Below are 56,187 nucleotides of genomic sequence, written 5' to 3' on the forward strand. Positions count from 1 at the left end.
GTCGGCTCCGAACCCGCGGAGGGCGCGCTCGTCGACAGCGACGACGTCCTGCTGCCGTGGATGGCCGGGCACGGAGCGACCACGCTCGCCCTGCGCCCCGACGCCTATGTCTACGCGTCGGCCCCCGCGGGCGTCCCGCTCCCGCCCCCGCCGCCCGGCTTCGCGCCGTCCCTTGTCCGCCCCCCCCGACCGCCGCCACCGCCCAGTGAGGACACCGGCACCATGACAACGACACCGACTTCCCTGCCGACGATGCGGGAGACGACGTACGACGTCGGCGGACGGAAGATCTTCGCCGCCGAGACCGGTGAAGGACCGGCGGTCCTGCTGCTGCACGGCGGCGGCCCCGGCGCCTCGGGCGTCTCCAACTACGCCCGCAACATCGCCGAGTTGGCCAAGGAGTACCGGGTCGTCGTGCCCGACCTGCCCGGCTACGGACGCAGCACCAAGGGCATCGACGCCGCCGACCCCTTCGGCGACCTGGCGTCCGGCATCCGCGCTCTCCTGGACGAACTGGACCTGGAGAAGGCGCACTTGGTGGGCAACTCCTACGGTGGCGCCTGCGCCCTGCGGCTCGCCCTGGACACTCCCGACCGCGTCGGACGGATGGTGCTGATGGGACCCGGCGGTATCGGCACCACCCGGGCGCTGCCCACGCCGGGTCTCAACAGCCTGCTGAACTACTACGGCGGTGACGGACCTTCGCGGCTGAAGCTGGAGAAGTTCATCCGCAACCACCTCGTCTTCAACGCCGCGGACATCCCCGACTCCGTCATCGACGAGCGTTACCGGGCCAGCCTCGACCCCGAGGTGATCGCCGCCCCGCCCCTGCGGCGACCTTCCGGGCCGGGCGCCGTGCGCACCCTGGTGAAGATGGACTTCACCCGCGACCGGCGGCTGTCCCGGCTGCCGGTGCCCACCCTGGTGCTGTGGGGTACGCGGGACAAGGTCAACCGGCCCTCCGGCGGCCGGATGCTGGCCGAGCGCATGCCCAACTGCGATCTCTACCTGGTCGCGAACACCGGGCACTGGGTCCAGTTCGAACGCGCGCACCTGTTCAACCGGCTCTGCGCCGACTTCCTGGCAGGCCGTCGATGAGCACCCGAACGCCCGCCACCGCCTCGGTCTTCGGTGCCGTCCACCTCGGCTACATCATCATCGAGACCAACCGCTTCGCCGACTGGCGCCGCTTCGGCACCGATGCCATCGGCATGCACCACGACGCCCTCTCCTCCGACCTGATGCGCTTCCGCCTGGACGAGCAGGAGTGCCGCTTCCTGCTGCGGCGCGGTCCCGCCGAGGACGTCGTCACCACCGGCTGGCACATCGACGACCACACCGCCTTCGAGCAGATCGAGGCACGCATCCGGGCCCACGGTGTCCCGCTCAGCGCGGGCACCGACGAGGAAGCCGAACTGCGGGGCGTCGAGCGCCTGTTGCGCTTCCCCGGGCCCAAGGGCATCACCCAGGAGATCTACACGACACCCCGCACCTCGACCACACCCCTGCGGATGCTTGCCTCGGGCTTCGTCACCGGTGACTCCGGCATGGGCCATGTGGCGATCACCTCGACCAAGCCCACCGAGATCCGGGGCTACTTCGCGACCGTCTTCGACGCCCGCCTCACCGACCGCATCGACGAGACCATCAGCGGCGTCAAGCTCAAGATCCGCTTCCTGCGCGTCAACGAACGCCACCACTCCATCGCCGTGGCCGCGACCGCCGGTCTTCCGCTCGACCCGATCCGCACCCGGGTCCAGCACCTCAACATCCAGGCCGCGACCCTCGACGACGTCGCGCAGAGCTACCAGCGCGTGCACGAACTCGGCTTCGACATGGCGCTGTCGGTGGGTCAGCACACCAACGACCGTGAACTGTCGTACTACGCGCGCACTCCCTCGGGCTTCGAGTGGGAGGTCGGCTGGAACCCCCTGGTCGTCGACGAAAGCACCTGGGAGCCCTCGACGCACCAGGGGATCAGCGTCTGGGGTCATCTCCCCGTCGGCCGGACCATCGTGGACCAGCTCGCCCAGTTCCGGGCCGGAGCCCGCTCCCTCACCCGGTCCGAGGACACCGTCCCGGCGCTGAGCGGCGCCGGAACCGCCGACGTCCGCGTATCCGCTCCGGATCGCCGCCGGGGGCGGGCGTGAGCCCCCGGGAGCACGGCGACGCCGTCGCCAAGGCGGCGGACGTCCTTGAGGAGGCGGCTCGCAGCGGTGTGCCGTGTGCCCCCGTGCGCTCGCTGCTGCCCGAGGGCGATCTCGAAGCCGCCTACGCGGTGCAGCGTCTGCACGTCGAGCGTGCCGTTGCCGAAGGGCGCCGCCCGGTGGGCCGCAAGATCGGTCTCACCTCGCCCGCGGTCCAGCGTCAACTCGGCGTCGACCAGCCCGACTTCGGTGCTCTGTTCGCGGACATGGCCGTTCCCGAGGGACAGCCGGTCGCGCCGGGACGGCTGCTGCAGCCGAAGGTCGAGGCCGAGGTCGCCCTGGTGCTGGGCGCGGACCTGCCGTACCGCGATCCCACCGTCGCCGACCTGCTGCGGGCGACGGCGTTCGCGCTGCCCGCCCTGGAGATCGTGGACAGCCGCATCGCGGACTGGGACATCACCATCGTGGACACGGTCGCCGACAACGCCTCCTGCGGTCTGTTCGTCCTCGGCGGCACCCCCGTCCCCCTGGACCGCATCGACCTGCGCGCGGTCACGATGCACCTGACCAGGAACGGCGCGTCCGCTTCCTCGGGGACCGGCGCCGACTGTCTGGGCAGCCCGCTCACCGCCGCCCTCTGGCTCGCCGCCACCCTCGCGCGGCTGGGCGATCCGCTGAAGGCGGGCGACATCCTGCTGACCGGTGCGCTCGGGCCCATGGTCCTCGCAGGCGAGGGCGACACATTCACCGCACACATCGAGGGGCTCGGCACGGTCACGGCCGCGTTCGCCGTCTCGGAAGGAGCCGGAGCATGAGCACCAAGGTCGCCGTCATCGGGTCGGGCAACATCGGCACCGACCTGATGATCAAGATCCTGCGCCTGTCGGAGTCGCTGGAGATCGCCGCGATGGCCGGCATCGATCCGGACTCCGACGGCCTGGCCCGCGCCCGCCGTCTGAAGGTCGCCACCACCCACGAAGGGGTGGACGGTCTCGTGGAACTGGACGAGTTCGCGGATGTGGAGATCGTCTTCGACGCCACCTCGGCCGGAGGGCACCGCCGCCACGACGAGATCCTGCGCTCCCGGGGGCGCACGGTCGTGGACCTGACGCCCGCCGCGCTGGGACCGTACGTCGTTCCGCCGGTCAACGGCGACGCCCACCTGGACGCGCCCAACGTCAACATGGTCACCTGCGGCGGCCAGGCCACCATCCCGGTCGTGGCCGCCGTCAACGCCGTCACGCCCGTGCACTACGGGGAGATCGTCGCCTCGATCTCCTCCCGGTCGGCGGGCCCCGGCACCCGGGCCAACATCGACGAGTTCACCGAGACCACCGCGGCGGCCGTCGAGCGGGTCGGCGGGGCGACCCGCGGCAAGGCGATCATCGTCCTCAACCCCGCGGAACCCCCGCTGATCATGCGGGACACCGTGCACTGCCTGGTCGGCGACTGCGACGACAGCGCCGTGACCACCTCGGTGGAGGAGATGGTGGCCCGCGTCCAGGCGTACGTGCCCGGCTACCGCCTCAAGCAGAAGGTGCAGTTCGAGCGCGTTGCCGCCGACGACCCCCTGCGTAGCCTGCTGCCGCGCGGATCGCGCGGCGAAGAGGCGGCGAAGGTGTCCGTCTTCCTCGAAGTCGAAGGCGCCGCCCACTACTTGCCCGCCTACGCGGGCAACCTCGACATCATGACCTCGGCCGCCCTGCGCACCGCCGAGCGCATGGCCGCCCACCGCGCCACGGAGGTGGCAGCCCGATGACGACCTCCCTGTACGTCCAGGACGTCACCCTCAGGGACGGCATGCACGCCGTCCGCCACCGCTACACCCTGGAGCAGGCCCGCACCATCGCCGCCGCCCTCGACGCGGCCGGGGTCGCCGCCGTCGAGATCGCCCACGGCGACGGTCTCTCCGGCTCCGGCATCACCTACGGCGTCGGGGCCCACACCGACTGGGAGTGGATCGAGGCGGTCGTGGACGCGATGTCCCACGCCGTGCCCACCACGCTGCTGCTGCCGGGCATCGGGACCGTCCACGACCTGAAGCAGGCGCGGTCCCTCGGCATCCGCTCGGTCCGCGTGGCCACCCACTGCACCGAGGCGGACATCTCCGCCCAGCACATCGACGCCGCCCGCAACCTGGGCATGGACGTCGCCGGGTTCCTGATGATGTCCCACATGGCGGAACCTGCCGAACTGGCCCGCCAGGCGAAGCTGATGGAGTCCTACGGCGCCCAGTGCGTGTACGTCACCGACTCCGGCGGGCGGCTCACAATGGACGGGGTGCGCGACCGGGTCCGCGCCTACCGCGAGGTACTGAGCCCGGACACCGCAGTGGGTATCCACGCCCACCACAACCTCGGTCTGGGCGTGGCCAATTCGGTGGTCGCCGTCGAGAACGGTGTCACCCGTGTCGACGCCTCGCTGGCAGGTCAGGGCGCGGGCGCGGGCAACTGCCCTCTCGAAGCGTTCGTGGCGGTCGCCGACCTGATGGGCTGGCGGCACGGCTGCGATCTGTTCCCGCTGATGGACGCGGCCGACGACGTCGTCCGCCCCCTGCAGGACCGCGAGGTGCGCGTCGACCGCGAGACTCTCACCCTCGGTTACGCCGGTGTGTACTCCAGCTTCCTGCGGCACGCCGAGGCGGCGGCCCGTCGCCACGGCGTCGACACCCGCGACATCCTCGTCGAGGTGGGCCGGCGCGGGCTGGTCGGCGGCCAGGAGGACATGATCACGGACATCGCCCTCGACCTCACCCGGGCGGGCACACCTGTGCGATAGACCCCCATCGCCTGACAAGGCATCAGGTCCCTCGGCAACAGGTCAGCATGACTTGCGCCGATCGTGGTTACAGATGACCGCGGGTATGTACACCGGCAGGATTCCGTAGTCTCGTTGACTCGCGAAAACTCCGGTCAGCAACGGACCTGCTGAAGTGAGGGTCGGGCCATGTTCTACAACCTGCTCAAGTACGTTCTGCTGGGACCGCTGCTCAGAGTGGTGTTCCGGCCGCGGATCGAGGGGCTGGAGAACGTGCCCGCGGACGGGGCGGCGATCGTCGCGGGGAATCATCTGTCGTTCTCGGACCACTTTCTGATGCCGGCGATCCTCAAGAGACGGATCACGTTTCTCGCGAAGGCGGAGTACTTCACCGGGCCGGGGATCAAGGGGCGGCTGACCGCGTTCTTCTTCCGCAGCGCGGGGCAGATCCCGGTGGACCGGTCGGGCAAGGAGGCGGGGCAGGCGGCGATCCGCGAGGGGCTCAAGGTGCTGGGGCGCGGGGAGCTGCTGGGGATCTATCCGGAGGGGACGCGCTCGCACGACGGGCGGCTGTACAAGGGCAAGGTCGGGGTGGCGGTGATGGCGCTGAAGGCGGGGGTGCCGGTCGTGCCGTGCGCGATGATCGGGACCTTCGAGGCGCAACCGCCCGGCCGGAAGCTCCCCCGGCTGCGACCGGTGGCGATCCGGTTCGGCAAGCCGATGGACTTCTCCCGGTTCGCGGGGATGGAGGGCGAGCGCGCGGTGCTGCGGGCGGTCACGGACGAGATCATGTACGAGATCCTCGCGTTGTCCGGGCAGGAGTACGTCGACGAGTACGCGGCGGTCGTCAAGGAGAGCCAGGGCGAGCGGCAGCGCCGCTTCCCGCGCGCACCGCTGAGCTGACCTCCGCTTCCCGGTCAAGTCGCGCCGCCGCCCCGCGTCCGCTCCTGGCGGACTCCGCTCTCGGCGCAAGCAGGCGTCTGCCGCACCGCGCCCGGCCAAGATCGCCGTATGAAGCGAGCTGTGGTGATCGGTGCGCATGGTCAGATCGGGCGTCCCGTGGTGGACGCGCTGGTGCGGGACGGATGGGAGGTGACGGCCGCCACGCGGAGCGGCGGCCGGAGCGCGACGTGGGACGAGGGGGTGCGGGCGGTCCCGCTGGACCGTGCGGATGACGCCGCGCTCGGCGCGGTGGTGGGCGACGGCTGCGACGTCGTGGTCGACCTGGTCGGCTACAACGCCGTCCACGCACGGCAGTTGACCGCTCTCGCGGACCGGATCGGCTCGGCCGTGGTGATGTCCACGGTGGCGGTGTACGCGGACGACGCGGGGCGCGGTTTCGACACCATGGACGACCCGGACGGCTGTCCGGACTTCCCGGTGCCCATCCCCGAGACCCAGCCGACGATGCGCCCCGGGGACGCGACCTACGCCACCCGCAAGTCGGCTCTGGAGCACGAACTCCTCACCAACGAAGCCGGGTTGCCGGTGACCGTGCTCCGTCCCGGCGCCGTCCACGGACCGCACAGCCGTCTCCCTCGCGAGCTGTACTTCGTGAAGCGCAACGTCGACGGACGCCCCTCACGGGTGCTGGCGCTGCGGGGCGAGACCCGCTTCCACACCGCGAGTGCCCGCAACGTCGCGGAGTTGGTCCGGCTGGCGGCCGGCCGCCCCGGCACGCGGGCGCTCAACGCGTGTGATCCGCAGGCGCCGACGACCGAGGAGATCGGGGCCGCGATCGACGCGGTCATGGGCGTGAAGACCGGGACGACCCTGCTCGACGGACCCCCGCTGGAGGGCTCCGTGGGGTTGAACCCCTGGGCGGGTCCCCGCCCTGTGGTGTGCGACATGTCCGCCGCCGAAAGGGAGTTGGGCTACCGGCCGGTGGTGTCGTACGAGGAGAGCCTGCCGGAGACGGTGGAGTGGCTGACGGCCGAGCTGCGCGCCGGTACCTGGGACGAGCGCTTCCCGCTCCTCGCGGGGGCGTACCCGGAGCTGTTCAACTACGCGGCGGAGGACGCCCTGTTGGCAGCACGGGAGGCATGAGGAGCGGAAGGCATGAGAAGAGGGGCGGCCGGAAGGCTCCGGGCGCCCCTCTCCCCTTGTGGCAGGTGTTACGGCTTCGGCGTCGCGTGCGGGGCGCACGTGACGTCGGAGCGGTCGAGCTGACCCTTGAGCAGGTAGGCGTCGACCCGGTCGTTGATGCAGGGGTTGACCAGACCGGTCACGCCGTGCGAGCCCGCGTCCCGCTCGGTGATCAGGCGCGAGTTCTTGAAGCGCTTGTGCAGCGAGACGGCGCCCTCGTACGGCGTGGCGGCGTCACGCGTGGACTGCACGATCAGGACCGGCGGAAGACCGCGGTGCGTCGTGACCTCGACCGGCGTGTGCTGCTTGGCCGGCCAGGTGGCGCAGGGCAGGTTCATCCAGGCGTTGGACCAGGTCAAAAAGGGATAGTCCCTATTGAGCCGGGTGTTGTCCCGGTCCCAGGTCTTCCAGTCGGTGGGCCACTTGGCGTCGGCGCACTCCACGGCGGTGTAGACCGCGTTGCCGTTCTCGGTGGACGCGTTGCCCGCGGTGTCCGACAGGTCCGGGGCGGCGGCGTCGATCAGCGCCTGGGTGTCACCGGCGACGTACTTACTGAACACCGAGGCGACCGGCACCCACGACGAGTCGTAGTACGGCGCGCTCTGGAAGAAGCTGAGCAGCTCGGCCGGGCCGACGACCCCGCCGAGGGGGTGCTTCTTGGCCGTCGCGCGCAGTTTCAGCCACTTGTCCTGGACGGCGGCGCGGGTGGTGCCGAGGTGGAAGGCGGCGTCGTTGGCGGCGACCCAGTTCTCCCAGTCCTTCCAGCGGCCCTCGAACGCGACGTCCTGACCCAGGTTGGCCTGGTACCAGATGTTGTCGCGGTCCGGGTTCACCACGCTGTCCACGATCATGCGGCGCAGGTGACCCGGGAAGAGGGTGCCGTAGACGGCGCCCAGGTAGGTGCCGTACGAGACGCCGAGGTAGTTCAGCTTCTTCTCACCGAGCGCGGCGCGGATGACGTCCAGGTCGCGGGCGGTGTTCGGCGTGGTCATGTACGGCAGCATCGCGCCGCTGCGCTCGCCACAGCCCTCGGCGTACTCGCGGGCCAGCTTGCGCTGGGCGCGCTTGTCGGCCTCGGTGTCGGGCACCGGGTCGGCCTTGGGCGCCTTGACGAACTCCTGCGGGTCGACGCAGGAGAGGGGCGCGGAGTGGCCGACGCCGCGCGGGTCGAAGCCCACGAAGTCGTACGCCTTGGACACGTTCGTCCACAGCGGGTTCTTGCTGGTGACGCGGGTCGGGAAGCGCATCCCGGAGCCGCCGGGGCCGCCCGGGTTGTAGACCAGCGCGCCCTGGCGGTCCTTCTTGGTGCCGGTGTTGCCGATGCGGTCCACGGCGAGCTTGATCTGCTTGCCGTGGGGGTGGGCGTAGTCGACCGGCACGCTGACCCAGCCGCACTGGATGGGCTTGGCCAGCCCCCAGTCGGCGGGGCAGTCCTGCCAGTCGATGCCGTGGTGGGCGGCGCGGGCGGCGGCGACCGCGGCGCCGAGCGCCTCACGGTCCTGCGTGTGCCGGCTGTCGGCGGTGGCGGCGGGTGCCGCCACCGCCCCGGCTATCAGGCTCGCGACGAGCGTTCCGGCCGAACCGAGCGCCAGAACAAGGTTCTTCGGTTTCTTCTCCCTCAAGGAGATCCTCCCCGTGCCTGATGGACATAGTCAGGCGGGGATACTGGCGGCTGTGAGTCGTCTGAGAACAGGGTCTACGGATCTTCTTTATCAATCCGATAAACGGATCACCGGATATCGGTGAGCGAGCGGTCTCACGGACCCTGCGTCAGCACCGCCAGCGCCTCGTCCAGTCGCCTCCGCAGGACCAGCGCGTCGGGAGCCACGGCGCTGACGAGGACGGCGGGACCGGCGAGCGGCATCAGCGCGGCGCCCTCCCCCAGCAGTCGGGCTCCGGGGCGCTCCTGGGCGAACTCGGGTCGCACGACGACCAGTTGACCGACGGCCCGCATGCCGCCGAGCACCGCGGGACCGTCCCAGCCGCCCGGCGCTCCGGGACCGCAGGACAGCTCCTGGTCGAGGACGGTGCTCTGCGCGATCCGTACGGTGAGGCGGCTGGTGAGTCTCCCGGGGTCCTCCCCGACGCGGCCGAGCACCTGCTCCTCGCGGAGCACCAGGCGTGCGCCCGGGGCGAGTTGGGCAACGGTGGTGACGTACAGGTCGCTTCCGGCGGCCGAGATGAGCTGTTCGGGGAACCAGTGCAGCTCGCCGCCGTCGGCGACGTCGAGCCGTACGTCGTAGTGTGCCTCGTGCTTCGTCTGGCCCGGCAGCGCGATGGTGGCGGCGGCCGAGCCCAGGTGCAGCCGGGCGCCCTCCCCCACCTCTGCCTCGACGGTGAGGTGGTCGCCGCCGAGCGGTCCGCTCATCGCGCCGACGAGCAGCACGCGCGCCTCTGCCCCGTGCGCGCGGGTGCGCCGGAGCGCCAGCGGACCGTCGCCGTCCAGGACCGGGAGCGCGGTGCCGCCGCGTCCGTCGGCGCGGGCTGCGATACGGGCGTGGGCGCGAACGCCGTTGGCGCGCAGCCCCGTTGACGCGGGCACTCCGGCCGCTCCCGTCACGCCGTCCATGCCGCGAGCCGCCCCCGCACCCACTCCGCCACGTCCGCGACCCCTGTCTCCGTGCGCAACGACTGGAAGACGACGGGGAGTTCGGCGCGCTGCGCCTTGGCGTCGGCTGCCATCCGGGCGAGGTCGGAGCCGACGTAGGGCGCGAGGTCGGTCTTGTTGACGACCAGCAGATCGGCGGTGGTGACGCCGGGACCGCCCTTGCGCGGGATGTCGTCGCCGCCCGCGACGTCGATCACGAAGACCTGCGCGTCCACGAGCCCCTTGGAGAAGGTGGCGGTCAGGTTGTCGCCGCCGGACTCGACGAGGATCAGGTCCAGCGGGCCGACCGCGTCCTCCAGGTCCTCCACGGCTTCGAGGTTGGCGGAGATGTCGTCGCGGATCGCGGTGTGCGGGCAGGCGCCGGTCTCCACGGCGGTGATCCGCTCGGGCGGCAACACGGCTTCCCTGAGCAGGAATTCGGCGTCCTCGCGGGTGTAGATGTCGTTGGTGACGACGGCGAGGGACAAGTCGTCGCGCAGCGCCCGGCACAGTGCGGCGACGGTCGCGGTCTTGCCGGACCCGACGGGACCGCCGAGCCCGATGCGCAGCGCCCGCCGTGCGCCGTCGGGCCGATGGGCGTCGGCGCTGACGGCGGCCGGTCCGGTGTGGGTGTGGTCGAGGTGCATGAGCGGCTCCAAGTTCGGTGTGGGGCAGTGCGCTAGGAGGCGAAGAGGCGTACGGGCCACGCCGCGTGCCACTCCGCGCCGGTCTCCAGCAGGGGCGCCGAGGCGGCGGGCAACGCGTCGGTGCCCTCGGTCACCGCCAGCCGCGCCGCCTCCACCGCGCGGTCCACGACGCGGTCCAGCTCCGGTGCCAGCCGGGCCAGGACACCGGTCGCGTCGAAGGGGTCGAGGCTCAGCAGCCGTACGGTGGCCGTCGCGGGACCGCTCACGCTCTCGTACGCGGCGCAGTAGGCGGCGTCCTCGGGCGCGAGACCGGCGGCGCGGGCGGTGAGTCCCAGGACGACGGGTTGATACGCGCCCTTGGGGAACTCGGCTGCCAGGGCGTCGAGTTCGGGCGAGGGCCAGGCGGCCCGGGCGGCTCGCGTCAGTTGCCGTCCGAGTCGTCGTGCGGCGGTGCGCAGCGCGGGTGACGGCGTACGGGCGTCCGCCGCCGCGTCCAACTCCCGTGCGGGCAGACCGAGTACAGCCGCCGCCGCGAGCGCCGCCGCGACCAGCCCGGAGGTGTGCAGCCGTCCCCGGCAGAACGCCTCCAGGCTCACGGCGTCGGTGACGCGTCCCGCCTTGACGGCGCCCTCCGCCCCGCCGGAGTGCGCGTGCCCTCCGGCAGGGAAGCGACCGTCGGCCAGGACGAGCAGGGCTCCCCTGGACATCAGAAGAGGAAGTAGCGCTGAGCCATGGGCAGTTCGGCCGCCGGTGTCGCCTCGACCAGCTCGCCGTCGATGTGCACGGCGAAGCTGTCGGGGTCGATCCGTACGTCCGGCATGGCGTCGTTCTCGCGCAGGTCGGCCTTGGTGACCGCGCGGGTGGACTCGATGGCCACGAACTTCTTGCCGAGCCCGAGGCGTTCGGGCAGTCCGTCCTCGATCGCCGGCCCCGCCACGAAGTTGACCGAGTTGGCGGCCGGGGCGCGTCCGATCGCGCCGTACATCGGGCGGGGCAGGATCGGCTGCGGGGTGGGGATGGAGGCGTTGGCGTCGCCCATCTGCGCGTAGGCGATCTGACCGCCCTTGAGGACGAGCAGCGGCTTGACGCCGAAGAACGCGGGCTCCCACAGCACCAGGTCCGCGAGCTTGCCGGTCTCCACGGAGCCGATCTCGGCGGCGAGACCCTGGGCGAGCGCCGGGTTGATCGTGTACTTGGCGACATAGCGCCGTACCCGGTGGTTGTCGGCGCGTCCGTCGCCGGGGAGCGCCCCGCGCCTGCCCTTCATCACGTGCGCGGTCTGCCAGGTGCGCAGGATGACCTCGCCGACGCGCCCCATGGCCTGGGAGTCGGAGGAGATGATCGAGATCGCGCCGAGGTCGTGGAGGATGTCCTCCGCGCCGATGGTGGACGGCCGGATGCGGGACTCCGCGAAGGCGAGGTCCTCGGGGACGGCGGGGTTCAAGTGGTGGCAGACCATCAGCATGTCGAGGTGTTCCTCGGCGGTGTTGACGGTGAACGGCCGGGTCGGATTGGTCGAGCTGGGCAGCACGTTGGGCTGCGAGACGACCGTCATGATGTCCGGCGCGTGCCCGCCGCCCGCGCCCTCGGTGTGGTACGAGTGGATGCCCCGGCCCGCGATGGCGGCGAGGGTGTCGCCTACGAACCCGGCTTCGTTGAGGGTGTCGGTGTGGATGGCGACCTGGATGCCAGTGCGGTCGGCCACGGTGAGCGCGGCGTCGATGACGGCCGGGGTGGAGCCCCAGTCCTCGTGCAGCTTCAGCCCGACGGCGCCACCGCGGATCTGGGAGAGCATCGCCTCCTGCGAGACGGTGTTGCCCTTGCCGAGGAACCCGACGTTGACGGGGTACGCCTCCATCGCCTCCAGCATCCGGGCGAGGTGCCAGGGACCCGGGGTGACGGTGGTCGCCTTGGAACCCTCGGCGGGTCCGGTGCCGCCGCCGACGAGCGTGGTGACGCCGGAGGCGAGCGCCTCGTCCGCGATCTGCGGGCAGATGAAGTGGACGTGCGCGTCGATGGCGCCCGCCGTGAGGATGCGCCCGTTGCCCGCGATGACCTCGGTCTCGGGACCGATGACCAGATCCGGGTGAACGCCGTCCATGGTGTCCGGGTTGCCCGCCTTGCCGATGCCGGTGATCCGGCCGTCGCGGATGCCGACGTCGGCTTTGATCACGCCCCAGTGGTCCACGACGACGACACCGGTGATCACGGTGTCGGGGGTGCCCTCGGCGCGGGTCGCGCGGGACTGGCCCATGGACTCGCGGATGACCTTGCCGCCGCCGAACACCGCCTCGTCGCCGGAGCGGCCGGGACCGCCGGAGCGGTCCTCCTCGATCTCGATCAGCAGATCGGTGTCGGCGAGCCGGATGCGGTCGCCGGTGGTCGGGCCGAACAGGTCGGCGTACGCGGCGCGGGAGATCTCAGGCATCGAGGGCACCTCCGGTCTCGCCGCGCAGTCCGGGCACGATCCGGGCGCCGGTGAGCGGGACGAGTTCGACCTCGACGGGGATGCCGGGCTCGAAGCGGACGGCGGTCCCCGCGGCGACGTTCAGCCGCTTGCCGTGCGCCTGGGGGCGGTCGAACTCCAGACCCGGGTTCGCCTCGGCGAAGTGGTAGTGGGAGCCGACCTGGACGGGCCGGTCGGCGGCGTTGAGGACGGTGAGCCGGGTGACGTCACGGCCCTCGTTGCAGACGATCGGCTCGTCCGCGAACAGCGTCTCTCCGGGAATCATCGCGGCGCCCCTCAGACGATCGGCTCGTGGACGGTGACGAGCTTGGTGCCGTCCGGGAACGTCGCCTCGACCTGGACGTCGTGGATCATCTCGGGCACACCCGCCATGACGTCGTCCCTGGTGAGGACCTTGCGACCGGAGGACATCAGCTCGGCGACACTGCGGCCGTCGCGGGCGCCCTCCAGGATGTGCGACGTGATGAGCGCGACCGCCTCAGGGTGGTTCAGCTTCAGTCCTCGGGCCCGGCGCCGCTCGGCCACATCCGCCGCGACATGGATCAGCAGCCGCTCTTGCTCGTGCGGGGTCAGTTGCACGTCCCACCTCACAGTCCTCGCTCCGGACCGTGCGGGGCCCGGTTGCCGCCGCCCCCTCGGCGGCTGCCCGGCTCGACCGGAAAACCGCTGGTGGCGTGGAGGGGAAGGCTAGTTCGCGAGCGTTTCAGCGAGGTTAACCACCGCGACTTCGGCGAGCCTCTGTCCCCTACCCCTACGAAGCCCCCGACCCCCGGTGCTCCGCCGCGATCCCGAACCGCTGCCGCACCCCCGCCCCGCTCTCGCCCACCCGCGACACCGAACTGACGACCCGCTCCTGCTCCGCCGCGTCCAACGCCTCCAGCCGCTCCAGATCGGCGGCGGACACCAATGCGACGAGCGGCTTCCCGTGCCGGGTCACCACCACCCGCTCCCCGCCGTACACCACCCGGTTGATCAGATCCGCCAGCTCAGCCCTGGCTTGCGTCACCGGAATCTCATAGGCCATGGGGGCAAGTCTAGGCGCCGCCCGAAATGGGGCGATCGGATGGCGATCAGTCGACGGGGTCCGCCTTGACACCCAGGAGCGCCTCCAGGTGGCCCACGGCCGTGTCCTCGTCCGTGACATGGACGGTGGTGATTCCCAACCGGGCGGCAGGAGGAAGGTTCACGGCACGGTCGTCCGCGAAGACGCATCGCTCGGCGGGCAGCCCCACCCGCTCCAGGGTCAGCCGGTAGATCGCGGGATCGGGCTTGGCCATGCCGACCAGTTCCGACACCACGTGCACGTCGAACAAGTCCCAGACGCCCGTGTGCTCGTACGGGTTGAACGGGTCGAGACCGAAGCTGTTGGACAGCAGGGCGAGCCGGTGACCGGCCGCCCGCGCGGCGCGCGCGAGCGAGACGCGCCCACCGCCAGCCCCTCGGACACGCACCAGGCGTGATGGGCAGCGTCAGGACTGGCCGTCAGCACCCCGGCGAAGTCGAGAATCAAGCCGCGCTGCTCGCGCCCCTCCGCCACGTTTCCGTGCGCCACGACCGCACCCCCCTCGATCGGTGTCAGCGACGACGCCGTCGCCGGATGACGCCCCGTCAAGCACAGGCAGCGTACGTCCTGTACATTTTTGACAGAAGCGAGGGTCCGTCACCGGCCCGTTCGTCAGGAGGGGTACGCCCATGTCCCGTTCGTTCGCGCGTTATGTCCTGCCCGAGTTCACCGAGCGGGGCAGTACCGGGCCGCGCACGCTCGATCCGTACTCCAGGTTGTTCGAGGGGCGGATCGTGTTTCTGGGGACGCCGTTGGACGACACGGCGGCGGCCGATGTGATCGGGCAGCTCATGCAGTTGGAGCACACCGCGCCGGAGCGGGACATCACGCTGTATCTGAACAGCCCGGGCGGCTCGTTCCACGCGATGACCGCGGTGTACGACACGATGCGGTACATCTCGTGCGACGTGGCGACCTACTGCCTCGGCCAGGTCGCCTCCGCGTCGGCGGTGCTGCTCGCGGCGGGGACGCCGGGGAAGCGGTGCGTGCTGCCCGGGGCGCGGGTCGTGCTGGAGCAGCCCACGTTGACCGAGCCCGTTCACGGGCAGCCGAGCGATCTGCTCATCCAGGCCGGGGAACTCGACAGGACGCGGGCGCTGATGGAGAAGATGCTCGTGCGGCACACCGGGCGGGACGCCGAGCGTGTGCACGCCGATCTGGAGCGGGAGCTGGTGCTGGACGCGCGGGACGCCGTCGCGTACGGGCTCGCGGACGAGGTCGTCCAGAGCCGTTCCTCCGGCGCCCGGTGAGCGCGCCGTGCTGCCGGACCTTCCGCCGCTGCCCGCGCTCACCCGCGCCGAGGGCGAGCTGATCGACCGTTACCTGGAGGCGGCCGAGCTGCTCGGCCGGATCAACCCCGCCCGGCAGGACGACACGTACAGCGGTCTGCGCGCCGCACAGGCGCTCGTGCGCAAGGCGACAGAGCTGAGGGACGCGCTCACGCTGATGCACCAGCGGGGCGAGACGGAGCTGCACGGGAGCACGCTGACACGCGCGCTGCGCCTGCTGGACGGCGAACGCCGCACCGCGCGGGTCGTGCTCCCGCCGGACGACGGGAAGTGACCCGACGCGCCGGAATACCGCCCACCTTCCACCGCCTCCGCACACCCTCCGGCTCCGCCCCCGCCACGCTCCCGCCCGACCATGCCCCCGGACCCGGACACCCGGCACCCCCACCGCCCCCCGCGTGTCGAGGACACCGCCACTCGGGGAGCCGAAACGGGCCGAACGTGGTACCGCCGACCGTGGTATCTCCACGCGGGTTTCCGCCGCCTCCGACTTGCGCAGCACGGGGACGACGGCGCCGCGAAGGGCCCTCGCGCCCCAGGTCCGGGGCTACGCCCGGGGACTGACGGACGTTCGGAAACGGGACTGTCCACCCGAACGGGTGAGTGGTGAGTAACACCACAAACCGCCGATTCCATTGGGATTTTCGGTCGGTAGTACGTGAAGATCCCTGTCTGACGACAAGCCCCCGCCACAGCGGCGGGGCGGTCCGGGCGGACGCCGAGTCCTGCCGCCGCCCGGATGACCGGTCGACAGGAGTGCATCGGCAGGAGTGGAGGACCCGAGCAAGACGGGTCGCCGGGACGGACGTTCGCGAGCAGCGGGCGGTCGTGCCGAGTGGCCCTTGGGGTGAAGCCGTGGCGACACGGCCGGGCAACTTCGCCAGCCCGAATCCGACAGGTCATCCTTCACAGGCGGCTGACGAAGGGTTGCGCATGACTGCGCTCAATCGTGTCCCGTCGCTGATGGCACGGGCCGGCACCGCCTCGGCCCTCACCCTGGCCGCCGTCGGCGGCTCGATCGCGGTACCGGGGCTGGCCACCGAGGCTTCCGCCGCGACCACCGCGACGAAGGCGCTTCAGATCGCGGCGTCCAAGAAGGGCGCCCCGTACAGCTACGGCGCCACCGGGCCGCGCCGGTTCGACTGCTCAGGGCTGACGCTCTACTCGTTCAAGAAGGCGGGCAAGAAGCTCCCCCGCACCGCCGCCCAGCAGTACAACAAGACGCACCACATTTCGTCCGGCCACCGCAAGGCCGGCGACCTGGTGTTCTTCCACTCGGGGTCCAGCGTCTACCACGTCGGGATCTACGCCGGTAAGGGCAAGATCTGGCACGCCCCGAAGACCGGGGACGTGGTGCGCCTGCAGAAGATCTGGACCAAGAGCGTCTGGTACGGCCGGGTGAACTGACCCGGCGCCGAGCGCGGTCGCGGTCCTGCGGGACCGCGGCCACCACTCCGGCACCGGCCACCACTCCGGCCCGGCTAAGGCTCCTGACGCGCCGCCGCCGTCAGCGGCCCCGCCGGTGCCATCCAGGGCAGCTCGACCGCGACCGTCTTGCCGCCCTCACGGGTGGAGCGCACCCGGAGCCTGCCGCCGCACTCGGCGGTCAGGCACCGGATGATGACCATCCCGCGCCCGTTGTCCTGCTGCACCGCCGCGGGCAGGCGTCTGGGGAAGCGCGGGTGGCTGTCCGTCACGCCGACGCGCAGCCACTCGTCCCGCACCAGGACGAGGTCGACGGTGAACGTGGGCGACTGGCCGAAGGTGTGCTGCACGGCGTTGGTCGCCAGCTCCGAGACGATGAGCCGTACGGTGTCGGCGTCCTCGGTGTCCGAGGGCAGACCCCACTCCGCCAGCACGCCGAGGACGTAGGTACGGGCCGTGGCGACCGAGGCGGGCTCACTCGGAAGAGTGACGGATGCTTCCAGATGGTCTGCCATGGCGACGTCGTCCCTTTCCACGCTGGGCGGTCAGCCTGCCACCACCGGACCCACCCGGGGCACCAACCCCCGATATATGCACATATCTATCGCCCGATGCGGTGAACTCTGCGACGCGAGAACGGATTTGAGGCGCGCGACGCGCTCCGGCGCACGCCCGGCTCACTCCCGCCCGCGCGCGACCTACGGGCGGGTCTCGCCGATCACCCGGACCGCGCGCGCGATCTCCTCCCCCGTCAGGTCCGCCCGCGCCGTCAGCCGCAGCCGGGAGATCCCGTCCGGCACCGACGGCGGCCGGAAGCACCCCACGGCGAGACCGGCGGCACGGCAGCGCGCCGCCCACTCGACCGCGTCGGACGCGGAAGGGGCGCGTACGGAGACCACGGCGGCGTCGGGGCGTACGGCGTCCAGCCCCTCGGCGGTCAGGCGCGTGTGCAGCTCGGCGGCGACCGCGCGGGCCCGCGCCGCCCGCTCGGGTTCGCGGCGCAGCAGCCGCAGCGCGGCGAGGGCGGCGCCGACGGAGGCGGGGGCGAGACCGGTGTCGAAGATGAACGTACGGGCTGTGTTCACGAGGTGGGCGATGACCCGCTCGGGACCGAGCACCACGCCGCCCTGGCTGCCGAGCGACTTGGACAGGGTGGCCGTGGCCACCACGTCACCGGCGCCCGCGAGCCCGGCGGCGTGCGGCGCGCCCCGGCCGCCGTCGCCCAGGACGCCGAGCCCGTGGGCGTCGTCCACCACCAGACCCGCGCCGTGCGCCCGGCACGCGGCGGCGAGGGCGCCGAGCGGGGCGGCGTCGCCGTCCACGGAGAACACCGTGTCGGAGACGGCGACGGCGGCGCCCCGATGGGTGCCGAGCGCCTTGTCCACCGCCTCCGGGTCGGCGTGGGAGACGACCTGGGTGGTGCCCCGGGCGAGTCGGCAGCCGTCGATGAGCGAGGCGTGGTTGCCCGCGTCGGAGACGATCAGCGAGCCGTGCGGGGCGAGCGCGGTGACGGCGGCGAGGTTCGCGGCGTACCCGGAGGAGAAGACCAGGGCGGCTTCGAAGCCGCAGAAGGCGGCGAGTTCGCGCTCCAGCTCGGTGTGCAGCTCGGTGGTGCCGGTGACCAGGCGGGAGCCGGTGGAGCCGCCGCCCCAGGCGCGGGCGGCGTGGACGGCGCCCTCGGTGGTCTCGGGGTGGCGGGCGAGTCCCAGGTAGTCGTTGCTCGCGAGGTCGAGCAGCGGGGAGTCGGAGGGGCGGGGGCGCAGGGTGCGTACCAGTCCGGCGCGGCGGCGGGCCCCGGCCTCCTCGTCGATCCAGCCGAACGCCATGGGTCCTCCGGTGCTTTTGTAGGTAGCGGACAGACACTAGCGGTCCGGGCGTCCGCCCATGATGTGGCAATACCCACACTCCGAACGGCGTCTGTTGTGTGAAGTCTCCTTGGCCAGGGGCGGTGCCGTAGGACAGGATCGGGCCCCATGGACCTCCTGAACACGCTGGTGGACAAGGGACTTCGGCGCGAGACGCCGACACGCGCCGAGGCGCTCGCCGTGCTGGCCACCTCCGACGACGAACTGCTCGACGTGGTGGCGGCGGCCGGGAAGGTGCGGCGGCACTGGTTCGGGCGGCGGGTGAAACTCAACTATCTGGTCAACCTCAAGTCCGGTCTGTGCCCGGAGGACTGTTCCTACTGCTCGCAGCGGCTCGGCTCGACGGCGGGCATCCTCAAGTACTCCTGGCTGAAGCCGGACCAGGCGTCCGAGGCGGCCGCCGCGGGGCTCGCCGGGGGCGCGAAGCGGGTGTGCCTGGTGGCGTCGGGGCGCGGACCGACGGACCGGGACGTGGACCGGGTCTCGGAGACCATCAAGGCGATCAAGGACCAGAACGAGGGCGTGGAGGTGTGCGCCTGTCTGGGTCTGCTCTCCGACGGGCAGGCGGAGCGGCTGCGCGCGGCGGGCGCCGACGCCTACAACCACAACCTCAACACCTCCGAGGCGACCTACGGCGACATCACCACCACCCACACGTACGCCGATCGGGTGGACACGGTGCACAAGGCGCACGCGGCGGGGCTCTCCGCCTGCTCGGGGCTGATCGCGGGCATGGGCGAGAGCGACGCGGATCTGGTGGACGTGGTGTTCGCGCTGCGCGAGCTGGACCCGGACTCCGTTCCGGTGAACTTCCTGATCCCGTTCGAGGGCACTCCGCTGGCCAAGGAGTGGAACCTCACCCCACAGCGCTGTCTGCGGATCCTGGCGATGGTCCGCTTCGTCTGCCCGGACGTGGAGGTGCGCATCGCGGGCGGTCGCGAGGTCCATCTGCGCACGCTCCAGCCGCTCGCGCTGCACCTCGCCAACTCGATCTTCCTCGGCGACTACCTGACCAGCGAGGGTCAGGCGGGCAAGGCCGACCTGGAGATGATCGCGGACGCCGGGTTCGAGGTGGAGGGCGCGGACGAGGTGACGCTGCCGGAGCACCGGGCGGCGGGCGGGGGCGGCTGCGGTTCGGGCGCCGCCGGGGAGGGCGACTGCGGTTCGCACGGTGTGTGCGGCACGGCGGACTCCGCACCGGCGACGACTCCGGCGCGGGCGACGACTCCGGCACAGGCGAAGACCCCGGCGCAGGCGACCGCCCCGGACGAGGCGGAAACCCCGGCCGGTGCCAAGCCCGCCGGAGGCACCCCCCGTACCGACCTCGTCGCCGTACGCCGCCGTGGCGCCGGAACCGACCTCGCGCCCAATGCCTGACCTCGGCACGGCAGAGCTGCTGGACCTCGACCGGCGGCACGTGTGGCATCCGTACGGCCCGATGCCCGGGCGCGCCGAACCGCTCGTCGTGGAGTCGGCGAGCGGGGTGCGGCTGCGACTGGCGGACGGCGGCGGCGAGTTGATCGACGGCATGTCGTCCTGGTGGTCCGCGATCCACGGCTACCGGCACCCGGTGCTCGACGAGGCGGCGCGCGCGCAACTGGACCGGATGAGCCATGTGATGTTCGGCGGGCTCACGCACGAGCCCGCCGTCCGGCTGGCGAAGCTCCTTGTCGACATGTCGCCGGAGGGGCTTGAGCACGTCTTCCTCGCGGACTCCGGCTCGGTGTCCGTCGAGGTCGCCGTCAAGATGTGCCTGCAGTACTGGCGCTCGCTGGGTCGTCCTGCCAAGCGGCGGCTGCTGACCTGGCGCGGCGGCTACCACGGCGACACCTGGCACCCGATGTCGGTGTGCGACCCGGAGGGCGGGATGCACGGGCTGTGGTCCGGCGCCCTGCCGCGCCAGGTGTTCGCGGACGCGCCGCCCGCCGCGTACGAGGAGTCGTACGCCGGTCATCTGCGCACGCTGATCGAGCGGCACGCGGACGAACTGGCCGCCGTGATCGTGGAGCCGGTGGTGCAGGGCGCGGGCGGGATGCGGTTCCACTCCCCCACGTATCTGCGGGTGCTGCGCGAGGCGTGCGACGCGCACGGCGTGCTGCTGGTGTTCGACGAGATCGCCACCGGGTTCGGGCGCACGGGCGCGCTGTTCGCGGCGGAGCACGCCGGGGTGACCCCGGATGTGATGTGCGTGGGCAAGGCGCTGACCGGCGGCTATCTGACGATGGCGGCGACGCTGTGCACCGCGCGGGTGGCGGACGGCATCTCGCGGGGTGAGGTGCCGGTGCTCGCGCACGGTCCGACCTTCATGGGCAATCCGCTCGCCGCCAACGTGGCGTGTGCCTCCGTCGAGTTGCTGCTCGGGCAGGACTGGCGGACGGAGGTGAAGCGGATCGAGAGCGGTCTGCGCGAGGGTCTGGCGGAGGCGGCGGAGCTGCCCGGCGTGCGGGACGTGCGCGTCCTCGGCGCCATCGGGGTGGTCCAGCTCGATCACGAGGTGGACATGGCGGCGGCCGGACGGGCCGCCGTGCGGGAGGGCGTGTGGCTGCGCCCGTTCCGCGATCTGGTCTACACGATGCCGCCGTACGTCACGGACGACGCGGACGTGGCACGGATCGCGCGCGCGGTGTGCGCCGCCGCGCGGGAGGGATGACATGCCGGTACTGATGATCACGGGCACGGGCACGGAGGTCGGCAAGACGGTCACGACCGCCGCCGTCGCCGCGGCGGCGCTCGCCGCGGGACGTTCGGTGGCCGTGCTGAAGGCGGCGCAGACGGGGGTGCGCCCCGACGAGCGCGGGGACGCGGACGAGGTGGTCCGGCTCGCGGGTCCGGTCGCCGCGTCCGAACTCGCCCGCTATCCGGAGCCGTTGGCGCCGGGTACGGCGGCACGGCGGGCCGGTATGGCTCCGGTGCGTCCGCAGGAGGTCGCCGAGGCGGCGGCGAAGCTGGCCACCGAGCACGATCTGGTGCTGGTGGAGGGCGCGGGCGGGCTGCTCGTGCGGTTCGATCCGGCGGGCGGCACGCTGGCGGACGCGGCGGTGCTGCTGGGCGCGCCGGTGCTCGTGGTGGCTCCGGCGGGGCTTGGCACGCTGAACTCCACGGAGCTGACGGCGCGCGAACTGCGTCTGCGCCAGTTGGAGTTGATCGGCGTGGTGATCGGTTCCTGGCCCAAGGAGCCCGATCTGGCCGCGTGTTGCAATGTGGCCGATCTGCCGGAGGTGGCCGGGGCTCCGCTGCTCGGGGCGATCCCGGCCGGGGCGGGGGCGCTGTCGCCCGCCGACTTCCGTGCGCAGGCGCCGAGTTGGCTGTCGGCGCGGTTGAGCGGGGAGTGGGACGCGGGAGCCTTCCGGGAACGGCAGGCGGCGTTCTAGCGGGTCGGTGCCGCGCGATCGGGCGTGTGCCGGGGTCGTATCCGGTCGGGTGTCCGCGAGGAGGGGACATTCCGCGCGTCCTCGGGAAGAATCGCCGTAAAGGCGGGACCGTTCCCCGGGAGGCTGCCATGCGACTGTCCTCGACCCGCTCCGGCCGGGCGGCGGGTCCCGACGGCGTCCACCATCCGCTGTTCGCCCGCTGCTGGGCACGCCTCAGCGCGAACGCGGACACGCGGCTGGGTCTGGGGGAGCTGCGGGAGCGGCTGCTCGCGGGGCTTTCCGGGCGGGTGATCGAGATCGGCGCGGGCAACGGGCTGAACTTCGCCCGGTATCCGGCGGCGGTCTCGGAGGTCGTGGCGATCGAACCGGAGCCGCTGCTCCGGCGGTTGGCCCTGCAGGCGGCGCTGCGGGCGGACGTGCCGGTGGACGTCGTACCGGGGACGGCGGAGGCGCTGCCGGTCAAGAGCGAGTCGTTCGACGCGGCTGTGCTGTGCCTGGTGCTGTGCAGCGTCCAGGACGTGCGGCGGGCGCTGGCGGAGGTGCGGCGGGTGCTCAAGCCCGGCGGCGAGGTCCGCTTCCTGGAGCACGGCCGGGGCGGCGGGCAGGTGATGCGGGCGACCCAGCGCGTCCTGGACCGCACGGTGTGGCCCCGTCTGGCCGGGGGCTGCCATCTGTCGCGGACCCCGCTGACCGCGCTGCGCGAGGCGGGTTTCACCGTCGGTCCTTACCACCCCGTGCGCCTCCCGGACCGGGGTCCGAGGCTGCCGTGGTCGTACGGCGTGCTGGGGACGGCTCGGCGCCCGGGACCCGTGACGTAGCCCGGCGCCCGTGACGTAGCCCAGCGCCCGTGACGTGGACGCAGGGATCGGTGGCCCACCCGGAAGGGTTAGTGCCGTGACCGGCACGGCGAGACCACCCCGCCCCGCGCGCCCGGCGCTCCCCGCCCCTGATCCCGCCTCCCACCAGTGCCGTGAAGCGGAGCGGATGTGGGGCGGGTCACACTAGGCTCGGCTGGGGCAAGGAGTGGGACGTCTAGGTGACCTGGAGGCGGTCTTGTTCACATCTGCCGAGGAGAGCGTGCCGGGGTCCGAGCCGGGGCGGGGCACCGCGGCGCGGGCGCGCGGGCTGACCAAGGCGTACGGCTCGGGCGAGACCGCCGTGATCGCCCTGGACTCGGTCGACGTGGACATCGCGCGCGGTCGGTTCACCGCCGTGATGGGTCCCTCCGGTTCGGGCAAGTCCACGCTGATGCACTGCCTGGCGGGGCTCGACACCGTATCGGCCGGTCAGGTGTGGCTCGGGGACACCGAGATCACGGGGCTGAAGGACAAGGAGCTGACCCGGCTGCGCCGCGACCGGATCGGGTTCATGTTCCAGTCGTTCAATCTGATCCCGACGCTGAACGCGGCAGAGAACATCACGCTGCCGATGGACATCGCGGGTCGCCGGCCCGACGAGCGGTGGCTGGACCAGGTGATCGACACCCTCGGGCTGCGCGGCAGGCTCAGGCACCGGCCCTCGCAGCTCTCGGGCGGTCAGCAGCAGCGGGTGGCCTGTGCGCGGGCGCTGGCGTCCCGCCCGGAGCTGATCTTCGCCGACGAGCCGACCGGAAACCTGGACTCACGCGCCGGTCTGGAGGTGCTGGGCTTCCTGCGCAGGGCGGTGGACGAGCTGGGGCAGACCGTCGTCATGGTCACCCACGACCCGGGCGCCGCCGCCCACTCCGACCTGGTGCTCTTCCTGGGCGACGGCAGGATCGTGGACCGGATGGAGCGGCCGACGGCGGACGCCGTGCTGGAGCGGATGAAGGCGTTCGACGTGGTGCGCGGGCGGATCGGCGACGACGCCGTGGCGCAGGAGGACTGATCTCCGGTGCTCAAGGCGACGCTGAGAAGCTTCCTGGCGCACAAGGGACGCCTCGCGCTGTCCGCGCTGGCCGTGCTGCTGTCCGTGGCGTTCGTCGCGGGCAGCCTGATCTTCTCCGACACGGTGAGCCGGACCTTCGACCGGCTCTTCGCCTCGACGGCGGCCGATGTGACGGTGGGCCCGAAGGAGGACCTGCGCTCCCCGGTGCCGGGCGGCGCCGTGCAGACGGTTCCGGCCGCGCTGCGGGACAAGGTCGCCAAGGTGCCCGGGGTGGCGTCGGCGCACGCGGACGTGTCCGTGCAGAACGTCGTGGTGGTCGACAGCCGGAACAAGTCCGTGGGTCCGACGACCGGCGCCCCCACCATCGCCATGGCCTGGTATCTCACCGACCGCAGCCCGGTCGAGCTGACCTCCGGTCACGCCCCGCGCGGTGCGGGCGAGGCGCTGCTGGACGCGGACACCGCGAGCAAGAAGCACGTACGGGTCGGGGACACGCTCACCGTGCAGGCGCAGCCGGGGAGCTTCAAGGTCCGGGTCGTCGGCATCGCCACGTTCACCACGACCAACCCCGGCGCGGCTCTGGTCTTCCTGGACCCGGCGGTGGCGGCGCGCGAGCTGCTGGGCTCGGACACCCGCGCCACCGCCATCTCGGTGGACGCGGCGCCGGGCGTCGACGACAAGGTGCTCAAGAGCCGGGTGGCGACGGCGGTCGGACCCGGGCACTACGACCTGAAGACCGCCGGTGAGCAGGCGAAGTCGGCGGCGGCGAACCTCGGCGGCTTCCTCGACGTGATCAAGTACGTGATGCTGGGATTCGCCGGGATCGCCGTCCTGGTGGGCATCTTCCTCATCGTCAACACCTTCTCGATGCTGATCGCGCAGCGCACCCGCGAGCTGGGGCTGCTGCGGGCGCTGGGCGCCGACCGGCGGCAGGTGCGCCGCTCGGTGCTCCTGGAGGCGCTGCTGCTCGGGGTGGTGGGCTCGACGCTGGGTCTCGCGGCGGGGATCGGGCTCGCCTTCGGGCTGATCCGGCTGATGGGCGCGTTCGGGATGAACCTGAAGGCGACCGAGATGGTGATCGGCTGGGGCACCCCGGTCGCGGCGTACGTGGTCGGAGTGGGCGTCACCTTCGTCGCCGCGTATCTGCCCGCGCGGCGCGCGGCGACCGTCTCCCCGATGGCCGCGCTCTCGGACGCCGAGATCGCGGGCGTCGACAAGCCGCTGACCGCGCGTGCCGTGGCGGGCGGGGTCGTCGGCGTGGCCGGTGCCGCCGCGCTGGCCGGGTGCGTGGCGTCGGACAAAACCGCTACGGCGGCTTCGCTGCTCGGGCTCGGTGTGGTGCTGACGCTGATCGCGACGGTGGTCGCGGGACCGCTCCTGGTGCGCCCGGTGATCCGGGTGCTGGGCGCGGCGTTCCCGGCGCTGTTCGGCTCGGTGGGCCGGATGAGCCAGCGCAACGCGCTGCGCAATCCGCGCCGTACGGGCGCCACGGCGGCGGCGCTGATGGTGGGGCTCGCGCTGGTGGGCGGGATGTCGGTGGCGAGCGCGTCGATGTCGGCGTCGTTCGACCGGCAGATCGAGCGCACGCTGGGCGCCGACTACGTCGTGCAGAGCCAGAACTTCACGCCGTTCACCAAGGAGGTCACCCGCGCGGTCGAGGGCACGCGGGGCGTCGGACTGGTCGTCCAGCAGCGGCTGACCCCGCTCGCGCTGCGGCTGCCCGACGGCAGGCGGGTGGAGACGGCGGCCGCCGGGTACGGACCGCACCTCGACCAGGTCGCCCATCTGGCCTACACCCAGGGCGGGACGACGGCGGCGCTGGCGGACGGGCATCTGGCGATGGACGCCGGGTTCGCGAAGGACCACCGGGTGAGGGTCGGCAGCGTGCTGCCGGTGGAGTTCCCGGGCGGACGGCGGGCCGCGCTGACGGTGGGCGCGCTCACCAACCTGGACACGGGTGAGGGCTTCGGCACCCAGGGCGGTGTCTTCTTCGGCCTGGGCACCCTGGAGAAGTACGTGCCCGGCGGTCAGGACTCCTCCCTCTACGTCAACGCCTCCCCCGGCACCGACGCGAGTGAGCTGCGCGGCGCGCTGGACTCCTCCCTCAAGCCGTTCCCGCAGGTCCAGGTGCGCGACCAGGCGGACTACAAGAAGCTGGTCCACGACCAGATCTCCGTCCTGCTCTACCTGGTGTACGCCCTGCTCGGTCTCGCCATCGTCATCGCGGTGCTCGGTGTGGTGAACACGCTCGCGCTCTCGGTGGTCGAGCGCACCCGCGAGATCGGTCTGCTGCGCGCGATCGGGCTCAGCAGGCGGCAGTTGCGCCGGATGATCCGCCTGGAGTCCGTGGTGATCGCGGTCTTCGGCGCGGTCCTCGGACTCGCCCTCGGTCTGGTCTGGGGCGTCTGCGGACAGCAGGTCCTGGCCCTGCGCGGGCTGAAGGAACTGGCCGTCCCCTGGGGCACGATCGTCGCCGTGGTGATCGGCGCGGCGGTGGTCGGCGTGGTCGCCGCCCTGCTCCCGGCGCTGCGCGCCTCGCGGATGAACGTGCTGGCGGCCATCGCCCACGAGTGAGCCCCGCGTTCGTCCCCGGCCGGGCGCCGGGCGTGATGGAATCGCGGGGACAGCTCAACTCGCCTCAGGGACAGGAGAGTTCATGCCGCGCCCGTTCCGGTTCGGAGTCAACCTGCTCGCCCCGTCGCCCGGTGCCGAGTGGCGGGCGAGATGCCGGCTGGCCGAGGAGCTGGGGTACGACGTGATCCTGGTCCCCGATCATCTCGGCATGGTCGCGCCGTTCCCGGCGCTGGTGGCGGCAGCGGCGGTGACCGAGCGGCCCCGGCTCGGCACGCTGGTGCTCAACGCGGGGCTGTGGAACCCCACCCTGCTGGCCCGCGAGGTCGCCACCACGGACGCGCTGACCGAGGGGCGTCTGGAGCTGGGTCTGGGCGCCGGGTACGTCCGTGCCGAGCACGAGCGGGCGGGGCTGCCGTTCGGTGCCCCTAAGGAGCGGGCGGATCATCTGCGCCGCACGGTGGAGGAGCTGGAGCGGCTGCTCGGCACCGGCGAGGCGGGGTTCCGGCCCGCGCGGGAGCGGGTGCCGCTGCTGATCGGCGGCGACGGCGAGCGCACGCTGCCGCTGGGCGTGGCGCACGCGGACGTCATCGGCTTCACCGGGGCACGGATGGTGGGCGGGCGTCTGCGCGCGCTCCCGGCGAAGGAGGTGGCCGAGCGGGTGGCCCGCTACGAGGAGCTGGCGGCGGACCGTGCCGTACCGGCGGAGCGGAACCTGCTGATCCAGGTCGTCGCCGTCACCGACGATCCGGCGACGGTGCTCGCCCCGCTGCTGGAGCGGCAGCCGGGGCTGACCCTGGAGGAGGCGCTGGAGCTGCCCGTCGTCCTGGTCGGCTCGCTGGACGAGGTCGTGGCGAAGGCGCTCGCGCTGCGGGAGCGGTACGGGTTCTCGTATCTGACCGTGCTGGAGCCGTACCTGGAGGTGTTCGCGCCGGTACTGGAGCGGCTGCGCGCCGCGGACGTTTAGACCATTCGGGGTTTTCGTTCAGTTTCGAGACGGTATACATGCTTCCGTACCGCGTGACCCGCACGGGGTGCGCCCGGGCGCGGTGTGGAGCCCGTACGGCCCGGACGCGGCCGTACGTCTTGCGGGCGGCCCGGCGCAGTGCGCGTCGGGTCCGCCGGGCGCCCCCGCTACCGCCTTCCGGAAGAGGGATGCGCCATGACGACAGACACCGGCGACGGGCAGGTCGGCTTCGCCGATCTCGAACTGGCCCCCGAGATCGTGGGGGCGCTGACCGCGCTCGGCTACGAGGAGCCCACCCCGATCCAGCAGGAGGCGATCCCGCCCCTGCTCCAGGGGCACGACCTGCTGGGGCAGGCGGCGACGGGCACCGGCAAGACCGCCGCGTTCGCGCTGCCGCTGATCCAGCGCCTCGCGCGCGACGGAAAGCGCGGCGGGGGGCCCTCCGCACTGGTGCTGACGCCGACCCGCGAGCTGGCCATCCAGGTGTCGGAGGCGGTCCACCGCTACGGCACCGACCTGGGCGTACGCGTCCTGCCGGTGTACGGCGGCCAGCCCATCGGGCGGCAACTGCGCGAACTGCAGCGCGGCGTGGACGTGGTGGTGGCGACCCCGGGGCGGGCGCTCGACCACATCGCGCGGGGCACGCTGAAGCTGGACGACCTGCGCACGGTCGTCCTCGACGAGGCCGACGAGATGCTGGACATGGGCTTCTCGGAGGACATCGACGCGATCCTGGATCACCTGCCCGAGGAGCGGCAGACGGTGCTGTTCTCGGCGACGATGCCCGCGCGGATCGACTCCATGGCGCGCAAGCACCTCAGCGATCCGGTCCGGGTGCGCATCGAGCGGGAGGCGCCCGCGCCGGGCGAGGCACCCCGGGTGCGCGAGTCGGCGTACGTCGTGGCGCGCAACCAGAAGCCCGCCGCGCTGGGGCGGCTGCTCGACGTGGAGTCGCCGGAGGCGGCGATCGTGTTCTGCCGCACCCGTGACCAGGTGGACCAGCTCTCCGAGACGCTGAACGGGCGCGGCTACCGCGCCGAGGCGCTGCACGGCGGGCTTAGCCAGGAGCAGCGGGACCGGGTGATGGGGCGGCTGCGCAACGGTACGGCGGACCTGCTCGTCGCGACCGACGTCGCGGCGCGCGGCATCGACGTGGAGCATCTGACCCACGTGATCAATTACGACGTGCCGTCGGCGCCCGAGTCGTACGTCCACCGGATCGGGCGGGTCGGTCGCGCGGGTCGCGAGGGCGTGGCGATCACGCTGGCGGAGCCGCGCGAGTCCAGGATGCTCAAGACGATCGAGCGGGTGACCGGGCGGAAGGTCCCGCTGGAGAAGGTGCCGTCGGTGGCGGACCTGCGCGCCCGGCGCCTGGAGCTGACACGGGCGGCGCTGCACGAGAGTCTGCTCGACGACGAGGACCTGGAGCGGTTCCGGGTGGTGGTGGAGACCCTCGGGGACGAGTTCGACGTGATGGACGTGGCGCTGGCGGCGGTGAAGCTGGCGCACGAGTCGGGCGGCGCCGCGTTCGACGAGGAGGAGATCCCCGAGATCACGCCGCGCGACCGGGACCGGGACCGTGATCGCGGCGGCAGGGACCGGCGGGACCAGGACCGGGGTCAGCGCGGGCGCCGGGCGCCGCGGCGTTCCTCGCCGGGCATGACGCGGTTGTTCGTGGGCGCCGGGCGCAGCGCGGGCATCCGGCCGCAGGACCTGGTGGGCGCCATCGCCGGGGAGTCGCGGCTGAACGGACGGGACATCGGCTCGATCGAGATCGCGGACCGCTTCTCGCTGGTGGAGGTGCCCGACGAGGCGGCGGAGGACGTGATCCACGCGCTGCGCGGTGCCTCGATCAAGGGGCGGCGGGCGCAGGTGCGGCGGGAGCGGGAGCAGCAGCGCTGAACTGAGCCGAGCCGAGAGGAGCGGTGGGGAGCGGTGGGGAAATTCCCTGGCCCGGTCGGACGGCGTTCTGGTTGGGTCGGGGGACATGAGCGATCTTCAGATCCGGTCCGCCGCCTTCCCCGACATCGACGCCGTCCTGGCGTTCTGGCGGGAGGCGGCGGAGGGCACGAGCATCAGTGACGACCGGGAGGGGGTGGCCCGGCTCCTCGCGACGGACCCCGAGGCGCTGCTGCTCGCGGAGCGCGCGGGGGTGCTGGCCGGGACGGTCATCGCCGGTTTCGACGGCTGGCGCTGCTCGGCGTACCGGCTCGCCGTGCACCCGGATCACCGCCGTCAGGGCGTCGCGAGCGCGCTGCTTGAGGCGGCGGAGCGGCGGTTCGCCGCGCTCGGCGGGCGCCGGGCGGACGCGATGGTGCTGGTGCGCAACGAGACGGCGCACCATGCCTGGGGCGCGGCGGGGTACGTGCCCGAGGAGCACTGGCGCCGCTGGGTGAAGCCGCTGACGTCCTGAGGCAGGACCGGTCCGTCCGTACGGACGCTTTGCGTTTCCTTTACTATTGAGGTGCCATCCGGTCCTCGACGAAAGGTTGTGAGCGTCCGCCCATGGGCGAGCCTCCCAGTACGCGACATCGCGCGTTCCGCGCCCCCGTGCCCGATCATGGGACGGGGGTGACCCGATGACCGAAGTGCTGCTCCTTCTGGTGGCGGTCCTGCTGTCGCTCGCCTGCGGTGCCTTCGTGGCGGCAGAGTTCTCGCTGACCACGGTCGAGCGCGGCGAGCTGGAGCGGGCCGCGGCGCGCGGCGAACGGGGTGCCTCCGGTGCGCTGAAGGCTGTGCGCGGTCTGACCTTCCAGCTTTCCGGCGCGCAGCTCGGCATCACCGTGACCAACCTGGTGGTCGGCATGCTGGCCGAGCCGTCGATCGCGAAGCTGCTGTCGGGTCCGTTCCGGGCGATGGGTCTGTCGGCGACCACCGCGAGTTCGGTCGCGCTGGTGCTGGGCACCGCCCTCTCGACGGTGTTCCTGATGGTCGTCGGCGAACTGGTGCCGAAGAACTGGGCGATCTCCTCACCGCTGGCGGTGGCCAAGCGGGTGGGGACGCCGCAGCGGTGGTTCAGCAATGTGTTCCGCCCCTTCATCACCCATCTGAACAACACCGCCAACCGCGTGGTGCGCCGCTTCGGTCTGGAGCCCGCGGAGGAGCTGGCCTCGGCGCGCGGACCGCAGGAACTGGTGGCGCTGGCCCGGCACTCCGCCCGGCAGGGCGCGCTGGAGGCGGACACCGCCGAGCTGTTCGTGCGCACGCTGAACCTGGCCGACCTCACGGCGGAGAACGTGATGACGCCCCGCGTGCAGGTCGTCGCCCTGGACACCCAGGCGACCTGCGAGGACGTGGCGAACGCGACCCGTGCGACCGGGCTTTCGCGCTTCCCGGTGTACCGGGGCGGTCTCGACGCGGTGGTCGGCGTCGCGCACATCAAGGACGTGCTCGCGGTGCCCGCCGGTGACCGGCCGGTGCGCTCGGTCACCCAGATCATGCGCGACCCGCTGCTGGTGCCGGAGTCCCTGACCGTGGACCGGCTCCTGGACCGGCTGTCCGGCCGTCGCACCATGGCGGTCGTCATCGACGAGTACGGCGGCACGGCGGGCGTCGCGACCCTTGAGGACATCGTGGAGGAGGTCGTCGGCGAGGTCCGCGACGAGCACGACCCGCACGAGACGCCCGACCTCGCGCCCGACGGCACCGACGACGAGGGGCGCCTGGTGTACGCGGCGGACGGCGCCGCCCGCACCGATCAGCTCGCGAGCGTCGGACTGCGGGTGCCCGAGGGACCGTACGAGACGCTGGCGGGGCTCGTCGCGACCCGGCTCGGGCGGATACCCGAGACCGGGGACCGGATCGAGGTCGCCGGCTGGCGGCTGGACGTGACGGACGCCTCCGGGCACCGGGCCGCGCGGGTGAAGCTGCACGCGCCGTGGGGCACGGTCCGGGGCGGGGCGGAACACGGTGAGCGGACGGAGGGGGCGCGATGACCGCCGTACAGCTTCTGATCGGACTGGCGACGCTGGTCGTCAACGCCTTCTTCGTGGGCGCCGAGTTCGCGCTGATCTCGGTGCGGCGCTCGCAGGTCGAGCCGCTGGCCCAGGAGGGCGACAAGCGGGCGCGGCGGGTGCTGTGGGGTCTGGAGCACGTGTCCGCGCTGCTCGCGGCGGCGCAGCTCGGCATCACCCTGTGCACGCTGGTCCTCGGTGTGGTCGCGGAGCCCGCGATCGCGCATCTGCTGGAGCCGGTGTTCCACGCGGTGGGCGTGCCCTCCAGCGCGGGACACGTGGTGTCGTTCGTGATCGCGCTGACGCTGGCGACGTATCTGCACATGCTGCTCGGGGAGATGGTCCCGAAGAACATCGCGCTCGCGGAGCCGGTGCGCAGCGCGCTGCTGCTCGGACCTCCGCTGGTCGCGCTGTCCCGCGCCCTGCGCCCGGTGATCTTCACGGTCAACGCCTTCGCCAACGGTCTGCTGAAGCTCCTGCGCGTCGAGGCCAGGGACGAGGTGGCGGCCAGCTTCACCGACACCGAACTGGCCGAGATCGTCAAGGACGCCACCGAGGCGGGTCTCATCGACAACCGCGCCCAGGAACGCCTCAACGACGCCCTGGAGCTCGGCAGCCGCCCGGTCCGCGACGTCGTCGTCCCCCTGGAACGCGTCGTCTACGCCCGCGTCGGCATCACCCCCGAACAACTGGAGCGCCTCTCCGCCGAGTCCGGCTTCTCCCGCTTCCCGGTGGTCGACAACGGGCGCCGCATCGTCGGCTACCTCCACGTCAAGGACGCCCTCGACGCCTCCCCCCGCGACATGCCCTTCCCCCTCCCCGACATGCGCCCCATCGCCCGCATCCGCGAAACCAGCCCCCTGGACGACGTCCTCACGGCAATGCGCGGCAGCCGGACCCATGTGGCGGCGGTGATCGGCGAGGACGGGCGGCTGGCGGGACTGGTGACGATGGAGGACGTACTGCGGGAACTGTTCGGGCAGACGGCGTGAGGGGTGCCGTCCGGCGGTTGGCGGGGTGTGCGGGCGGGGCGGGGTGTGCTGCGGGGCGCCTGGAGTTCGGTGCCCGTGCGGGCGGGGTCTGGTGGGGTGTTTCGCGCGATGAGCGGTGCGCGGCGACCTTCGGTGGGGTGCCTCGCGACCTGGGCGGGCCAGGACCGGCAGGGTGACTCGCGCCTTGAGCAGCGCACGGCCCGGCGAAGTCGCTCGCGGCCGAGCAAGGCGACACCGGGGCTGTTGCGCGGCGGTATACGGCCGGGGGTCGCATGGCGCGGGCGAGGCAGGTCGGTCCCTGGCCGCGCGCGGCTCCGGTCTCGGCTGGACCCGTCCCTCTCCTCGGGACCTCGGTCCGAACCTGGCCCTGCGGGCTCGTCCCATCAGCCCGGCGTCATGTCCTCCGGCTCGGCCCTGCCACGCTCAGCCCCACCAGCCCAAGCACGCTGACCCCGCCGCGTCGGCCGACCTGGTGCCGCTCGGCCTCGCCCCCGCGTCGCGGCGCTCGGTCACGCTCGCCCGCTCTATTCCGCTCGGTCGCACGGGCCGCGTCCGATCGCGCGCCGCACACAACACCGGCGAGGTCCCGGAGGTCCTGGGGATGTTCAGCCCACCCGGCTCGCGCCGCCGTCCGTCGGCGCCGAAAAACCAGCCCGGCGTGAGACGGCACGGCGGCGTACGGACAGGGCAGCGCCAAGGCACCGTCACCGCGCCGCGCAGGGCCACGTGGGGGTACCGACCGGTGAGTATGCGGGGCAGGGATACCATCGCTTTCGCCATGCACACGAACTCCACGCCTCCCGCGCACGCCAGCCTTGTCGCCGTTGGTGACTCCTTCACCGAGGGGATGTCGGATCTGTTGCCCGACGGGTCCTATCGGGGCTGGGCCGATCTTCTCGCCGCGCGGATGGCGGCGCGGCAGCCGGGGTTCCGGTACGCCAACCTCGCGGTGCGGGGGAAGCTGATCGGGCAGATCGTCGAGGAGCAGGTGGACCTCGCGGCCGCGATGCGGCCGGATGTGATCACGCTGGTCGGCGGGCTGAACGACACCCTGCGGCCCAAGTGCGACATGGGCCGGGTCAAGGGTCTGCTGACCGAGGCGGTCGAGCGACTGGCACCGCACTGCGAGCAGCTCGTGCTGATGCGCAGCCCCGGCCGCCAGGGACCGGTGCTCGAACGGTTCCGGCCGCGCATGGAGGAGCTGTTCGACTGCGTGGACGGACTTGCCGAGAAGCACGGCGCGGTCGTCGTCGACCTGTACGGCGCTGCCTCGCTGGCCGACCCCCGGATGTGGGACGTGGACCGGCTGCACCTGACCCCCGAGGGTCACCGCAGGGTCGCGGAGGCGGTGTGGCAGTCGCTCGGCTACGAGCCCGAGGACGCCGACTGGCACACCCCGATGCCGCCCACCCCGCTGCCGGGCTGGATGGACCGCCGCGTGGCGGACGCCCGCTTCGCGCGGACGTACCTGCTGCCGTGGATAGGCCGCCGTCTGACCGGCCGTTCCTCCGGCGACGGACGCCCCGCCAAGCGCCCCGACCTGCTGCCGTACGAGGACCCCGCGGGCTCCTTGTAGGTTCCTCCGAACAACCCCAGGGCGCTGGCCTGCACGAATTGCCAGTAAACTCGGTGCACGTGACTTCAGCGCCCGCCAAGCCCCGCATCCCGAACGTCCTCGCCGGACGCTACGCCTCCACCGAGCTCGCCTCGCTCTGGTCGCCCGAGCAGAAGGTGAGGATGGAGCGGCAGCTCTGGCTCGCCGTGCTGCGGGCGCAGAAGGACCTCGGCATCGACGTGCCCGACGAGGCGATCGCCGACTACGAGCGCGTCCTCGACACCGTGGACCTGAACTCGATCGCCGAACGCGAGAAGGTCACCCGGCACGACGTGAAGGCCCGGATCGAGGAGTTCAACGCCCTCGCCGGTCACGAGCACGTGCACAAGGGCATGACCTCCCGCGACCTCACCGAGAACGTCGAGCAGCTTCAGATCCGCGTCTCCCTGGAGCTGATGCGCGACCGCACCGTCGCCGTCCTCGCCCGCCTGGGCAAGCTCGCGGCGGAGTACGGCGAACTGGTCATGGCCGGCCGCTCGCACAACGTCGCCGCCCAGGCCACCACCCTCGGCAAGCGCTTCGCCACGGCGGCCGACGAGCTGCTCGTGGCGTACGAGCGCGTCGAGGAGCTGCTCGGCCGCTACCCGCTGCGCGGCGTCAAGGGCCCGGTCGGCACCGCCCAGGACATGCTGGACCTGCTCGGCGGGGACGCCGCCAAGCTGGACGAGCTGGAGCAGCGGATCGCCGCCCACCTCGGCTTCTCGCGCGCGTTCACCTCGGTCGGCCAGGTCTACCCCCGCTCGCTGGACTACGAGGTCGTCACCACGCTGGTCCAGCTCGCGGCGGCGCCGTCCTCGCTGGCCAAGACGATCCGCCTCATGGCGGGCAACGAGCTGGTCACCGAGGGCTTCAAGCCGGGCCAGGTCGGCTCCTCCGCGATGCCGCACAAGATGAACACCCGCTCCTGCGAGCGCGTCAACGGTCTGATGGTCGTCCTGCGCGGCTACGCCTCGATGACCGGCGAGCTGGCGGGCGACCAGTGGAACGAGGGCGACGTGTCCTGCTCGGTGGTGCGCCGGGTCGCGCTGCCGGACGCGTTCTTCGCGCTGGACGGACTCCTGGAGACGTTCCTCACCGTGCTCGACGAGTTCGGCGCCTTCCCGGCGGTCGTCGCGCGCGAGCTGGACCGCTACCTGCCGTTCCTCGCCACCACCAAGGTGCTGATGGCCGCGGTGCGCTCCGGCGTCGGCCGCGAGGTCGCGCACGAGGCGATCAAGGAGAACGCCGTCGCCACCGCGCTCGCCATGCGCGAGCAGGGCGCCGACCGCAACGACCTGCTGGACAAGCTCGCCGCCGACGAGCGACTGCCGCTGGACCGCGCGCGGTTGGAGGCGCTGATGGCCGACAAGCTGTCCTTCACCGGCGCCGCCGCCGACCAGGTCGGCGTGCTGGTCGGCCGCATCGACGCGATCGCCGCCAAGCACCCGGAGGCCGCCCGCTACACCCCCGGGGCGATCCTCTGAGCCTCACCCAGGCGCAACTGGAGGCCGCCCGCGGCCGTCTCGTCCCCGACGTGCTCGCGGACGGCCTCCACGTCCTGTTCTGCGGCATCAACCCCGGTCTGATGTCCGCCGCGACGGGCCACCACTTCGCCCGCCCCGGCAACCGCTTCTGGCCCGTACTCCACCGCTCCGGCTTCACCCCCCGCCAACTGAAGCCCGCCGAGGAACGCGACCTGCTCACCTACGGTCTCGGCATCACCAACGTCGTCGCCCGCGCCACCGCCCGCGCCGACGAGCTGAAGCCCGAGGAGTACCGCGAGGGCGGTCGCCTGCTGGCCGCCAAGGTCGAGCGGTACGCCCCGCGCTGGCTCGCCGTGGTCGGCGTGACCGCCTACCGCTCCGCCTTCGCGGACCGCACCGCCCGCATCGGCCCCCAGGACCGCACCATCGGCAACACCCGGATCTGGGCGCTCCCCAACCCCAGTGGTCTGAACGCCCACTGGACACTGGAGACGATGGCGGAGGAGTTCGCGCGCCTGCGGGAAGCGGCGACGGAGGCGTAGCCGCGCTACGGCGGCGCCGTCCACGTCACCGCCGCCACCAGCTCGACCTCGTCCTCCACGTCCCGGTCGGCGACCCCCACAGCCACCCACACCCCGTCCTCCGCCTGCCACACGTCCAGCTCATCCGTCCGCAGACAGAGCGTGGCCCAGGGCTCGGGTATGGACTCGCCCCGCGCGAGCCGCACCCGAAGCGTGACCTGCCCCCAGGCGGGCCCACCGCCCCACCGCTCGTCCAGCCGCGCGGCTATCGCCTCCCGCAGCGCGTGGAAGTCCCCGACCACACGCTCCCGCACCCCCGCATCGCCCGCCCTCAGCCCCTGGCTGGACTCCAGAACCACAGCGCGGTACCCGACCCCGCCCTCCTCCGGCAGATCCAGGGCGCGGAGCCGGTCGATGGCGGCGATGTGCCGTGCGACGACGTCCATGGGTCCAGTAAAGCGGGGGGCACTGACAATTGGCGGGGCGTCAGCATCCCCCTCCGAGCCGAGCCGGGGTTGCCACTCGCTCAGGCGTCCCGGCGCCGTACGCACCACGCCCCCGCGACCAGCGCCGCCGCCGTCCACAGCGCGGTGACCGCGAGCCCGGACCAGGGGCCGAGGGCGCCGTCCCAGGTGCTGTGCAGGGCGATCTGGCCGGCCCGGTCGGGCAGGTAGTCGGCGGCGCCGGACGAGAGGTCACCGATGACGAAGGACACGATCAGCAGGAAGGGGATCAGCAGGGAGAGGGTGGTGACGCCGCTGCGCAGGACGGCGGCGAGTCCGGCGGCGAGGAGCGCCATCAGGGTGAGGTACAGCGCGCAGCCGAGGGCGCCGCGCAGTCCGTCGCCCCAAGTGGGCGCCTCCGCACCGAGGTTGGCGCGACCCACCGCGAGGGTCAGCAGTCCGGTGAGCAGACCGGCCGTGAACACCGGCAGCGCGACGGCGCCGGCCTTGGCGGCGAACCAGCGGGTGCGGTCCGGTACGGCGGCCAGCGTCAGCCGGAGCGCACCGCCCCGGTACTCCCCCGCCACCGCCAGGGCGCCGAAGGCGACCGCCGCGATCTGGCCGAGACTGACGCCGAAGTACACCGAGAACAGCGCGTCGGAGTGATCGGGATGCGCCGAGGTGACCGCCGAAAAGCCCACGGTGACCAGGAGGACGGCGGCCAGAGCGCCCACCAGCGACCGCAGCGTTCGGATCTTGAGCCACTCGGCGTACAGGACGGGAACGAACGGCATGGTCAGACCTCCTGGGGCTGTGCGGTGAACTCCGCCTCGGCGGCCGTGAGATCGAGGTACGCCTCTTCCAGACTGGCTTCCTGGGCGGCGAGTTCGAGCACGGGCAGTCCCGCCTCGGACAGCAGCCGTCCCAACTCCTCGGCGGAGGCGTGCCGTACGGTCCACGCGCCGTCCGCGTCCCGCTCCGCCTCGTGGCCGTGCCGCAGGAGCAGCGCGCCGAGGGCGTCGGTGTCGGTGGCGCGCACCCGTACCCGGGGGCTCACCCGGGCGTCGATGAACTCCCGTACCGAAGTGTCCGCGAGCAGGCGGCCCCGGCCGAGGATCACCAGATGGTCCGCGAACGCGGCCGTCTCGCCCATCAGATGGCTGGACACCAGGACCGTACGCCCCTCGGCGGCCAGCTCCCGCAGCAGCGAGCGGACCCAGATGATGCCCTCGGGGTCGAGCCCGTTGGCGGGTTCGTCGAGCAGGATCACCTCGGGGTCGCCGAGCAGCGCGGCGGCGATGCCGAGCCGCTGGCGCATCCCGAGGGAGAAGGTCCGCACCCGGCGCCGGGCCACGGAGGCGAGCCCGGTGCGCTCCAGGACGGCGCCGACCCGCGCCACGGGGATGCGGTTGGCCGCCGCCAGCACCCTGAGGTGGTCGTATGCCGTGCGGGCACCGTGCGCGGCGCGGGCTTCCAGCAGGGAGCCCACCCGGCGCAGTGGCTCGGTGAGTTGGTCGTAGCGGCGCCCGTCGAGGGTGGCGGTGCCGGAGGTGGGACGGTCGAGACCGAGGACGAGCCGCATGGTGGTGGACTTGCCCGCGCCGTTGGGTCCGAGGAAGCCGGTGACGCGCCCGGGGCGGACGGTGAGGGTCACTCCGTCGACGGCGCGTCTGCCGCCGTACTCCTTGGTGAGGTCGCGCAGTTCGATGCTGGTCATGGCGACGAGCCTCGCCGGACGCGCCCTCGCGCGCCTCCCCCTGGCGTGGGGATCTCCTCCCCCGTGCGAGGGAGATGCGTCACCCGTGCGGCCTGCGACGATGACTGCATGGTCCGCATCCTGCGCCCGCTGCTGCGCGGGACGACGTACACACGCCTGCTGCATCTGTGGGTGCCGATGCTGATCGTCAGCGTCTGGCTCTTCATCGACCCCCGTACGCCGTGGATGCCCGCGCTCCTGATCGCGCCGGCCGGTCTCGTGGCCGGGGTGCGGATGGGCGAGGGCGTGCAGGCGCGGCTGCTGCTGACGCCCGGCGAGAAGGAGCCGGGCATCTCCGCGGTCCCGGCGGCGTCCTGGCGGGACCGCTGGCGCACCGTGCTCTGGCTGGAGGTGCGGATGGTCCTCGGGGTGGCCGCGGTGTTCGCCTGCGTGTGGCTGCCGACGCTGACCTTCGACCTCACCAAGTACGCCTGGGGACAGCCGCCTTCGGGTCTCCCCCTGCTGGACCGGTTACCCCCGCATCCGGCGTACGCGCTGCTCGCCCCGCTCCCGCTGCTCGTCCTGTACGGCGCGGTGGTCGGGCTCGGCGCGCTCGTCACGGCGTGCGCCCGGCAGTTGCTCGGTCCGTCGGCCGCCGAACGTCTGGCGGCGCTGGAGGAGCGCACCGAGCTGCTGCTCGAACGGACGCGAATCGCCCGGGAGTTGCACGACTCGATCGGTCACGCGCTGACCGTGGCGGTGGTGCAGGCGGGTGCCGCGCGGGCGGCGGGCGACGCGGAGTTCACCGGGCGCGCGCTGACCGCCATCGAGGAGACCGGACGGACCGCCCTCGAAGACCTGGAGCGGGTGCTCGGGGTGCTGCGCGAGGCGGAGCGGCCGGTGAGCGGGCGACCCACGCTGACGGACGCGGGTCGGCTGCTGGAGTCGGCGCGGGCTTCGGGCGCCGAGGTGGATTCCGAGGTGACGGGTCCGGTGGAGGCGGTGCCGGGTCCGGTGTCCCGGGAGGGCTACCGCATCCTCCAGGAGGCGCTGACCAACGTCCTGCGGCACGCGGGGCCGGTGCCCGTGCGGGTCCGGGTGACCGTCGCCGAACGGCGGCTCACGCTGGAGATACGCAATCCGCTCCCGGCGGCTCAGGTCGACAGCCGTGGCGGCAGCGGGCTGCGCGGCATCCGCGAGCGGGCGGCGCTGCTCGGCGGCAGCGCCCTGACCGGTCCGGACGGGGGCGAGTGGCGGGTGCGGGCGGAACTGCCGCTCGGCTGAGGCGGACGGCGGACCGAGGACCGCGCCTCCGCTCAGCCGATGACGAAGGCGCCCCGCGCTGATCTACGCTGGCCGGATGCCGGTCACCGTACTGCTCGTCGACGACGAACCCCTGGTCCGCGCCGGTCTGCGGGCCATGCTGGACGCCCAGCCCGACATCGAGGTGGTCGGCGAGGCGGCCGACGGCGCTGCCGTCATCCCGCTGGTGCGCCGACTCCGGCCGGACGTCGTGGCGATGGACGTACGGATGCCCCTCCTCGACGGCATCGAGGCCACCCGCGCGGTACTGCGTACCGTGACCGACCCGCCCAAGATCGTCGTCGTGACGACCTTCGAGGAGGACGAGTACGTGTACGAGGCGCTGCGCGCGGGCGCGGACGGCTTCCTGCTGAAGCGGGCCCGCCCGGAGGAGATCGCGCACGCGGTGCGCCTGGTCGCGGCGGGCGACTCGCTGCTGTTCCCGGCGTCCGTACGGCAGTTGGCCGCCCGTTACGGCGGGGAACGGCCCGCCTCCGACCCCCTGGCGGCTGCCCGGCTGACGGAGCGGGAGGCGGAGGTGCTGCGGCTGATGGCGCGGGGGCTGACGAACGCCGAGATCGCCGGTCGGCTGGTCGTCGGCGTAGAGACGGTGAAGTCGCATGTGAGCGCGGTCCTGGCCAAGCTCGGGGCGCGCGACCGGACGCAGGCGGTCATCGCCGCGTACGAGTCGGGGTTCGTCGCGCCGGGATGACCCCCGCCCGCCCCTCGCCGGGATCGGCGGGCCCGAGTACGATCCGCCCCACGACGCCCGCGAGCTGGGAGGACGGACCGTGGGGCAGCTTACCGGTGGCGATCCCTCGCTGCTGCGGAGGATCAACTCCGCGGTGGTGCTGCGCGCGCTGCGCGACACGGAGTGCGCGACGCTCACCGAGATCACCCGGGTGACCGGGCTGTCCCGGCCCACCGTCGAGGGGGTCGTGGAGGGGCTGATCGAGGCGGGGCTCGTGGTGGAGACGGCGGCCGAGGAGGGGACGGCCCGGCGGCAGGGGCGCCCGGCGCGGCGGTTCCGGTTCCGGGCCGAGGCGGGGCATCTGCTGGGACTGGAGATAGGCGCGCACCGGGTGGTGGCGACCCTGTCCGACCTGGACGGACGGGTCCTCGGCACCCAGACCAGACCCGTCGACGAGAAGGCACCGGCCGACGAGCGCCTGGAGCGGCTGCGCGGCACGGTCGCCGAGTTGCTGCGCCGGGCCGGGGTCGCGCGTGGCTCGCTGCGCGCGGTCGGGGTGGGCACGCCGGGCATCGTGGAGGCCGACGGAACGGTTCGCCTGGGTACGGCGCTGCCCGACTGGACGGGGCTGCGGCTCGGTGACCGGCTGAGCCGTTCCTTCAAGTGCCCGGTGCTCGTGGAGAACGACGCCAACGCGGCGGTCGTCGCCGAGCGCTGGAAGGGCGCGGCGGCGAAGAGCGACGACGTGGTGTTCGTGCTGGCCGGGCTGAGTCCCGGCGCGGGCGCGCTGATCGGCGGGCGGCTGCACCGGGGGTTCGGCGGGGCGGCCGGGGAGATCGGGGCGCTGCATCTGCTGGGCCGCGAGGCGACGCCGGAGACGCTGCTGTCCACCACGGACGAGCCGCTGCCCCCGCTGGACGAGCAGGCGGTCACCGAGGTGTTCGCGCTGGCCCGCGAGGGCGACCGGGCGGCGCAGGCCGCCGTGGAGCGCTTCATCCAGCGCCTGGTGCACGACGTGGCCGCGCTGGTCCTGGCCCTCGATCCCGAACTCGTCGTCATAGGCGGCTGGGCGGCGGGTCTGGACGGCGTCCTTGACCCCCTGCGCCGCGAGCTGTCCCGCTACTGTCTGCGCCCGCCGGGTGTCGCCCTCTCGCTTCTGGGCGAGGCGGTCGTCGCCATGGGCGCGCTGCGGCTGGCGCTGGCGCATGTGGAGCGGCAACTGTTCGCGGTGGAGGGGGCGGTGGGGGCGGGCGACTGAGCCACCCCGGCCGCAAAGCACCGCACGCCCCGCCCATCAGGCGGAGCGTGCGGTCGGTTCACGGCACCCGTCGGGGCATCGCGTCCCTCAGGACGCCCGGCGCGCCGGATCCTCGTGTATCTCGACGTCCGGGGAGTCCCCGAACGTCAGCCGGCAGGTGTCCGCCCGGTACGTCGCCACGGAGAGCGCCGCGGTGCGGCCCGCCGCGTGGAAGCGGGTCGTCAGGACCAGGACCGGGGAGCCCGGCAGCCGGTCGAGTTCGCGGGCGTCGTCCGCCCCGGCGGAGCCGAGTTCGACGGCGCGGTCCTGACCGTCCAGCTCCAGCCGGTGCAGCTCGCGCAGCACCGCACGCGCGCGGGACGGGCCCGAGGGCGCGTCGATCGCGGTGAGGTCGGGCACCGAGGCGGCCGGGACGTAGAGCAGTTCGGTGGCGACGGTGCGGCCGTGCGAGGTGCGGGAGCGGCGCACGGTGTGCACCTCTTCCGCGCCGGTCTCCAGCGCGGCGGCGACGGACGCGGGCGGCACGGACCGTACACAGTCCACGGGCTGCCAGGCGTCGTCCCCGGACCCCGGCCAGGTGTGCCGCGAGGTGCCGACGGCGACGCCCATGCGGGGCGGCGCGACGGTGGTGCCGACGCCCCGGCGGCGCTGGAGGCGCCCCTCCAGCTCCAGTTGCTCGAGCGCCTGGCGCAGCGTGGCGCGAGCCACGCCGTAACGGGCAGCGAGGTCGCGTTCGTTCGGCAGGATCTCGCCGACCGAGAACTCCGAGTCGAGTGCCTCGGTGAGCACGGTCTTGAGATGCCAGTACTTCGGTTCCGGCACCGATTCCAGTTGCGTGGTCCCCACCCTGTCCTCCGCAAGCCGTTGTCCGGCGGTTTTGGCGCCCTTGTTTATTAAAGGTTGTTGCAGTTATCAGTGACCATAAAACGGGCCTGATTCTTGGTCAAGACCAATCCTCTCTCCAGGGCCCATATCGGCGGGCGCCGGACACCCGGGCGTTCACACGGTGTTCGTGAGAGAACGCAGCTTGTCCGGGTTGCGGACGATGTAGACGGTGCTGACGAGGCCGTCCACGATGTCCACCTGGAACACGGAGTCGGGCGTGCCGTCGAGCAGGACGACCACCGCGACACCGCCGTTGACCTCGATGAACTCGTACGACATGCCGGGTACGACGCCCTTGCCGACGGCGCCCGCGAGGAAGCGGCCGACCTTGTCCGCGGTGTGCAGTTCGCGCAGCGGCGCCTTCGCCTTGCCGCCGCTGTCGCCGACGAGCCGGACCTCGGGCGCGAGGAGCGACATCAGCCCTTCGAGGTCGCCCTCGGTCGCGGCGGCGAGGAAACGCCGGGTGAGGTCGCGGCGCTGGGCGGGGTCGACGTCGTAGCGCGGGCGCCGCTCCTCGACGTGACGGCGGGCACGTCCGGCGAGCTGGCGTACCGCCGCCTCGCCGCGGTCGAGGAGGTCCGCGATCTCGGCGTAGGGGTAGCCGAACGCCTCGCGCAGCACGAACACGGCGCGCTCCAGCGGGGAGAGCGACTCCAGGACGACGAGGACGGCGAGGGAGACGGAGTCGGCGAGCAGGGCGCGGTCGGCGGTGTCGGGGACGGTGTCGCCGAAGTCGGTGACGTACGGCTCGGGCAGCCAGGGACCGACGTACGCCTCGTCGCGCGCCTTGACCTGGCGGAGCCGGTCGATGGCGAGGCGGGTGGTGACGCGCACCAGATAGGCGCGCGGTTCGCGGACCTTGTCGCGGTCGGCGCCCGCCCAGCGCAGCCAGGCGTCCTGGACCACGTCCTCGGCGTCGGCGACGCGGCCGAGCATCCGGTAGGCGACTCCCATGAGGAGAGGGCGGTTCTCTTCGAAGACGTCGGTCGCGGTGTCGGTGGTCACCGCCTCATCCCAGCCGACCCGTCCGCCGGTGTCCAGACGGTATCGCCCGACACGCGCCAGGGTCCCTGCGGAATCAGCCGGTCCGGTACCGGGGCGGGTGAGGTCACCGCCCGGGGCCGGCGGATGCACCGCCCGGCGCGGGTACTACCCGCCGGTAGCCATTGCTGACAAGCTGTCCACCGCGTCCGTCAGCAGCCCACCCGAGGAGCACTTCATGTCCGCCACCGCCTCCTTCCCGGTCACCGGCCCGCACGGCTCGGGGGACGTGACCGTCTCCTACGAGCGCGTGGGGCGCGGCGAGCCGCTGGTCCTGCTGCACGGCATCGGGCACCACCGGCAGGCGTGGAGCCCGGTGATCGACATCCTGGCGACCGAGCGCGAGGTCGTCGCGGTGGACCTGCCGGGCTTCGGCGCCTCCCCCGGTCTGCCGGCCGGTCTGGACTACGACCTGCCGACGACCAACGTCGTGCTCGGCGCGTTCTTCCGCGAACTGGGCCTGGACCGCCCGCACGTGGCGGGCAACTCGCTCGGCGGGCTGCTCGCCCTGGAGCTGGGCAGCGCGCGGCTGGTCCGCTCGGTCACCGCGCTGTCCCCGGCAGGGTTCTGGACCGAGGCGGAGCGCCGCTACGCCTTCGGGGTGCTGCTCACCATGCGCGGCATCGCGCAGCGCCTCCCGCTGCCCCTGGTGGAGCGGCTGGCGGGCAACGCGGTGGGGCGTACGGCGCTGACCAGCACCATCTACGCCCGCCCGGCGCGCCGTTCGCCCGAGGCGGTGGTCGCCGAGACGCTCGCGCTGGCCGGGGCGACCGGTTTCGAGGCGACGCTGCGCACGGGCACCACCGTGCGGTTCACCGACACGGTGCCCGGTACGCCCGTGACGGTGGCGTGGGGCACCCGGGACCGGCTGCTGCTGCGCAGGCAGGGGGTGCGCGCGAAGCAGACGATTCCGCACGCCCGCCTGGTGCGGCTGCCCGGCTGCGGGCACTGCCCGATGAACGACGACCCGGCGCTCGTGGCACGCGTCCTGCTGGACGGCAGCCGCTGACCGCCCGCGTCCCGTACCCTCGGTAGTGCCGCGCACCGGCGTCATCCCCCGGAGCGCGGCACTCCCTCGTACGGGTCAACTCTCCTGCGCGGTGAGCACGTTGCGTGGCTGATGGGGCGGCACACAAGGCGGCGCGGCGGATCACGGCCGTAGAAAATGCAAGGAAATCGACCCAATCAGCCTTTACCCATCGGTCACAGAGCGTTCGTGATCACGCAACACCGCTGCGTCACAGTGGCCGCATGACACCAGAGAACTCTCAGACGATGCGCGCCCGGCACGGGCGCCCGGTGCACCACTGGCGGCGCGATCTCGTGGAACTGGCCGCGCTGTTCACGGCCGTCGCGGTCGCGGACGCGGTGGCGAACCTGATCGGGCACGGCCCCGACGGTCCCGCGCTCCTGGTGGCCTCGGCGATCGCGCTGGCCGCGACCGCCGGTTTCCACACGTGGTGGTCAAGGCGCCACGCACCCCCGGTGCCCGACAGCGATACCGGCGCCCGGTCCGCCGCCGCGGCGCGGCCGACCGGGCAGTCCGACGACGAGAGCGCCCCGGCGGAAGGACCGGGCGCGCTGTGGCGGATGCGGACGACCGTACGGGACGAACCCGGCTCGCTGGCCGTGCTGTGCACCGCGCTGGCCGAGGCGCGGGTCGACATCCTGAGCCTCCAGACGCATCCGCTGGGCGACGGCACCGTGGACGAGTTCCTGCTGCGGGCGCCTCAGGCGCTGACGGCGACCGAGCTGACCCGGACGGTCGCGCGGGCGGGCGGCGCCGCCACCTGGGTGGAGCGCGCCGACGCCCACGACCTGGTGGACGCCCCCACCCGCATCCTCGCCCTGGCCACCCGCACCGCCCTGGACACCGCCGAACTGCCGCTGGCGCTGCGGCAGTTGCTGGGGCGGTGCACCGTGCGTTCGCTGCCCGGCAAGCCGTCGGACGCGGAGGTGGTGCCCGTCGAGGGCGTCCTTGAGGACACGGTGATGCGGCTCCGCGCCCCGGGCGGCGGGGTGTTGAGCGTGGAGCGACCGTATCTGCCCTTCACGCCGACCGAGTTCGCGCGGGCGCGGGCGCTGGTCGAGCTGGACGGCAGGCTGGGACCGCGCATTCCGCGCGGTCGTGACGTGCTGACGCTGCCGGAGGGCAACGACATCACCGTGCGCCGGGTGGACACCGGTGATCTGGAAGCCGCCCGCGCGATGCACGAGCGCTGCTCGCCGGACACCCTCGCGCTGCGCTACCACGGTCCGGTCTCCGACGCCGACCGCTACCTCAACCATCTGCTCAGCCCCCGTTTCGGCCGCACCCTGGCCGCGCAGACCACCTCGGGGCGCGTCGTCGGTCTCGGGCATCTGCTGTGGGACGGCGACGAGACCGAGGTCGCCCTGCTGATCGAGGACGACTGGCAGCGGCGCGGCATCGGCGCCGAACTGCTCGGCCGTCTGGTGGCGTTGGCGGTCGAGGCGGGCTGCGAGAGCGTGTACGCGGTGACCCGCTCCTCCAACACCGGCATGGTCGCGGCGATGCGCGGTCTCGGACTCCCGCTGGACTACCAGATCGAGGAGGGCACCCTCGTCATCACCGCCCGCCTGGACGCGGTCCCGGTGCCGGTGCCGCACGAGGACGGGCGGGTACGGCTCGGCGGCGCGGCGGAGCACGGCTGAGCACGGCTGAGTACGGCTGAGCACCGCCGACACGAGTGCGGTACGGCCCGAACGGCGCCTGGAGACAGGTCCGTTCGGGCCGTACGGCGTTCACCCCACCGCCTCGCTCAGCGGCACCGGCGTGCGGGCGGGCGTCCCCAGCGCGCCGTCCAGGTCCGCCCACAGGTCGTCCACGTCCTCCAGTCCGACGGAGAGCCGCAGCAGCCGGTCGCTCACCCCGGCGCCGCGCCGGTCGTCGGCGTCGACGATGCGGTGGCTGATGGAGGCGGGGTGCTGGATGAGGGTGTCGACGCTGCCCAGGCTGACGGCGGGGGTGATCAGCCGGACGCGGGAGATCACCTCGTGCGGGTCGCCGTGTGTCTCGAAGGCGATCATCGCGCCGCCCAGGCGGGGATAGCGGACGCGGGCCACGCGCGGGTCGGCGGCGAGCCTGCGGGCGAGTTCGGCGGCGCTCGCGGAGGCGGCCCGTACCCGGACCGGCAGCGTGGCCAGACCCCGCAGCAGCAGGTATCCGGCGAGCGGGTGCAGCACCCCGCCGGTCGCGAACCGTATCCTGCGCAGGTGACCGGCGAACTCCTCGTCGCAGGCGACCACTCCGGCGAGGACGTCCCCGTGTCCGCCGAGGTACTTGGTGGCGCTGTGCAGCACCAGGCGGGCGCCGAGTCCGGCGGGGCGTTGCAGCACGGGCGTCGCGAAGGTGTTGTCGGCGAGCAGCGGGACCGAGCCGCAGGCGTGGGCGACGGCGCGCAGGTCGGTCTCGGCGAGGGTGGGGTTGGCCGGGGACTCGACCATCACCAGACCGGTGTCGGGGCGCAGCGCGTCGGCGATGCCCGCCGGGTCGGTCCAGGTGACCTCGGTGCCGAGCAGCCCTGCGGTCAGCAGATGGTCGCTGCAGCCGTACAGCGGGCGTACCGCGACGACATGGCGCAGACCCGCCGCCGAGCGGGTGAGCAGGACCGCGCTGAGGGCGGCCATGCCGCTGGCGAACGCCACGGCGGACTCGGTGCCTTCGAGCCGGGCGAGCGCGGTCTCGAAGCGGGCCGTGGTGGGGTTGCCCAGGCGGCCGTAGACCGGCGGTCCCACGGGGTCGGCGCCGTCGGCGGCGAAGGCGTCGATGCGGGCCGCCTCGGCGCGGCTGTCGTACGACGGATAGGTGGTGGACAGGTCGATGGGCGGGGTGTGCAGTCCCTGGCGGGCGAGGTCGTCGCGCCCCGCGTGCACGGCCTCGGTGGCCAGAGCGCGGGGAGCGGTGGTGTCGAAAGCGCCGTTGCTCGCTGAGTCCATGGGCGCCAGGGTGAACACCGGCCGGGCTCAGGGGGTCAACAGCCGTGTTACGTTCGGCTCATGGCCGATTCCGTCGTACTGGACCCGGTGGATCTGCTGCTGTTGCGGCTGCTGCAGAACGACGCCCGGACCACGTACCGCGACCTCGCCGCGCAGGCGGGGGTGGCGCCCTCGACGTGTCTGGACCGGGTGGCGCGGCTGCGCCGTTCGGGGGTGATCCTCGGGCACGAGCTGCGCCTGGACGCGGCGAAGCTGGGGCGCGGTCTCCAAGCGCTGCTCTCGGTGCAGGTACGGCCGCACCGAAGGGAGTTGGTGGGTCCGTTCGTGGAACGGGTGCGCGCGCTGCCGGAGTCGCGGACGGTGTTCCATCTGACCGGTCCCGACGACTATCTGGTGCACGTGGCGGTGGCGGACATGACCGATCTTCAGCGCCTGGTGCTGGACGAGTTCACCTCGCAGCGTGAAGTGGCGCGCGTGGAGACCCGGTTGATCTTCCAGCAGTGGGACTGCGGTCCGCTGCTCCCGCCCGGCACACCGTGATCCGAAACGGGGTGACGTGGGCACTCCGTGGCGACGAGGATGGGCGCCATGTCTGAGACGAAGAGCGCACTGCCCCGTCAGGTCGCCGACGCGTACGTCGACGAACTCGTCGCCCTCGACCCGGTCACCGGCACCTACCTCGGTGTCGCGGAGAGCTCCGGCAGGCTTCCCGACTACTCCCCCGCCGGCCATGAGGCCCTGGCAGACCTGGCGCGCACCACGCTGGCGCGCCTGGACGAGGCCGAGCGGCAGCCCGGCGCGGACAGCGACGCCGAGCGCCGCTGTGCCCGGCTGCTGCGCGAGCGGCTGACCGCCGGGCTCGCCATGCACGACGCCGAGGAGCATCTGCGCGCGGTCGGCAACATGCACACCCCCGGCCACGCGGTGCGGGGCATCTTCACCGTGACCCCGTCCGAGACCGAGGAGGACTGGGCGGCGATCGTGGAGCGGCTGCGCGCCGTCCCGGCCGCCTACGCGGGCTACCGTGCCTCGCTCGAACTGGGCCTGGAGCGCAAGCTGTTCGGGGCTCCCCGGCCGACCGCCACCTTCGTGGAGCAGCTCACCGAGTGGGCGGACACCGGCGAGGGCAAGGGCTGGTTCGAGGACTTCGCCGCCGCCGGACCCGACGCGCTGCGCGCCGAGCTGGACGAGGCGTCCCGCGCGGCGACCGCCTCGGTGGCCGAGCTGCGCGACTGGGTGCGGGACGTGTACGCCCCGGCGATCGAGGGCACCCCCGAGGTGGTCGGCCGGGAGCGCTACGCCCGCATGTCCCGCTCCTTCAACGGCACCGACCTCGACCTGGACGAGGCGTACGCCTACGGCTGGGCGGAGTTCCACCGGCTGCGCGCGGAGATGGTGAAGGAGGCGGAGAAGATCCTGCCGGGCGCGAAGACGCCCTGGGAGGCGCTCGCGCACCTGGACGAGCACGGCCGGCACATCGAGGGGGTCGAGGAGACCCGGCAGTGGCTCCAGGACCTGATGGACCGGGCGATCACGGAGCTGGACGGCACGCACTTCGAACTGGCCGAGCCGGTGCGCACGGTGGAGTCGCGCATCGCCCCGCCCGGCAGCGCTGCCGCCCCGTACTACACCGAGCCCTCGGAGGACTTCTCCCGTCCGGGGCGGACCTGGCTGCCGACGATGGGTGCGACCCGGTTCCCGGTCTACGACCTGGTCTCCACCTGGTACCACGAGGGCGTGCCGGGTCACCATCTCCAGCTCGCGCAGTGGGCGTACGTCGCGGACAGCCTCTCGCGCTACCAGGCCACGGTCGGCATCGTGAGCGCCAACGCGGAGGGCTGGGCGCTGTACGCGGAGCGGCTGATGGACGAGCTGGGCTACCTCGCGGACGCGGAGGAGCGGCTCGGCTATCTGGACGCGCAGATGATGCGCGCGGTGCGGGTCATCATCGACATCGGCATGCATCTGGAGCTGGAGATCCCGGCGGACTCGCCGTTCCACCCCGGTGAGCGCTGGACGCCGGAGCTGGGCGAGGAGTTCTTCGGCGCGCACAGCAGCCGTCCGGCGGACTTCGTGGCGAGCGAGCTGACCCGGTATCTGACCATGCCGGGCCAGGCCATCGGCTACAAGCTCGGCGAGCGGATGTGGCTGCTCGGCCGGGAGCGGGCGCGTGAGCGGCACGGCGCCTCCTTCGACCTGAAGGCATGGCACATGGCGGCGCTGTCGCTGGGTTCACTGGGTCTGGACGACCTGCTGGACGAACTGTCGCGGCTCTGACGGAGCCTGCCCCGCGACGGTGAAGCCGTACGGAAGCGGGCGTCGCCCTCAACCGTACGGCCCCCTCCCGCTGGCGCGGTCCCGCGCACCGGCTGCTTGCTGGTGCGGGGGCCGTCGCTCGGGAGGTGGGCCGCTCATGCAGGTCAAGGGGCGCAAGGGACCGGGCCGGGAGGCGCTGGAGACCCCGCGCGCTGCCGGTCTCGCCGGGGTGGTGTTCGCACTGCTCCTCGCGGCGACGATCGTGCTGATGCGGCTCGGCATCCCCGAGGGCGCCGACGCGGCGACCGCGCGGGGGCTCACCGATCCCTCGCGGCGCAGCGCCGTGCAAACGGCGCTGGCGCTGATCCCGTTCGCGGGCATCTTCTTCCTGTGGTTCCTCGGCGCGGTGCGCGCCCATGTGGGTGAGGTCGAGGACCGGTTCCTGGCGACCGTGCTGCTCGGCAGCGGTCTCGTCTTCACCGCGACCCTGTTCGGCGCCGCCGCGGCTGCCTCCGCCGTGCTGGCGGTCTCGCACCCGGCGGGCAGCACGCCGTCGCCGGAGACCTGGGACTTCGGGCGGCACTTCGCTTACGGGCTGATGACCGAGTACGCGATGCGGATGGCGGCCGTCTTCGTGTCGTCCATGTCCGTGATCGGCAAGCGGCTGGGCGTCCTGCCGCGCTGGCTGACGGTGCTGAGTTCGCTGACGGCGCTGGTCCTGCTCTTCGTCTCCTCGAACGTGCCCTGGGCGGAGCTGGTCTTCCCCGCCTGGTCGCTGGTGCTGAGCGCGCACATCCTCGTGGCGAGCGGACGGCGGCGGGCAGCGGGCGCCCCCTAGGGGGACGCCCCCTAGGTGCGCCTGCCTCACCCGTTCGGCGGCTCCCGGCGCGCGGGTGGGGGCGTCCGGCTTCCATGCTGGCGGGCGGGGGACGACCCGCCGTCCGGGACCGCGCGCCGTGCACGAGGGCGCGCCGACCGGGCCTGGCCACCGGAAAGAGAGCGGAGCCTCGATGAGGATCGTCGTCGATCTCAACAAGTGCCAGGGATACGCCCAGTGCGCGTTCCTGGCCCCCGACGTCTTCACCATGCACGGCGACGAGGCGCTGCTCTACAACCCGCGCGCCGCCGACGAGGAACGCGACGCGGTCGCCCGGGCGGCTGCCGCCTGCCCGGTCAAGGCGATCACCGTCGAGGGCGTCTACGAGGGCGCCTCCGCCCATGACGAGCCGCTGGCCGTCGGAGCCTCCTGGGAGCTGTCCGATGGCCGCTGACTACGTGGACTGGCTGCGCCGCGAGGGCCGCATCGTGATCGTCGGCGCCTCTCTCGCCGGGCTGCGCGCGGCCGAGACCCTGCGCGAGGAGGGCTTCACCGGCGCGCTGACCCTGATCGGCGACGAGCCGTACGAGCCCTACGACCGGCCGCCGCTGTCGAAGTCGGTGCTGCTCGGCAAGGCGTCCCCGGAGCACACCGAGCTGCCCCGGCGCCGGCACCTGGACGCCGAGTGGCGGCTCGGCGTCCCGGCGACCGGGCTCGACCTGACCGGCAAGCGGGTGCTCCTCGCCGACGGCGAGGAGGTGGAGTACGACCGGCTGCTCATCGCGACCGGTGTACGCGCCCGGCCCTGGCCCAAGGAGGAGGAGGCCGGGCTGGACGGCGTGTTCGTGCTGCGCACCCGGGACGACGCGACCCGGCTGTGCAACCGGCTGCGCGCCGGGGCGCGGCGGGTCGTGGTGATCGGCGCCGGGTTCGCCGGGTCCGAAGTCGCCTCGGCCTGCCGGGAGATGGGACTCGAGGTGACCGTCTGCGAACGCGCTGGCGCGCCGCTCGTGGGCGCGCTCGGCGGGGTCGTCGGAGCGGTCGCCGCCGAGCTCCACGAGGAGAACGGCGTGGATCTGCGCACCCACATCACGGTGACCGCGCTGGAGGGCGACCCGATGGGCCGGGTCCGCGCGGTGCATCTGTCGGACGAGAGCGTGCTCGAGGCCGATGTCGTGGTCGTCTCGCTGGGCTCGCAGCGCAACACCGAGTGGCTGACCGGGTCCGGGATCGGCGCGGGACCGCGCGGCATCGCGAGCGACGCGGGCTGCCGTGCCTTCGACTTCCGGGGCATCGTCACGGACGACGTGTTCGTGGCCGGTGACGTGGCGCGCTCCCCGCATCCGATGTTCGGCTACCAGTTCCTCTCCCTGGAACACTGGGGCAACGCGGTCGCGCAGGCGGAGACGGCCGCGCACAACATGATCTGCCGACCGTACGACCGGCGCCCCCACCTGTGGATGCCCGCCTTCTGGTCCTCGCAGTTCGGGGTGAACATCAAGTCGGTGGGCGTGCCGCCCATGGGCGACGAGCTGATGATCACCCAGGGGTCGACGGCGGAGCGCCGGTTCGTCGGCGTCTACGGCCACAAGGGCCGCATCGTGGCCGCCGTGTCCTTCGACAACGCGCGCTGGCTGGAGTACTACCAGCGGCAGATCGAGCAGGGCGCCCCCTTCCCGGCCGACTATCCGACGATGGACCGGCGTCCCGAGGGGCGGCGGGCGGTGGCCTCCGACTTCCCCGACCCCTCCCTGCCGACCCACGCCCCGACCGTCACCCTCAGCGGCTACTCCCCGGCCGACCGCCGCCTGGTCTTCACCCCCGGCCACCACTGACCGCACGCCCAAGGACCTGTCATGACGCGAGCCTCGCTGGTGCGCCAGATCACCGACTTCGCCAACCGCGCGAACCCGTACCCCCTCTACGCGGAGCTGCGCCGCACCCCGGTGCTGCACGAGGAGGAGGGCGACCCCTATGTCATCAGCTCGTACTGGGACATCGAGAGCCTGCTGCACGATCCCCGGATCAGCTCGGACGCGAGCAATCTGGCGGAGCCCGGGGCGGACGAGCTGGGGGAGAACACGGGGCTGCCGCCCTCCTTCATCCGCCTCGACCCGCCGGAGCACGACCGGCTGCGGCGCATCGCCAACAGCGCCTTCGGACCGCCGCACAAGCCGCGCCGCGTCGACGACATGCGGCCCGAACTGCACGAGATCGTGGGCGAGTTGATCGACGGCTTCGGGGACGCCCGGGAGATCGACCTGGTGGACCAGTTCGCGTATCCGTTCCCGGTGACGGTGATCTGCCGACTGCTCGGGGTGCCCCGCGAGGACGAGCCGCGTTTCCGGGCGTGGGTCGATCCGATCGTGGCCGGTCTGGACCCGGACACCCGGCAGTCGGATCCGGAGTTCGTGAAGAACGTGCAGGAGGCACGGACGCAGCTCGGGATGTATCTGGCCGGGCTGGTGGAGCAGCGGTCCAAGGAACCGGGCGACGACATGCTGTCCGACCTGGCCGCGGGCAAGGGCCCGGACGGCTCCATGACGGTGATGGAGATCCTCAGCACCGCCGTGCTGCTGCTGATCGCGGGCCACGAGACCACGGTCAACCTGATCACCAACGGCATGCTGACCCTGCTGCGCCACCCCGAGTACCTGCACCGGCTGCGCGAGGACCCCGACCTCGCCGCCAACATCGTGGAGGAGCTGCTGCGCTACGAGCCGCCCGTGCAGCTCGTGCCCCAGCGCACCTGCATCACCGACATCGAGGTGCGCGGGGTGACGATTCCGGCGGGCTCGCGGATCTGGCTGATGCTGGCGGCGGGCAACCGCGACCCGGAGCGCTTCAAGGACCCCGACCGCTTCGACCCGGACCGCTCGGACCTCCAGCACCTGGGCTTCGGCAGCGGCATCCACAGTTGCTTCGGCGCCCCGCTGGCCCGCCTGGAGACCCAGATCGCGCTGGCCGAGCTGGCGCGGCGCCTGGTGGAGCCCCGGCTGGTGGAGGACCCGCCGCCGTACCGGCCCAACGCGGTGCTGCGCGGGCCGCGCCATCTGCCCGTCGCCTTCGAGGGCGTACGGCCCTGAACCCCAGCGTCCGCCCCTGAGGAACCGGTCCCCTCACACGCCCCGCAGTCGCAGCGTGGACCCCGATCTGCCCTTCACGACCTCCAGTTGGGCGTGGATGCGGCGGCGCAGGTCGCCCACGTGGCTCACGATGCCGACGCTGCGGTCGCGTTCGCGCAGGGAGTCGAGGACGTCCAGGACCTCGTCCAGGGTCTGGTCGTCCAGGCTGCCGAAGCCCTCGTCGATGAACAGGGTGTCCAGGCGGACCCCGCCCGCCTCGTCGGTGACCACGTCCGCGAGACCGAGGGCGAGGGCGAGGGAGGCGAAGAAGGTCTCGCCGCCGGACAGGGTCGCGGTGTCCCGCTCGCGCCCGGTCCAGGCGTCCACGACGTGCAGCCCGAGCCCGCTGCGCCCGCGTCCGCTGCGGTCGTCGGAGTGGACGAGGGTGTAGCGCCCCGAGGACATCATCCGCAGCCGCGCGGTCGCGGCGGCGGCGACCTGTTCGAGGCGGGCGGCGAGGACGTACGACTCCAGGCGCATCTTGCGCTCGTTGTCGGCGGAGGTGCCCGCGGTGAGACCGGCGAGCCGGGCCACCCGGTCGTACTCCTCACGCAGCGGGGCGAGACGGCGGGCGCCGTCCTCGGCGCGGGCGGAGAGCCGGTCCAGCTCGGCGGTGGCCCGCTGGGCGGCGTCGCGGGCGGAGACCGCTTCGCGCATCCGGCGTTCCGCACCGGCGGCGCGCTGTTCGGCGGCGACCGTGTCGGCGGGCGGCTGCTGAGCGGCCCGCGCCGTCTCGGGCTCGGCGAGCGCGACGCGTACGGCGGCTTCCTCCGACTGCCAGGCGTCCAGGCGGTGTTGGAGTTCGCGGTGGGCGGCGGGGTCGAGCAGGGCGGCGGCAGCGGCGGACGGGGTGTCGAAGCCCGCGCGGTAGGCGGCGTCGGCCAGGCGGGCGTCGGCCTCCTTCAGACGCGTGGCGGCTTCGTCGGCGGCGCGGGCGGCATCGGCGGCGGTGGTCAACAGGGCGGCGCGGCGCTCCAGTTGAGCGGCACGGTCGGCGACGGTGGCGGCATCCCCGCGCGCTCGTGCCAACTCCTCCTCCAGGGCGCTTTGTTCGCGCTCCAGGGTCTCGCGCCGGGTGACCCGGGAGGCGGTGCGCACGGCGGCGCCCTGACGTGCCTCCAGGCGCTGTTCGCGTTCCCGTTCCGCCTGGCGCAGCTCCTCCTGGGCGGCGTGCAGCGCGGAGGCGTCGCGGCGAGCCTGCTCGAACTCGCCCTCCAGCTCGCGGAGTTCGGCGGCGAGACGGTCGACGGGGGCGTCACCCGCCTCGGCGGTGACGGTGTCCAGTGCCGTCCGGAGTTCCACCGTGCGGCGCTCGTCCCGGGCGTGCTCCTCCTCTGCCTTCTGCTGCGCCTTGAGGGCACGCTGTTCGGCTTCGCGGTCCACGTGCCCGGCGTCCTTGCGCGCCGGAGCCGGGTGTTCGGTCGCCCCGCAGACGGCACAGGGCTCGCCCTCGGTGAGGTGGGCGGCGAGTTCGGCGGCGATGCCGTTCAGGCGCTGTTCCCTGAGGTCGAGCCAGCGTGTACGCAGGTCGCCCGCGCGCTGCCCGGAGTCCAGCGCACTACGGCGGGCGGCGTCCACCTCCCCGGTCAGCGCGTCCCGCCGCCGCGCCGCGTCCAGTTGTCGCCGGGCGGGCTCACGGCGTGCCCCGAGCTGCTCGGCGCGCACCGCCGCCTCCCCGGCGGCGTCGATCCGTGCCTGGAGTCCGTTCCGCAGGCTCTCCCACCCGCTGAGCCAGGCGTCCGCCTCGCGCAGCGCGTGCTCGTCCTCGCGCTCCTGGCGGTCGAGTCCGGCGCGCTCCGCGAGGAGCTGACCGAGCCGTCCCTCGGCCCGCCGGGCGGAGTCGAGTCCGCCCAGTTCCTCGGCGGCGCGGCGGGCGGCTGCCGCGAGACCGGTCGCGTCCGCCCCGGCGTGCTCCTCGGGCAGCGGGCGCCGGGCCTGTTCCTCGGCGCGGGTCGCCCGCAGATGCGCGGTCTCGGCTTCGCGGCGCAGGTCGAGGGCGGGGGCGACGGTCTCGGCCTTGCGCCCGCGCTCCATGCGCTGCTGCGCCGCACGGTGGTCGCCGGAGCGCTCCTCAAGGCGCGCGGCACGCTGCCGAGCCTCGGTGAACCGGGCCTGCGCGCGGGCGAGTTCACGCGCCTCGCCCAGGTGCCGCTGAGCCTCGGTGTGACCGGACTCGGCGGCGGCCAGTCGGCAGTGGGCGACGGCGAGGCGTTCGCGGGCGGCGCTGCGCGCGACGGCGGCGGCGGTGAGGACCGCTCCCGCGAGCCCGGGGTCGCCGGGGGCGAGGTCGGGCAGCTCCATGGCGTCGCCCGCCGCCTGCTGCATCCGGTGGGCGTCCGCGAGCAGCGCGGTGTCCGCCTCGCGCACCCGTGCCTCGGTGGCCCTCCTGCGTTCCGCGAGCCGCTTCTCCACCTCCGCGAAGCGCCGGGTGTCGAAGAGGCGCCCGAGCAGCTTGCCGCGTGCCTCGGCGTCGGCGCGCAGGAAGCGGGCGAAGTCGCCCTGGGGCAGCAGGACGACCTGGCAGAACTGCTCGCGGCTCATGCCGAGGAGCTGGGTGATCTCCTCGCCGATCTCCTGGTGGGAGCGGCTGAGGTCCTTCCAGGCGCCGCGCCCGGCGTCGTACTCGCGCAGCCAGCTCTGGGCTTTGTCGAGGGTGGTGCCGGTGCCGCGCTTCTTGGGGCGCTCCCACGGGGGCTGCCGGGTGATCTCCAGGCGGCGCCCGGAGACGGTGAGTTCGAGGCGGACCTCGGTGCGCGTGCCCGGCTCGGCGTGGTCACTGCGCAGGTGGGTGCCCTGGCCGTTCTGGCGGGCGCCGGGGACGGAGCCGTAGAGGGCGTAGCAGACGGCGTCCAGGACGGAGGTCTTTCCGGCGCCGGTCGGGCCGTGCAGCAGGAAGAGTCCGGCGGCGGAGAGGGCGTCGAAGTCGACGCTCTGGGTGGCGCCGAAGGGTCCGAAGGCGGTGATGTCGAGTCGGTGCAGCCTCACCGGGCGACCTCCCGCACGGTGTCGTCGGCGCGCACGGCGTCGAAGGCGTCGCGCAGGACGGCCGCCTCGCGCGGGTCGGG

53 protein-coding genes, 2 pseudogenes and 1 riboswitch (2 of these 56 only partly in view) are annotated in these 56,187 nt (G+C 72.8%); of the genes and pseudogenes, 36 read left to right on the top strand and 19 right to left on the bottom strand.

The window, feature by feature from the left end:
- From IF655_RS04800 to IF655_RS04835, 8 genes and pseudogenes are all read left to right on the top strand, one after another.
- A pseudogene (locus IF655_RS04800) lies at positions 1–63 on the top strand (bifunctional 3-(3-hydroxy-phenyl)propionate/3-hydroxycinnamic acid hydroxylase); its annotated part reaches 1,323 nt to the left of the window's first position; the annotation flags it as partial.
- Between the two features lie 189 nt (positions 64–252).
- Positions 253–1,098 carry an alpha/beta fold hydrolase gene (locus IF655_RS04805; protein WP_199582371.1) on the top strand — a complete coding sequence of 282 codons (846 nt, stop codon included), beginning with the start codon at positions 253–255 and terminating at the stop codon, positions 1,096–1,098.
- Complete coding sequence (locus IF655_RS04810; protein WP_199582229.1) at positions 1,095–2,150, top strand: VOC family protein; 1,056 nt, start codon at positions 1,095–1,097, stop codon at positions 2,148–2,150. Before IF655_RS04805 ends, IF655_RS04810 begins: the two co-directional genes overlap by 4 nt.
- The gene (gene mhpD, locus IF655_RS04815; protein WP_199582230.1) at positions 2,147–2,962 is read left to right on the top strand and encodes a 2-keto-4-pentenoate hydratase; all 816 of its coding nucleotides are present in this window, start codon (positions 2,147–2,149) and stop codon (positions 2,960–2,962) included. The genes IF655_RS04810 and mhpD overlap by 4 nt, the downstream gene beginning before the upstream one ends.
- Complete coding sequence (locus IF655_RS04820) at positions 2,959–3,906, top strand: acetaldehyde dehydrogenase (acetylating) (protein ID WP_199582231.1); 948 nt, start codon at positions 2,959–2,961, stop codon at positions 3,904–3,906. The genes mhpD and IF655_RS04820 overlap by 4 nt, the downstream gene beginning before the upstream one ends.
- Positions 3,903–4,925 (top strand): 4-hydroxy-2-oxovalerate aldolase, encoded by a 1,023-nt coding sequence (gene dmpG, locus IF655_RS04825; RefSeq protein ID WP_199582232.1) that lies wholly within the window; start codon positions 3,903–3,905, stop codon positions 4,923–4,925. The genes IF655_RS04820 and dmpG overlap by 4 nt, the downstream gene beginning before the upstream one ends.
- 168 nt (positions 4,926–5,093) lie before the next feature.
- Positions 5,094–5,807: a 1-acyl-sn-glycerol-3-phosphate acyltransferase gene (locus IF655_RS04830; protein ID WP_199582233.1), complete on the top strand. Its 714-nt coding sequence runs from the start codon at positions 5,094–5,096 to the stop codon at positions 5,805–5,807.
- Positions 5,808–5,915: 108 nt separating this feature from the next.
- Positions 5,916–6,950: an NAD(P)-dependent oxidoreductase gene (locus tag IF655_RS04835; protein WP_199582234.1), complete on the top strand. Its 1,035-nt coding sequence runs from the start codon at positions 5,916–5,918 to the stop codon at positions 6,948–6,950.
- A 68-nt stretch (positions 6,951–7,018) separates the two neighbouring features.
- On the opposite strand, the gene IF655_RS04840 is transcribed toward IF655_RS04835, so the two are convergent.
- The 9 genes and pseudogenes from IF655_RS04840 to IF655_RS04880 form a co-directional block, all read right to left on the bottom strand.
- Positions 7,019–8,611 carry an alpha/beta hydrolase gene (locus tag IF655_RS04840; RefSeq protein WP_199582235.1) on the bottom strand — a complete coding sequence of 531 codons (1,593 nt, stop codon included), beginning with the start codon at positions 8,609–8,611 and terminating at the stop codon, positions 7,019–7,021.
- Between the two features lie 134 nt (positions 8,612–8,745).
- Complete coding sequence (locus tag IF655_RS04845; protein ID WP_199582236.1) at positions 8,746–9,558, bottom strand: urease accessory protein UreD; 813 nt, start codon at positions 9,556–9,558, stop codon at positions 8,746–8,748.
- Complete coding sequence (gene ureG, locus IF655_RS04850; protein WP_199582237.1) at positions 9,546–10,223, bottom strand: urease accessory protein UreG; 678 nt, start codon at positions 10,221–10,223, stop codon at positions 9,546–9,548. Before ureG ends, IF655_RS04845 begins: the two co-directional genes overlap by 13 nt.
- Positions 10,224–10,255: 32 nt before the next feature.
- The gene (locus IF655_RS04855) at positions 10,256–10,930 is read right to left on the bottom strand and encodes an urease accessory protein UreF (RefSeq protein WP_199582238.1); all 675 of its coding nucleotides are present in this window, start codon (positions 10,928–10,930) and stop codon (positions 10,256–10,258) included.
- Positions 10,930–12,651 (bottom strand): urease subunit alpha, encoded by a 1,722-nt coding sequence (locus tag IF655_RS04860; protein WP_199582239.1) that lies wholly within the window; start codon positions 12,649–12,651, stop codon positions 10,930–10,932. Before IF655_RS04860 ends, IF655_RS04855 begins: the two co-directional genes overlap by 1 nt.
- Entirely contained in the window at positions 12,644–12,955 is a 312-nt protein-coding gene (locus IF655_RS04865) for an urease subunit beta (protein WP_199582240.1), read from the bottom strand. Before IF655_RS04865 ends, IF655_RS04860 begins: the two co-directional genes overlap by 8 nt.
- Positions 12,956–12,966: 11 nt before the next feature.
- Positions 12,967–13,269, bottom strand: a complete 303-nt coding sequence (locus tag IF655_RS04870) for an urease subunit gamma (RefSeq protein ID WP_199582241.1) — start codon at positions 13,267–13,269, stop codon at positions 12,967–12,969.
- A 172-nt stretch (positions 13,270–13,441) separates the two neighbouring features.
- Positions 13,442–13,714: a type II toxin-antitoxin system Phd/YefM family antitoxin gene (locus tag IF655_RS04875; RefSeq protein WP_199582242.1), complete on the bottom strand. Its 273-nt coding sequence runs from the start codon at positions 13,712–13,714 to the stop codon at positions 13,442–13,444.
- A gap of 46 nt (positions 13,715–13,760) precedes the next feature.
- Positions 13,761–14,242 (bottom strand): annotated as a pseudogene (locus tag IF655_RS04880) (HAD-IA family hydrolase).
- A gap of 140 nt (positions 14,243–14,382) precedes the next feature.
- Between IF655_RS04880 and IF655_RS04885 the strand changes: the two are divergent.
- From IF655_RS04885 to IF655_RS04895, 3 genes are all read left to right on the top strand, one after another.
- Positions 14,383–15,003, top strand: a complete 621-nt coding sequence (locus IF655_RS04885) for an ATP-dependent Clp protease proteolytic subunit (RefSeq protein WP_199582243.1) — start codon at positions 14,383–14,385, stop codon at positions 15,001–15,003.
- A gap of 7 nt (positions 15,004–15,010) precedes the next feature.
- A complete protein-coding gene (locus IF655_RS04890; protein WP_199582244.1) occupies positions 15,011–15,316 on the top strand; it encodes a hypothetical protein in 306 nt (101 codons plus the stop codon).
- A 432-nt stretch (positions 15,317–15,748) separates the two neighbouring features.
- Positions 15,749–15,972: riboswitch (cyclic di-AMP (ydaO/yuaA leader) on the top strand.
- 3 nt (positions 15,973–15,975) lie between these two features.
- The gene (locus IF655_RS04895) at positions 15,976–16,449 is read left to right on the top strand and encodes a C40 family peptidase (protein ID WP_199582245.1); all 474 of its coding nucleotides are present in this window, start codon (positions 15,976–15,978) and stop codon (positions 16,447–16,449) included.
- A 74-nt stretch (positions 16,450–16,523) separates the two neighbouring features.
- Here IF655_RS04895 and IF655_RS04900 read toward each other — a convergent pair whose 3' ends face one another.
- Entirely contained in the window at positions 16,524–16,982 is a 459-nt protein-coding gene (locus IF655_RS04900; protein WP_199582246.1) for an ATP-binding protein, read from the bottom strand.
- A 183-nt stretch (positions 16,983–17,165) separates the two neighbouring features.
- A complete protein-coding gene (locus tag IF655_RS04905; RefSeq protein WP_199582247.1) occupies positions 17,166–18,293 on the bottom strand; it encodes an 8-amino-7-oxononanoate synthase in 1,128 nt (375 codons plus the stop codon).
- Between the two features lie 147 nt (positions 18,294–18,440).
- Between IF655_RS04905 and bioB the strand changes: the two genes are divergently transcribed.
- The 14 genes from bioB (at position 18,441) to mug (ending at position 35,672) form a co-directional block, all read left to right on the top strand.
- On the top strand, positions 18,441–19,709 hold the full coding sequence (bioB, locus tag IF655_RS04910; protein ID WP_199582248.1) for a biotin synthase BioB: 1,269 nt from the start codon (positions 18,441–18,443) through the stop codon (positions 19,707–19,709).
- A complete protein-coding gene (locus IF655_RS04915) occupies positions 19,702–20,982 on the top strand; it encodes an adenosylmethionine--8-amino-7-oxononanoate transaminase (protein ID WP_199582249.1) in 1,281 nt (426 codons plus the stop codon). The genes bioB and IF655_RS04915 overlap by 8 nt, the downstream gene beginning before the upstream one ends.
- Position 20,983: 1 nt before the next feature.
- Positions 20,984–21,703, top strand: a complete 720-nt coding sequence (gene bioD / locus IF655_RS04920) for a dethiobiotin synthase (RefSeq protein ID WP_199582250.1) — start codon at positions 20,984–20,986, stop codon at positions 21,701–21,703.
- A 128-nt stretch (positions 21,704–21,831) separates the two neighbouring features.
- Positions 21,832–22,521: a class I SAM-dependent methyltransferase gene (locus IF655_RS04925; RefSeq protein ID WP_199582251.1), complete on the top strand. Its 690-nt coding sequence runs from the start codon at positions 21,832–21,834 to the stop codon at positions 22,519–22,521.
- Between the two features lie 235 nt (positions 22,522–22,756).
- On the top strand, positions 22,757–23,569 hold the full coding sequence (locus IF655_RS04930) for an ABC transporter ATP-binding protein (RefSeq protein WP_206775404.1): 813 nt from the start codon (positions 22,757–22,759) through the stop codon (positions 23,567–23,569).
- 6 nt (positions 23,570–23,575) lie between these two features.
- Positions 23,576–26,143: an ABC transporter permease gene (locus tag IF655_RS04935; RefSeq protein ID WP_199582252.1), complete on the top strand. Its 2,568-nt coding sequence runs from the start codon at positions 23,576–23,578 to the stop codon at positions 26,141–26,143.
- Between the two features lie 82 nt (positions 26,144–26,225).
- Complete coding sequence (locus IF655_RS04940; protein ID WP_199582253.1) at positions 26,226–27,107, top strand: TIGR03621 family F420-dependent LLM class oxidoreductase; 882 nt, start codon at positions 26,226–26,228, stop codon at positions 27,105–27,107.
- A 195-nt stretch (positions 27,108–27,302) separates the two neighbouring features.
- A complete protein-coding gene (locus tag IF655_RS04945) occupies positions 27,303–29,009 on the top strand; it encodes a DEAD/DEAH box helicase (RefSeq protein ID WP_199582254.1) in 1,707 nt (568 codons plus the stop codon).
- A gap of 85 nt (positions 29,010–29,094) precedes the next feature.
- The gene (locus IF655_RS04950) at positions 29,095–29,520 is read left to right on the top strand and encodes a GNAT family N-acetyltransferase (RefSeq protein WP_199582255.1); all 426 of its coding nucleotides are present in this window, start codon (positions 29,095–29,097) and stop codon (positions 29,518–29,520) included.
- Positions 29,521–29,686: 166 nt separating this feature from the next.
- Positions 29,687–31,042 (top strand): hemolysin family protein, encoded by a 1,356-nt coding sequence (locus IF655_RS04955; protein WP_199582256.1) that lies wholly within the window; start codon positions 29,687–29,689, stop codon positions 31,040–31,042.
- Positions 31,039–32,052, top strand: a complete 1,014-nt coding sequence (locus IF655_RS04960) for a hemolysin family protein (RefSeq protein WP_199582257.1) — start codon at positions 31,039–31,041, stop codon at positions 32,050–32,052. Before IF655_RS04955 ends, IF655_RS04960 begins: the two co-directional genes overlap by 4 nt.
- Positions 32,053–32,830: 778 nt before the next feature.
- The gene (locus IF655_RS04965; protein WP_199582258.1) at positions 32,831–33,628 is read left to right on the top strand and encodes an SGNH/GDSL hydrolase family protein; all 798 of its coding nucleotides are present in this window, start codon (positions 32,831–32,833) and stop codon (positions 33,626–33,628) included.
- A gap of 59 nt (positions 33,629–33,687) precedes the next feature.
- The gene (gene purB, locus IF655_RS04970; RefSeq protein WP_199582259.1) at positions 33,688–35,130 is read left to right on the top strand and encodes an adenylosuccinate lyase; all 1,443 of its coding nucleotides are present in this window, start codon (positions 33,688–33,690) and stop codon (positions 35,128–35,130) included.
- A 50-nt stretch (positions 35,131–35,180) separates the two neighbouring features.
- A complete protein-coding gene (mug, locus tag IF655_RS04975) occupies positions 35,181–35,672 on the top strand; it encodes a G/U mismatch-specific DNA glycosylase (RefSeq protein ID WP_307814859.1) in 492 nt (163 codons plus the stop codon).
- A gap of 5 nt (positions 35,673–35,677) precedes the next feature.
- Here the strand turns inward: mug and IF655_RS04980 are convergent, their stop codons facing one another.
- The 3 genes from IF655_RS04980 to IF655_RS04990 all read right to left on the bottom strand — a co-directional run bounded on the left by IF655_RS04980 (position 35,678) and on the right by IF655_RS04990 (position 37,811).
- The gene (locus IF655_RS04980) at positions 35,678–36,097 is read right to left on the bottom strand and encodes a hypothetical protein (RefSeq protein WP_199582260.1); all 420 of its coding nucleotides are present in this window, start codon (positions 36,095–36,097) and stop codon (positions 35,678–35,680) included.
- Positions 36,098–36,177: 80 nt separating this feature from the next.
- A complete protein-coding gene (locus IF655_RS04985) occupies positions 36,178–36,888 on the bottom strand; it encodes an ABC transporter permease (RefSeq protein WP_199582261.1) in 711 nt (236 codons plus the stop codon).
- A gap of 2 nt (positions 36,889–36,890) precedes the next feature.
- Positions 36,891–37,811: an ABC transporter ATP-binding protein gene (locus tag IF655_RS04990; RefSeq protein WP_199582262.1), complete on the bottom strand. Its 921-nt coding sequence runs from the start codon at positions 37,809–37,811 to the stop codon at positions 36,891–36,893.
- Between the two features lie 108 nt (positions 37,812–37,919).
- Here IF655_RS04990 and IF655_RS04995 point away from each other — a divergent pair, with 108 nt between their 5' ends.
- The 3 genes from IF655_RS04995 (at position 37,920) to IF655_RS05005 (ending at position 41,041) form a co-directional block, all read left to right on the top strand.
- Entirely contained in the window at positions 37,920–39,074 is a 1,155-nt protein-coding gene (locus IF655_RS04995; RefSeq protein WP_199582263.1) for a sensor histidine kinase, read from the top strand.
- Positions 39,075–39,150: 76 nt separating this feature from the next.
- Positions 39,151–39,804, top strand: a complete 654-nt coding sequence (locus IF655_RS05000; RefSeq protein ID WP_199582264.1) for a response regulator transcription factor — start codon at positions 39,151–39,153, stop codon at positions 39,802–39,804.
- Between the two features lie 79 nt (positions 39,805–39,883).
- The gene (locus tag IF655_RS05005; protein WP_199582265.1) at positions 39,884–41,041 is read left to right on the top strand and encodes an ROK family transcriptional regulator; all 1,158 of its coding nucleotides are present in this window, start codon (positions 39,884–39,886) and stop codon (positions 41,039–41,041) included.
- A gap of 87 nt (positions 41,042–41,128) precedes the next feature.
- On the opposite strand, the gene IF655_RS05010 is transcribed toward IF655_RS05005, so the two are convergent.
- Positions 41,129–41,887 (bottom strand): GntR family transcriptional regulator, encoded by a 759-nt coding sequence (locus tag IF655_RS05010; protein WP_199582266.1) that lies wholly within the window; start codon positions 41,885–41,887, stop codon positions 41,129–41,131.
- A 153-nt stretch (positions 41,888–42,040) separates the two neighbouring features.
- A complete protein-coding gene (locus tag IF655_RS05015) occupies positions 42,041–42,931 on the bottom strand; it encodes an RNA polymerase sigma-70 factor (protein ID WP_199582267.1) in 891 nt (296 codons plus the stop codon).
- A 214-nt stretch (positions 42,932–43,145) separates the two neighbouring features.
- Between IF655_RS05015 and IF655_RS05020 the strand changes: the two genes are divergently transcribed.
- Complete coding sequence (locus IF655_RS05020) at positions 43,146–43,976, top strand: alpha/beta fold hydrolase (RefSeq protein ID WP_199582268.1); 831 nt, start codon at positions 43,146–43,148, stop codon at positions 43,974–43,976.
- Between the two features lie 242 nt (positions 43,977–44,218).
- Positions 44,219–45,640 carry a GNAT family N-acetyltransferase gene (locus IF655_RS05025; protein WP_199582269.1) on the top strand — a complete coding sequence of 474 codons (1,422 nt, stop codon included), beginning with the start codon at positions 44,219–44,221 and terminating at the stop codon, positions 45,638–45,640.
- Positions 45,641–45,730: 90 nt separating this feature from the next.
- Here the strand turns inward: IF655_RS05025 and IF655_RS05030 are convergent, their stop codons facing one another.
- Positions 45,731–46,924 carry a PLP-dependent aspartate aminotransferase family protein gene (locus tag IF655_RS05030; RefSeq protein WP_199582270.1) on the bottom strand — a complete coding sequence of 398 codons (1,194 nt, stop codon included), beginning with the start codon at positions 46,922–46,924 and terminating at the stop codon, positions 45,731–45,733.
- 60 nt (positions 46,925–46,984) lie between these two features.
- Here IF655_RS05030 and IF655_RS05035 point away from each other — a divergent pair, with 60 nt between their 5' ends.
- The 6 genes from IF655_RS05035 (at position 46,985) to IF655_RS05060 (ending at position 53,083) form a co-directional block, all read left to right on the top strand.
- Positions 46,985–47,464 carry an Lrp/AsnC family transcriptional regulator gene (locus IF655_RS05035; protein ID WP_199582271.1) on the top strand — a complete coding sequence of 160 codons (480 nt, stop codon included), beginning with the start codon at positions 46,985–46,987 and terminating at the stop codon, positions 47,462–47,464.
- Between the two features lie 48 nt (positions 47,465–47,512).
- Positions 47,513–49,201: a DUF885 domain-containing protein gene (locus IF655_RS05040; RefSeq protein ID WP_199582272.1), complete on the top strand. Its 1,689-nt coding sequence runs from the start codon at positions 47,513–47,515 to the stop codon at positions 49,199–49,201.
- A gap of 136 nt (positions 49,202–49,337) precedes the next feature.
- Complete coding sequence (locus tag IF655_RS05045; protein WP_199582273.1) at positions 49,338–50,018, top strand: hypothetical protein; 681 nt, start codon at positions 49,338–49,340, stop codon at positions 50,016–50,018.
- 172 nt (positions 50,019–50,190) lie between these two features.
- Positions 50,191–50,451, top strand: coding sequence for a ferredoxin (locus IF655_RS05050; protein WP_199582274.1), 261 nt, complete (start codon positions 50,191–50,193; stop codon positions 50,449–50,451).
- Positions 50,441–51,832, top strand: a complete 1,392-nt coding sequence (locus IF655_RS05055) for an NAD(P)/FAD-dependent oxidoreductase (protein WP_199582275.1) — start codon at positions 50,441–50,443, stop codon at positions 51,830–51,832. Before IF655_RS05050 ends, IF655_RS05055 begins: the two co-directional genes overlap by 11 nt.
- A 21-nt stretch (positions 51,833–51,853) precedes the next feature.
- The gene (locus tag IF655_RS05060) at positions 51,854–53,083 is read left to right on the top strand and encodes a cytochrome P450 (RefSeq protein ID WP_199582276.1); all 1,230 of its coding nucleotides are present in this window, start codon (positions 51,854–51,856) and stop codon (positions 53,081–53,083) included.
- 33 nt (positions 53,084–53,116) lie between these two features.
- Here IF655_RS05060 and IF655_RS05065 read toward each other — a convergent pair whose 3' ends face one another.
- Together IF655_RS05065 and IF655_RS05070 are read right to left on the bottom strand one after the other, a co-directional pair.
- Positions 53,117–56,107 carry an AAA family ATPase gene (locus tag IF655_RS05065; RefSeq protein WP_199582277.1) on the bottom strand — a complete coding sequence of 997 codons (2,991 nt, stop codon included), beginning with the start codon at positions 56,105–56,107 and terminating at the stop codon, positions 53,117–53,119.
- Positions 56,104–56,187, bottom strand: the 3' portion of a protein-coding gene (locus IF655_RS05070) for an exonuclease SbcCD subunit D (RefSeq protein WP_199582278.1). It continues 1,080 nt past the right edge of the window; only the last 84 of its 1,164 coding nucleotides appear in the window; the start codon falls outside the window, past its right edge — the gene reads right to left on this strand; its stop codon occupies positions 56,104–56,106. The genes IF655_RS05065 and IF655_RS05070 overlap by 4 nt, the downstream gene beginning before the upstream one ends.

It is taken from the genome of Streptomyces sp. DSM 110735 (assembly GCF_016482685.1).
Classification (GTDB): Bacteria; Actinomycetota; Actinomycetes; order Streptomycetales; family Streptomycetaceae; genus Streptomyces.

Excerpts from the sequence above, each read along its gene's own strand:
- IF655_RS04860 (WP_199582239.1), bottom strand. The coding sequence starts at position 12,651 with ATGCCTGAGATCTCCCGCGCCGCGTACGCCGACCTGTTCGGCCCGACC.
- IF655_RS04995 (WP_199582263.1), top strand. The coding sequence starts at position 37,920 with ATGGTCCGCATCCTGCGCCCGCTGCTGCGCGGGACGACGTACACACGC.
- IF655_RS04915 (WP_199582249.1), top strand. The coding sequence starts at position 19,702 with ATGCCTGACCTCGGCACGGCAGAGCTGCTGGACCTCGACCGGCGGCAC.
- IF655_RS04820 (WP_199582231.1), top strand. The coding sequence starts at position 2,959 with ATGAGCACCAAGGTCGCCGTCATCGGGTCGGGCAACATCGGCACCGAC.
- IF655_RS04990 (WP_199582262.1), bottom strand. The coding sequence starts at position 37,811 with ATGACCAGCATCGAACTGCGCGACCTCACCAAGGAGTACGGCGGCAGA.
- IF655_RS04875 (WP_199582242.1), bottom strand. The coding sequence starts at position 13,714 with ATGGCCTATGAGATTCCGGTGACGCAAGCCAGGGCTGAGCTGGCGGAT.
- IF655_RS04895 (WP_199582245.1), top strand. The coding sequence starts at position 15,976 with ATGACTGCGCTCAATCGTGTCCCGTCGCTGATGGCACGGGCCGGCACC.
- IF655_RS05000 (WP_199582264.1), top strand. The coding sequence starts at position 39,151 with ATGCCGGTCACCGTACTGCTCGTCGACGACGAACCCCTGGTCCGCGCC.
- ureG (WP_199582237.1), bottom strand. The coding sequence starts at position 10,223 with ATGCACCTCGACCACACCCACACCGGACCGGCCGCCGTCAGCGCCGAC.
- IF655_RS05060 (WP_199582276.1), top strand. The coding sequence starts at position 51,854 with ATGACGCGAGCCTCGCTGGTGCGCCAGATCACCGACTTCGCCAACCGC.
- dmpG (WP_199582232.1), top strand. The coding sequence starts at position 3,903 with ATGACGACCTCCCTGTACGTCCAGGACGTCACCCTCAGGGACGGCATG.
- IF655_RS05040 (WP_199582272.1), top strand. The coding sequence starts at position 47,513 with ATGTCTGAGACGAAGAGCGCACTGCCCCGTCAGGTCGCCGACGCGTAC.
- IF655_RS04830 (WP_199582233.1), top strand. The coding sequence starts at position 5,094 with ATGTTCTACAACCTGCTCAAGTACGTTCTGCTGGGACCGCTGCTCAGA.
- bioB (WP_199582248.1), top strand. The coding sequence starts at position 18,441 with ATGGACCTCCTGAACACGCTGGTGGACAAGGGACTTCGGCGCGAGACG.
- IF655_RS05045 (WP_199582273.1), top strand. The coding sequence starts at position 49,338 with ATGCAGGTCAAGGGGCGCAAGGGACCGGGCCGGGAGGCGCTGGAGACC.
- IF655_RS04835 (WP_199582234.1), top strand. The coding sequence starts at position 5,916 with ATGAAGCGAGCTGTGGTGATCGGTGCGCATGGTCAGATCGGGCGTCCC.
- IF655_RS04905 (WP_199582247.1), bottom strand. The coding sequence starts at position 18,293 with ATGGCGTTCGGCTGGATCGACGAGGAGGCCGGGGCCCGCCGCCGCGCC.
- IF655_RS04940 (WP_199582253.1), top strand. The coding sequence starts at position 26,226 with ATGCCGCGCCCGTTCCGGTTCGGAGTCAACCTGCTCGCCCCGTCGCCC.
- IF655_RS05020 (WP_199582268.1), top strand. The coding sequence starts at position 43,146 with ATGTCCGCCACCGCCTCCTTCCCGGTCACCGGCCCGCACGGCTCGGGG.
- IF655_RS05050 (WP_199582274.1), top strand. The coding sequence starts at position 50,191 with ATGAGGATCGTCGTCGATCTCAACAAGTGCCAGGGATACGCCCAGTGC.
- bioD (WP_199582250.1), top strand. The coding sequence starts at position 20,984 with ATGCCGGTACTGATGATCACGGGCACGGGCACGGAGGTCGGCAAGACG.
- IF655_RS04965 (WP_199582258.1), top strand. The coding sequence starts at position 32,831 with ATGCACACGAACTCCACGCCTCCCGCGCACGCCAGCCTTGTCGCCGTT.
- IF655_RS04900 (WP_199582246.1), bottom strand. The coding sequence starts at position 16,982 with ATGGCAGACCATCTGGAAGCATCCGTCACTCTTCCGAGTGAGCCCGCC.
- IF655_RS04950 (WP_199582255.1), top strand. The coding sequence starts at position 29,095 with ATGAGCGATCTTCAGATCCGGTCCGCCGCCTTCCCCGACATCGACGCC.
- IF655_RS04955 (WP_199582256.1), top strand. The coding sequence starts at position 29,687 with ATGACCGAAGTGCTGCTCCTTCTGGTGGCGGTCCTGCTGTCGCTCGCC.
- IF655_RS04865 (WP_199582240.1), bottom strand. The coding sequence starts at position 12,955 with ATGATTCCCGGAGAGACGCTGTTCGCGGACGAGCCGATCGTCTGCAAC.
- IF655_RS04885 (WP_199582243.1), top strand. The coding sequence starts at position 14,383 with ATGTCCCGTTCGTTCGCGCGTTATGTCCTGCCCGAGTTCACCGAGCGG.
- IF655_RS04845 (WP_199582236.1), bottom strand. The coding sequence starts at position 9,558 with ATGGACGGCGTGACGGGAGCGGCCGGAGTGCCCGCGTCAACGGGGCTG.
- IF655_RS04945 (WP_199582254.1), top strand. The coding sequence starts at position 27,303 with ATGACGACAGACACCGGCGACGGGCAGGTCGGCTTCGCCGATCTCGAA.
- IF655_RS05025 (WP_199582269.1), top strand. The coding sequence starts at position 44,219 with ATGACACCAGAGAACTCTCAGACGATGCGCGCCCGGCACGGGCGCCCG.
- IF655_RS04925 (WP_199582251.1), top strand. The coding sequence starts at position 21,832 with ATGCGACTGTCCTCGACCCGCTCCGGCCGGGCGGCGGGTCCCGACGGC.
- IF655_RS04810 (WP_199582229.1), top strand. The coding sequence starts at position 1,095 with ATGAGCACCCGAACGCCCGCCACCGCCTCGGTCTTCGGTGCCGTCCAC.
- IF655_RS05030 (WP_199582270.1), bottom strand. The coding sequence starts at position 46,924 with ATGGACTCAGCGAGCAACGGCGCTTTCGACACCACCGCTCCCCGCGCT.
- IF655_RS04980 (WP_199582260.1), bottom strand. The coding sequence starts at position 36,097 with ATGGACGTCGTCGCACGGCACATCGCCGCCATCGACCGGCTCCGCGCC.
- IF655_RS04855 (WP_199582238.1), bottom strand. The coding sequence starts at position 10,930 with ATGTCCAGGGGAGCCCTGCTCGTCCTGGCCGACGGTCGCTTCCCTGCC.
- IF655_RS05055 (WP_199582275.1), top strand. The coding sequence starts at position 50,441 with ATGGCCGCTGACTACGTGGACTGGCTGCGCCGCGAGGGCCGCATCGTG.
- IF655_RS04985 (WP_199582261.1), bottom strand. The coding sequence starts at position 36,888 with ATGCCGTTCGTTCCCGTCCTGTACGCCGAGTGGCTCAAGATCCGAACG.
- IF655_RS04960 (WP_199582257.1), top strand. The coding sequence starts at position 31,039 with ATGACCGCCGTACAGCTTCTGATCGGACTGGCGACGCTGGTCGTCAAC.
- IF655_RS04805 (WP_199582371.1), top strand. The coding sequence starts at position 253 with ATGCGGGAGACGACGTACGACGTCGGCGGACGGAAGATCTTCGCCGCC.
- IF655_RS05035 (WP_199582271.1), top strand. The coding sequence starts at position 46,985 with ATGGCCGATTCCGTCGTACTGGACCCGGTGGATCTGCTGCTGTTGCGG.